Genomic DNA, 57,168 nt, shown 5'->3' with positions numbered 1-57,168 from the left:
TGAAGTGATGATTCTGACCCGCCATCGGACCCAGCCCGCCCATTTGCCAGAACAGCCATTGCAGCACTTCCTGACGGCCGCGCAGGTCTTTTGGAATGAATTGGCCGGTTTTTTCCGCGAGGTACAGCAAGATCGCGCCGGATTCGAACAGCGAAATCGGCGCGCCGCCGTCGGTCGGGTTGTGATCGACGATGGCCGGGATGCGGTTGTTGGGAGCGATCTTCAGGAAGTCCGGCTTGAACTGGTCGCCCTGGCCGATGTTGATCGGGTGCACCTTGTAGGGCAGGCCGGCTTCTTCCAGGAACAGCGATACTTTGTGACCGTTGGGGGTGGTCCAGTAGTACAGGTCGATCATGAAGCTCTCCAAATGAGCGAATGCCTGTCTCTATAGGTGATGATCAAGGGGCAATAATTCAATCAAACATTTACGTCTAACCTTAGAAGCAAATCACACCGCACCATCGACCAACACCTGCAATGACTGCTGCGAGCACCGCTCAATGCGCACCTGTACGCCATAGACCTCGGCAAACAACGCCGGGTCGAGCACTTCATCCGCCACGCCGCTGGCGTACAACCGGCCCTGGCGCAGCACGGCAATATGGTCGGCGAAGCGTGCAGCCAGGTTGATGTCATGCAGCACCACCACGGCGATCAAGTTGTGTTCGCGCACCAGCGCGCGCACGCAGTCCATGACTTTCAATTGGTAATTGAGGTCGAGCGCGCTGGTGGGTTCGTCGAGCAGCATCACTTGCGGGCGCCGCGCAATCAGCTGCGCGAGGCTGACCAATTGGCGCTGGCCGCCCGATAACGTGCTCAGCAGTTGATCGGCCAAATGCGCGATGCCGATACGCTGCAATGCTTCGAAGGCTTCGCGCAGGCAGGCTTCGCTGGATAACGGAATGCCGTCCACATTGGCCACACGCAGCGCGGCGATCACGCTTTCCATCACGCTGAGGCTCAGGCCCGGCGGCAGGTTTTGCGGCATGTAAGTCACGCGTCGCGCACGCTCGGCCACCGACATGGCTGACAGGTCAAGGTCACCCAGCCTTACCACGCCTTGCATCTTTTCCAGCCCGGCGATGGCCCGCAGCAGCGTGGATTTACCCGCGCCATTAGGGCCGATCAAGGCGGTGAGGCTGCCGTGGGGCAGGGTCGGCAAGCTCAGCTCATGCACAATCTGCCGGCGCCCGTAGCTGACATTGGCGTTGTGTACCGATAACCCCGCACTCATAACTGCCTCCCACGCTTGAACACCAACACCACAAAAATCGGCACGCCTACCAAGGCGGTGACAATGCCCACCGGCACAATCACGCCGGGCATGATCAGTTTGCTGGCAATCGACGACAGCGCCAGCAGCAACGCGCCGGTCAACGCACTGGCGGGCAGCAGGAAACGCTGGTCTTCACCCACCAGAATCCGCGCGATATGCGGCCCCACCAAGCCGATAAAACCGATGGTGCCGACAAACGCCACGGCAGTGGCCGACAGCAGGCTGATACGCAGCAACGAAAAAAAACGCAGGCGCTTCACGTCCACGCCAAAGCTTTGTGCGCGGTCTTCGCCCATGCGCAGCAGGGTCAGGCGCGGCGCGGCGGCGAAGGAAAACGGCAGCACCACGGCAACGACAAAGGCGAGGATGCCGAGCTTGTCCCAGTTGGCACGGGTCACGCTGCCCAAGGTCCAGAACACTAGCTGTTGCAACACGTCTTCGGTGGCCACCAGTTGCAGCAAGGCCACCACGGCGTTGCAACTGAACACCAGCGCGATGCCGAATAGCACCAGGCTTTCCACGCCCGCCCCGCGCAGGCGTGACATGGCTTGCAGCAAGAATACCGAGGCGGCGGCAAAGATAAACGCCGAGATGGAAATCGCGGTATTGGCCGACACCCACAGCGTGGTCACCGGAAACACGATGACCAACGACGCGCCCAAGGCCGCCGCCGACGACACGCCCAACGTAAACGGGCTGGCCAACGGGTTATTGAGGATCGCCTGCATCTCGGCCCCGGCCAGCGACAGCGCGCAACCCACCAGCACCGCCATCAGCGCGTAGGGCAGGCGCACGTTCCAGATGATCACCTGGTCAGTGGCGCTCAGGTGCGACGGATGCAGGATGCCGTCGAGCAACGCCAACAGGCCCATGCCCGACGGGCCGCTGGCCAGGTCCACCAGAATGGCGCAGACCAGCGCGAAGCCGAGCAGCGCCAACAGCCAGGCACGCCGGGCCAGCAAGCGGCGATAGCCGTGAGTGGCACTGGCAAGGTCGAGAGTTTGAGTGGTCATGGGGCTCACACAATGTTGAAAACAACGAAAATTCAAATGTGGGAGCTGGCTTGTCGGGTCGCCGCATCGCTGCGATTGCGGTGTGCCAGTCGATTAATTCAGTGACTGACACACTGCTATCGCAGGCAAGCCAGCTCCCACACTGACTGCATTCCTGCATTCCTGCATTCCTGCAGGTCGACAGGTGTTACTTGGCCGTGGCGTCAATCCAATAAGCACCCTGCAACGGCATCCCCAGGAACTGCTGGTTGATCTGTTCCATGGTGGCCTGCGGATCTAGTTTGGCGAACAGTTGCGGGTGTACCCATTTGGCCAATACTTCAATCGCCAGCAGGTTGTACGGCGAGTTGTAGAAGTCATGCCACAGGCCGTGGGCATTGCCCTCGCGGATGGCACGCAGGTTGGCGAACTCCGGCCGCGCCAGTACCCGATCAAACGCCTCGCGGGCTTCATCGGTGCTCACGCCAGCGCCGAGAATCAACCCTGGTTTGTGATTGCCGGTGGCCACGTACACATCCGGGTCGGCCTTGAGCGCGTATTCAACGCTGATATCCCCCAGCGCACCCGGCACCACATCGGCGGCGATATTGCGCCCGCCGACCAGCTTGATCACTTCACCCATGCCGCTTTTGCCGGTGGTGTGCCCCGGCGCCTGCCAGGCACCGGCCAACAGTTCTAGGAACACACTCGGGCGCGGGCCGGCCGGCAAGGTGGCAACGGCGTCGGTGATGGCCTTGATGTGCTGGTCATAGAAACCCAGGAACGCCTTGGCCTGGGCTTCACGGCCCAAGGCCTGGCCCAGCGCGTTCATGCTGGTGTGAGTGCCCTGCACCGGGTTGATGCGAAAGTCGACGAACAACACCGGGATGCCGGCTTTGGCCAGCACGTCTGCCACCGCGCTGTGTTCGGTCGGGCCGTGGCCGGAAATGCTGAACACCGCCAGGTCCGGTTTCAGCGAGAGAATTTCCTCAGCGCTGACACTCTGCTCCGACGCTTGCCCGATCAACGGGATGTCTTTGACCGTCGGAAACTTCGCCACATAGGCGTTGTAAGTGTGCTGGTCCAGCAGCTTCAAATCATTCTGCCAGCCGACGATGCGTTGGAACGGCGCGTCCTTGTCGAGCAAGGCAAACGCCGAAATCAAGCGGCCTTCGCCGAGTACCACCCGTTTGACGTGGTCTTTGACGTCGACCTTGCGGCCCAACACGTCGGTGACTTCATGGGCGGCGGCAGTTTCGGCGTGGCCGAGGACCAGCGCGGCGCACAGCACGCCAAGCTTGATCACGTTACGAGGTTTGAACATGCAAAGGACTCCGTGTGAGGGGCAATCAGAATTCATAATCGACACTGGCGGTAAGCGTGCGACCGGCACCTGGGATGCCGTAGAGCTGGAAGCCGTCAAGGGACGCGCCGACCTGGCTGTAATAGAACTTGTTAAACACGTTGTTGAGGTTGAGGTTGACCGTGGTGTCCTTGTTCACCTTGTATTGCGCCGCCAGGTTGCTCAGCCAGTAACCCGGGGCTTTTTCGTGGTCGCGGGTGTAGATCGCATACACACCGGACGGGCCGTTGGCGTAACTGCTGTTGTTGTTCAAACCGCCGACATACTTGTTGTCGCTGTAGCGGCGACGGCCCACGTATTGCTCGCCGTAGCTGAGGCTCAGGGCGTCGGTGACGGCGTAGGTGGTCCACAGGTTGGCGGTCAGGTCGGGAACGTTCTTGGCTTCGGCGCCCTTGTTGATGCCTTTGGTCTGCGTGCTTTTGAGCGCCGAGAAGCCGGTGTAGGCGGTCCAGCGCGGGGTGATATTGCCTTGCAGGCCGAGTTCGATGCCGTCCACACGCTTGGCGGGCAGGGCGCGCACCGGGGCGGATTCGCCGTCCTGGTATTCCCAGGCGTTGTCCAGTTCGGTGCGGAAGATCGCCGCCGTGACATTGAGCATGTCGTGGGCAATGTCCCACTTGGTGCCGATCTCGTAGGTTTTCGATTTGGCCGGGCTGTAGTTGCTGGTGGTGGACGCGCCGTAGATCTGGTTGTTGGTGGACGCGCCCAGCGCCGACGGTTGTGCCGCCTCGCTGTAAGACACGTAGATGCTGCCGTTCGGCAATGGCTTGTACACCGCGCCGACGCGACCACTCACCGCACCGTCGGTGCTGCTGATGTCGGCCTGGCCGCGCTGGCTGGTTTGCGCGCGCCAGTTGTCGTAGCGCAGCGAGCCGAGCACTTGCCATTGCTCGTTGAGGGTGACGGTGTCGCCCGCGTAGATGCCGGCGTTATCGATCACTGAGCGCGGGTCGCCTTCGCCTTTGGTCACGTAGGTGCTGGTGAAGCTGTGGCTGGGGTCGTTCATGTTGAAGAACATGTCGCCGGCCGGCACTTCGGCGTTGCGTTTCAGGCCGCCATACGTCTCGTGATAGAACTCCAGGCCACTGACCACGGCGTGCTGCAGGCTGCCGGTGTTGAACGTGAAGCTGAAATCGGTCTGGTTATCCAGGATGGTGTAGCGCTTGGACAAGCCAAAGTCGCTGCCCCGCAGGATGCCGTAGCCGGTGTTGCTGTTGTTCACGTAGTCGGTGTAGGCATTCACCGTGCTGCCGGGCACTTGGCTGATTGGCCCTACGCCGGTGTAGCCCAAGGTCGCACAGCGGGCGCCAGTGCAGGTTTTTTTACCGCTTGCATCGGCGGCGAAGAAGCGTGCCGGGGACAGTACGGCAAAGTTGTCGCTGCGTTCCCAACGGGTCTGGTTGCGCAGGTGGGCGTCGTTCCAGTCAAAGTCATGCTCGAAGCGAGCGGTCAGCGAGGTGGTTTCGTTCTCCTGCGTATAAAGGCTGGAGTCGCCGTACCAGTTGGAGCGTTTGACGCCGGGCATGCGGTGGCCGTCGGTGCCGCGCTGGATCGGCACGCCGCCGTCCGGGGTGTTGGTGTCTTTCTGGTAAAAGGTGTCGACGAAGAAGCGCGTGTCGGTGCCCAGGCCGAAGCCGAACGAGGTGGCGATGCCCCAGCGGTCGTAGTCCACGTCGTCGCGGTCGGCCACTTGGTTGTAGTGCTTCATCAGGTTGATGCGCACGGCGGTGGTGTCGTTCAGCTGTTTATTGAGGTCGGCGGTGAGGCGACGGTAGCTGTCGGTGCCGATCCCGGCGGACACCTTGTTGGCGTCGCCCAAGTGCGCTTCTTTACTCACCAGGTTGACGCTGCCGCCCACGGCGGAAACGCCCGACTCGATCGAGCCGGTGCCCTTGAACACTTCGGCCTGTTGCAGGTTGAAGGTGTCGGTACGTGTGGACATGCCCGCATCGCGCACGCCGTCGACGGTCAGGCTCTGCTCGGAGGAGAAACCGCGGATCGAAAACAGATCGCCCCAGCCCAGGTTGCCTTCGCCGGACATGAAGGTGATGCCGGGCACGTTGCGCAACACTTCCTGCAAGGTCTGCGCGTTCTGCTCCTTAAGCACCTGCTGCGGCACGATGGTCACGCTTTGCGGGGCGTCGAGCAGTGGCTGGCTGATTTTGGCCGAGGTCACGCGGTCGACTTTGAACGTGGAGGTGGCTTCCTGGCCGTCGACCTTGATTTGCGGCAGGCTTACCACCGAATCATTCGGCGTGGCGGCCGGCGCATCGGCCCAGGCGGTCGGCGCAACACTGCCGGCGGCGAGGAAACCGAACATCGGTGCCAGGGTTGTGTGCAGCGTGTGACGTTGGGGCGTGGGCAATGACATAGGTGATGATCCGAGTCTAAATTACAATTACTCTCATTTAGGTTCGGTAGTCTAAAGAGCGATTCCGCCTGCCATGCCCTGGCTTTGTATCGCTGATGCGTGATTATGGTTTCCTACAACATTCCATTACATTTGCGTGTATCGCTGGATGAAATTTCGGCTATCTCCTGCGTTTTGAGTTTTCGGATTGACTGCCCATGGCCAAGCTTGACCACCTGCTGATCGTTGATGATGACCCGCAAATCCGTCAGTTGCTCTGCGACTACTTGAGCGACGCGGGTTTTCAAGTGTCCACCGCCGCCGACGGCAAGGAAATGCGCCGCCGCCTGGCGCTGAATGTGATCGACCTGATCGTGCTTGACCTGATGCTGCCCGGCGAAGACGGCTTGAGCCTGTGCCGCGAACTGCGCGTCAGCTCCAACACGCCGGTGGTAATGCTTACCGCCAAAGGCTCGTTGATCGACCGCATCGTCGGCCTCGAAATCGGCGCCGACGACTACCTGCCCAAGCCGTTCGACCCGCGTGAGTTGCTGGTGCGGATCAAGGTGGTGCTGCGCCGGGTGCAGAGCTTTCCGGACCGCGCGCGGCTGGACGAGGCGCCGAGTATTCATTTTGCCGGCTGGCAGCTCGACACGCGCGCGCGGCAATTGCTCACGCCCGAGGGCGTGGTGGTGAGCCTGGGCAACTCGGATTACCGCGTGCTGCGCCTGCTGTTGCAGCACCCGAACCGGCCATTGAGTCGAGATTTTTTGCTCAACCATGTGTTCGACAAGGACAGCACGCCGTTCGACCGCTCCATCGACGTGTGCGTCAGCCGCCTGCGCTCGCAGCTGCCGGCGGGGCTGATCAAAACCGTGCGCAATGAGGGTTACATGCTGACCGCCGATGATGTGGTGCTGGAGTCGTGAGACTGCTGCCGCGTTCGCTGTTCGGGCGGCTGGTGCTGATTCTGGTCAGCGGCATGCTCGCGGCCCAGGCGCTGACCAGCAGCATCTGGTACGACCGTCGGCATGGCCAGGTGCTGGAGATTCCTGCGCGGTTGATCGCCACACGCCTGGCTGACGTGGTGCGCCTGGTACACAGCGACCCGCAACAGGCCGACCAGTTGATCAAACTGCTCAATACGCCGCACTTTCAGCTGACCTTAAGCGATCAGGCCAGCAGCACGCCGAGCACGTTGACCGACAGTGACCGGCCCACCGAGCGGCTGATAAAGCAGGTGCTGTCGCAGAAAACCGGTTATTCCCAGACCCTGATGTTGTTGCGCCTGTCTCTGGTCGATGGCGAGGGGCAAAGCGCCGGTCTCTCGACCCTGCTCAGTTCCAAGCCGGTCATCGGGCAGTTCCTGATCGACCTGCGCCTGCCCGATGGGCGCTGGTTGCAGGTGGACGCCAGTGAGGAGCAGGGCTGGACCAGTACGTCGCCGCTGGATTTGCTGTTCGACTACGTGATGCGCATCTATTTGTTACGTGTGCTGGTGCTGGTGATCATCGCGCTGGTGGCGGTGCGCCTGGCCATCCGCCCGCTCAATGCCTTGGCCAAGGCCGCCGAAGCCCTGGGCCGGGATATTCAGCGCCCGCCGTTAGCGTTGGACGGTCCCACCGAAGTGCGCCGCGCGGCCCAGGCGTTTAATGCGATGCAGCAACGGCTGATCGCCAACATTGCCGAGCGCACGCGCTTTCTGGCGGCGATTTCCCACGACCTGCGCTCGCCGATCACACGCCTGCGCCTGCGCACCGAAATGCTCGAAGACACGCGCACCAAGGAGCGTTTTCGCAGCGACCTGGAAGAAATGGAACACATGGTCTCCAGCACCCTGGATTTTGTCAGCAGCGGTGAAATCAACGAGACACGGCAGAACATCGACATCAATGCCTTGCTGCAAAGCCTGCAGGCCGACCTTGAAGACGTGGGCGAAAGCGTGACCATCGTCGGTCGCGCCCGGCAACCGCTGCCGGGCTATGCGCGCAGCCTCAAGCGTTGCGTGCAGAACCTGCTGGAAAACGCGGTGCGTTATGGCCGGGAAGTGGTGGTGCGGGTGGAGGATCAGGCGGACAGTTTGAAAATCGTCATCAGTGACCGTGGCCCGGGGATCCCCCAGGAACAGTTGGAGCAAGTGATGGAGCCGTTTTACCGCATCGAAGGCTCACGCAACGCCGACACGGGCGGTTACGGGCTAGGGCTGAGCATTGCACACACGATTGCACGGGCGCATGAGGGGCGGTTGAGTTTGAGTAATCGTGAGGGTGGGGGATTGGAGGTGGTGCTGCAGTTTCAGAGAAAGCTCTGATCTGAAATGCGGAGCGAATGTGGGAGCTGGCTTGCCTGCGATGGCGGTGGGTCAGCTGACACATTGTTAACTGTCAGATGGCTATCGCAGGCAAGCCAGCTCCCACACTGACTGCATTCAGTGCATCAGGCCCCGTGGCACTTCTTGAATTTCTTCTCACTGCCGCACGGGCAAGGATCGTTACGACCCACGTCCTTCAACGCGTTGCGCACCGGCTCCTGGTGAGCGTGGCCGCAGTTCGGGCCGTGGACATGGCCGTGGTCGTGATCATGGCCGTGATCATGGTGATCGTGATCGTGGTTGCAGTCAGGACCATGGACATGGGGTTGCTGAGTCATCGATGTCGCTCCGGAATAAAATCGCCGGGGATTATCTCGCCATTGTGAGCGACCTGCACGTCATTACCGATGAATAATCCGGTTTTCAGCTCACCTTCCAGGCGATACGGCACGGGTTTAGTCGGGTTTTTGAGCATTTGCACCACGTCACGGATCTGCGGCCAGAGGTTGGTGCGCACCTTCACCCGAAAAAAACCGTGGCTTCGCGGCGGTATGGTCAGCCATTCATTGGACTCGCCTTCGGTGAGCACAAAACCACCCAGGCGCACCTTATAGATCAGGCCGCGCACCGTGAGGTCGGCGTCGTCGCGGTTATCCACGCGAAACCACAGTTTGAATTTCTGCTCCAGCAGCTTGGCCCGCACCACCTCGACTTTCACCAGGGCGACGTGGGGTGTAGGTGCATCGTCTGCAAACCACGACGCGCAGCCGCTGAGACTCAGGGTCAACGCCACCATCAAGCTGTACATCCGAAGCATGGCGTTTTCCCTGTGGGTGGTTAGAGGTAGCTGGAACAGCACTTCTTGAATTTTTGGCCACTGCCGCACAAACATACATCATTGCGCCCGGTCTTCACCTCAACCGTTGGGTCGATGAAGTACCAGTGCCCGTCATTCTGTACGAAAGAAGACTGCTCACGGTGGCTGTGCTCGCCGGTGCTGTCATGCCAGCGCGCCGTAAAGGTCACGAATGCATGTTCCGGCTGGCCGCCGAGCACTTCCGAACCTTCCACCTCCAGGCCCAGCCAGGTGCTCTGTGCGCTCCAGGCGCTGATCGCGTTGCGATCGAGGCCGGCTTGCTGCGCGGGCAAGGTAGTGGCCACCAGGTAGTCCACCAGGCCCAGCACATAGGCGCTGTAGCGCGAGCGCATCAGCGCGGTGGCGCACGGCGCGGGGTGGCCGGCGTGATAGTGGCCGCAGCAGGCATCCAGCAGGTTGCCGCTGCCGCAGGGGCAAATGGATGTACTCATCGGGTTACCACCAATACTTTCCAAAATTTTCCGGGTTGGCCCAGAAACGGGCATTGAGCCAGTCGGGCACCTGTTTGTAGTCAAGCAGATCATAGGTAAACAGTGTCAGTACCTGCTCGTCGCGCTGGAAACGCTCGCCGGCTTGCAGGGCCAGGGAGAAGAAGTCGGTGTCTTTCCAGCCGCAGGCGCCCAGGTCCACCAGCACCGCAATGCGGCTGCTATTAAGGTTGCGAATGCCGCCGAGCAAGGTCAGGCCTTGCGGTTTTGACAGGTGCTCCAGGCAGTCGACCACCAACGCCAGGTCAAAACGCTGCGCCGCGAGTTCAGCCGGCAACGGCCCGGGCGCAGCGATGGCCACGACGGTGTCGGGGTGCTCGGCCTGAAACGCCTCCAGCGCTGGAAACTGGCTGGCGCCCAACAACAACAGGCGTTTGGGCTGGTGTAAATCGAGCAAAGCGGCCAGGGCTTGCTGGGGAGTACGGGAAGAAATACCAGCGGTCATCACAGATCCTCACATCAGAACCCTAGAGACTAGCGCGGCTGAGCGTGCGGGCCTAGAGCGGGCGGCAGCGAAAAGTCCTAAAAATGCGGCGATCCTCAATGAAACCGGGGGTGTGGCGTACTGGCGCAGATGAAAAGAGCGGTCTTTACTCCACCTGTCGGCCCCCGCCGACACCCTCAGGAGAAATCACTTGAGCATCATGCGGACAGCTCTACCCTTGGTTCTGCTAACCGGAGTATTGACAGGTTGCGCAGGGTTGCAAAAAACCGATTGGCCCACCTGTGCAGCAGTCGGTGGTGTGACGGGCGCTGCGATTGGCGCCACTGAAAGCTCGGCCTACGCGGGCGCGGGTGCGCTGTTGATTGGCGGCATGGCCGGCGCCTATTGCTGGGTGCATGGCGACGGCGACGAAGATGGTGACGGTGTGCCGGACAGCCGCGACAAGTGCCCGGGCACCCCCAAAGGCGTGCAGGTCGATGCCAATGGTTGCCCACCGGCGCCGCCGGCCGCCGTGGTTGAGGAAGTGGTGGTGGTCAAGGAAGAAACCATCGTGATTCGCGATGTGCACTTCCAGTTTGACTCCGCCAAGCTGACGGCTGCGGACAAAACCAAGCTCGACACCATCGCCACTCGCCTTAAACAAGAAGCCCCAAGCGCGCAACTGCGCGTCAGTGGGCATACTGACAGCGTCGGTAAAGATGCCTACAACCAGAAACTCTCGGAAAAACGCGCCCACTCGGTGACGGATTACCTGGTCAGCTCCGGTGTGCCTCGCAGCAACTTTGTCTCGGTGACCGGTGCCGGCGAAAGCCACCCAGTGGCCGATAACAAAACCGCTGAAGGGCGTGCGTTGAACCGTCGCGTGGAAATCCAGATCAACCGCTGACAGCCCTTGCCCCTGCGGGCACCGCAGGGGCATTGCCGGCGACCCTTTGCAAGTTTTTTCATCCTTCACTGGCAAATCGCCTGCAGAAGTCGTTACTGTGCGCCCAAAGAATAATAGGCAGGGGCATGCGGGATGAAGGTGTTTTGGGGGCTGGGGAAGTTTCTGACGTTGTTGTTCTGGGTGGTGGTGCTGGTCAACCTGTTCCGGCCGCTGACCAATCCGTTTCACCTGTTGGTCAGCCTGGCCGGCAGTCTGTTGTTACTTACCCACCTGCTCGAATTGCTGTTGTTCAACAGCAGCTTGAAACACCGTGCCCACCCTTGGCGTGACCGCTTGCAGATTCTGCTGGTGGGGATGTTCCATGTGCGGGGCCTGTCGGCGCCTGCAACGGTTAATGAAACGAACAAGGAGGCCAATCATGCATAAGGTTTTTCTGTTGGCCCTGTTGGTCAGCCCCGTTGCCCTGGCGCAGAGCGTCAGTGTTGAGACCAACTCGCTGATGCGCCTGCCCAGCAGCACCAGCGTGTTGCAACTGGAGCGCCTGGATGTGGCGGACTACGGCACGTTGCTGGTGCCGGCGACCATCAGCCAAGTGACCGTGGATGAGTTGCATCTGGGCCGCGAGGCGCGCATCACCATCGCCCCCGGCAATACCGCGCTGCAATTGCAGGTGCGTAATGCGCAACTGGAGCATGGCAGCCAGATCACTTCACGCGGTGCCCCAGGAACCCACGAAAAACCAGCCAAGGCCGGGCGTGACCTGGTGCTGCGCATTAACGCGCTGACCGCCGATGAGCTGTCGGTGGATGCCCGTGGCGGCGCCGGTGCTCAAGGTTATGCAGGCCTGGATGGCGCCAACGGCGTGGACCCAGGTTGCACCTGGGGTTCCGCCGGGCGTGGCGCCAATGGCGATAACGGCGGCGACGGCCTGCCGGGCGCGTCGGGTGCGACCGTACGGGTTGAACTGCCACAAAGCTTCCCGGCTGAGCAGATCAAAGTGTGGGTCGATGGCGGGCCGGGTGGCTTGGCCGGTACGGCGGGCAAACCGGGCAAAGGCGGGCAGTCCAAAGGTTGCCTGGTGTACCGTGCCGATGGCGGCGATAAAGGCCGGCCAGGGCTGGAAGGGCAACCGGGGCCTGCAGGGCCTGCAGGGGCTGTGACCATTCAGCGGTTGTGAGTCGCTTGAACTGACGCTATCGCGGGCAAGGGTATTTACACAACGTTAACATTGAGGCGGTCTTGGTGGTGCAGGGTGGTCGGGGGCATATCCGTTGCTGCGGTAACGGCTTCTATTGGTTCCGCTCTTACAGCGGGTCACTTTTGTAAAGACACAAAAGTAACCAAAAAGTCTTCGCCCCAACACTCGGTGCCTCGCTATGGCTCGGCATGCCCGCAATCCGCCAGTGATTTGGGGGGCCGCCGCGATGGGCCATCCTTGGCCCAGCGCGGCTAAACCGGCATCCCTGCCGGTTTACCCCCCAAATCCCTGTCGAATTCCGGCCATCGTGTTTAACGGGGCGATTTCAGATCAAGATCACGATCAAAAGCGCAGATCAAAAGACCGCTGACTTCGCCAGCGAAAAGGATGTAAGAGCCAGAGCAACAGCAACAGCAACAGCAAAGCCCTACTCGGTCTAATGTGGGAGCTGGCTTGCCTGCGATGGCATCAACTCGGTGTACCTGATACACCAAGGTGTCTGCATCGCAGGCAAGCCAGCTCCCACAGAAAAGCAGTTCTTCAGTGTATTCAGATAGGCTTTTGCCTTGCACTTGATCTGGCTCTTGCTTCAACCACTCAGGTCGGCTTTCAGGCCGCCGTGCTGTAGATCTTGATCTTGATCTGAGACGCCCCGTTAACCACGATGGCCGAACGCAGGCTTGAATCCGTGGGTAACCCGGCAGGACGCCGGGTTAGCCGCGCTGGGCCAAGGATGGCCCATCGCGGCGGCCCACGGATTCAAGCCGGAGTGAGGGCACACCGAGCCTAAGCGAGGGGCCGAGTGGTGGGGCACAGACCTTTTGGTTACTTTTGGGGCGTTTGCCAAAAGTGACCCGCTGTAAGAGCGGAACCATACTCAGCCGTTACCGCAGCAACGGATATACATCCCCCCCCCACGGCGACGATAAAACACCACAAACGCCAATAGGTGTTTAGATACCTATGCCGCGATGAGGCCCTGAAAGACAACCTCAGAACATCGGCCGCGCCGAAGCAATCGCCACCACCACCAACCCCACTATCAAATTAATCCCCACCAATTTGCGGATCTGCCCCAGCGCAACCGCGCCCGCCGGCCAATCCTCAGCCGCCACCGCCGTGCGCAGTTCCGGGAACTTCAGTGCCTGAATGCGGATAAACAGCGCCGTCATCACCAGATACAGCCCCATCATCACCTGCACATAACGCGGCGCGGTCTCAAAACCACTGAAGCGCAGCTGCAACAGGCCAATGCCGCTGATCGGCAAAATCAGCACCGCGACCCAGACCCACACAAAAAAACGTTGAAACACATTTGCCCACAGCTTGAGCCGGGCAGGGCCGTCAAGTGCCGCCATGGCGGCGGGGCGCAGGATCATCCAGGCGAAAAACATACCGCCGACCCAAACCAGGGCGGCCAATACATGCAGGGTGTAAGCGAGGCTAAACGCGGTCATTGTGGTACTCCGTTCTGCGCGGGATTAATTAGCGGGGTATGATAGCGGCCGATCCGAACCACTGAAAATTTATCCAGCGTTTTTTGCGCCCGACTATCCATGATCAGCACTGAACTCAAAACCACGATCCAGGGCGCCTATTCGCGTTTTCTTGAAGCCAAGAGCTTGAAACCGCGCTACGGCCAACGCCTGATGATCGCCGAAGTGGCCAAGGTCCTCGGGGATATCGACACCGACGACGAAGGGCGGCGCAGTGGCGACCCTGCGATTGTGGCCGTCGAGGCCGGCACCGGCACCGGCAAGACCGTGGCCTACAGCCTGGCCGCGATCCCCACCGCCAAGGCCGCGGGCAAGCGCCTGGTGATCGCCACCGCCACCGTCGCCCTGCAGGAGCAGATCGTCTACAAAGACCTGCCCGACCTGATGCGCAACAGCGGCCTGAACTTCACCTTTGCCCTGGCCAAGGGGCGTGGGCGCTACATGTGCCTGTCCAAGCTCGACGTGTTGCTGCAGGAAGGCCATGCGCAAACCGCCACTGCCTCGTTGTTCGAAGAAGAAGGCTTCAAGATCGAGGTGGATGAAGTCAGCCAGAAGCTGTTTACCAGCATGATCGAGAAACTTGCCGGCAACAAATGGGACGGCGACCGCGACAGCTGGCCAACCGCCCTGGAAGACTCGGACTGGGCACGCCTTACCACCGACCACAGCCAGTGCACCAACCGCCATTGCCCCAACTTCGGCCAGTGCGCCTTCTACAAGGCCCGCGAAGGCATGGGCAAGGTCGACGTGATCGTCACCAACCACGACATGGTACTGGCTGACCTGGCCCTGGGCGGCGGCGCGGTATTGCCGGACCCGCGCGACACCCTCTACGTATTCGACGAAGGCCACCACCTGCCGGACAAGGCCATCGGCCACTTCGCCCACTACACGCGTCTGCGCTCCACCGCCGATTGGCTGGAAACCACCGCCAAGAACCTCACCAAGTTGCTGGCCCAGCACCCGCTGCCCGGCGACCTGGGCAAGCTGATCGAACAGGTGCCGGAGCTGGCGCGGGAGATCAAGACCCAGCAGCAGTTCATGTTCAGTGCCTGCGAGCAGGTCGCCGACTTCAAGCCCGGTGAAGATGTGGAGGGCCGTGAGCGGCCGCGCCACCGCTTTGTCGGCGGATTGATCCCCGAGCATATGCGCGAAATGGGCATCGAGTTGAAGAAGGGCTTTTCACGCCTTACCGACCTGTTCACACGCCTCACCGACTTACTCAAGGAAGGCATGGACGGCGAGGTCAATATTGGTATCGCCAGCAACCAGGCCGAGGAGTGGTACCCACTGTTCGGCAGCCTGCTGTCGCGCTCCCAGGGCAACTGGGAGCTGTGGACCGCCTTCACCGTCGAAGACCCGGAAGACAACCCGCCGATGGCGCGTTGGCTGACCCTGTCCGAAAGCGGTGCGCTGTTCGATATCGAGGTTAACGCCAGCCCCATCCTGGCTGCCGAAATGCTGCGCCGTAATTTGTGGAACGTCGCCTATGGCTGCCTGGTGACCTCGGCCACGCTGACGGCCCTGGGTACCTTCGACCGCTTCCGCATGCGCGCCGGGCTGCCGAAAAAAGCCGTGACTGCCGTGGTGCCGAGCCCCTTCCACCACGCCGATGCCGGCGTGCTGCGGGTGCCGGACCTCAAGGCCGACCCACGGGATGCGCCAGCACACACCGCTGCGATCATCCGCGACCTGCCCGAATTGGTCGAAGGCTCACGCGGCACACTGGTGCTGTTTTCGTCGCGCAAACAGATGCAGGACGTGTTCGACGGCCTTGACCGCGACTGGCGCAAACAGGTGTTTATCCAAGGCAACCTGTCCAAGCAGGAAACCCTCAACAAGCACAAGGCGCGGGTCGATGGCGGCGATTCCAGCGTGTTGTTCGGCCTGGCCAGTTTTGCCGAAGGCGTAGACTTGCCCGGCGCCTATTGCGAGCACGTGGTGATTGCCAAGATCCCGTTCTCGGTGCCGGATGATCCGGTCGAGGCGGCCTTGGCTGAGTGGATCGAAGCGCGGGGCGGTAACCCGTTCATGGAAATCTCGGTGCCGGATGCGTCCTTGAAGCTGGTCCAGGCCTGCGGTCGCTTGCTGCGCACCGAGGAAGACCGCGGCACCATCACCTTGCTCGACCGACGCTTGGTCACGCAGCGCTATGGCAAAGCTATCCTCAATGCCTTGCCGCCATTCAGGCGCGAAATTTCATAAGCCACCGTGGGCGAATCCGCCCACTTCGTGGTCTATCTCACTGCCAACGCTTTATGTCATCAGGCCAGTCATCGGCCGATTGGGAGAACCTTGTTCGTATGATTCGCACGCTGCCCGCTCTTTTTGCCTTGTTGTTCGCTGCGCCCTTGATGGCCGCGCCTGCCGGGCAACAAACGCTGTTCAACTTCGTCCGGCCTGCCGATGTGGTCAAGGTGGCGACCCAGGACGCCAGCCTGCCGCAATACAACGCCGAACAAACCCCCGAAGGCGAGGTGTTGCGTCGCATCACCTTCAACCCGGCGGCCGAACCAAGCCTGGTGCTCAGCCCGCAGACTGGCGTGTGGGATTGGTCGCAATCCGGTGCCATGAGCCTGCGTATCCAAAGCGCCATGGATTGGGCGCTGACCTTGTATGTCAAAGTGCAGAGCACTGACGGCAAGACCTTGGTGAGCCGCATCGACCTGCCGGCCGGCCCGGCCCAGACCCTGTTGATCCCGTTGCAAGCCAACTCGCCGCTCAGCCAGGGCATGAAGGCCGGCCCGCCCATGCCGATCACCGTGGACGGCCAGCGTGTATTGCTGGCCGCCAGTGCTGGCGAGATCGACCGCAGCCAGGTGGCCTCGGTGACGCTGTCGATGCTTAAGCCCAACGCCGCCCAAAGCATTTTGCTTGAGCGTTTTGGCGTGCAGGACAGCGAGCCGGTACTGAAGGCGGCCTACAGCGAACTGGTGGACGCCTATGGCCAGTCCACCCGTGCGCGCTGGCCGGAAAAGGTCAGCAGTGACGAGCAACTCAAAGCCGCAGCGGCCAAGGAGCAGCAACAGCTCAAGGGCTGGCTGGCCGAGCGTGATAAATCCGCCCTGGACCCATACGGTGGCTGGAACAAAGGCCCGGCGTTCGACGCCAGTGGCTTTTTCCGTACCGAGAAGCGCGACGGCCGCTGGTACCTGGTGACGCCGCAAGGCCATCCGTTTTATTCGCTGGGTGTTAACACGGTGGCACCGGACAACAACCAGACCTACGTGGCCGGCCGCGAGTGGATGTTCGCTGCGTTGCCCAAGGCCGGTGAACCGTTCGATAAGTATTACGGCCGTGGCGACAACCGAGGCGGCAACGGTGCCGATCAGGGCCGCGGCTTCAATGTCGGGCGTTGGTACGATTTCTACGGCGCCAACTTGCAGCGTACTTATGGCGGCGAAAGTTTCGACCAGAAGCGTTGGGTCAGCCACACCCTCGACCGCCTGCAAGCCTGGGGCTTCAACACCGTGGGCAACTGGAGCGATGCGGGTTTGGCCCGCGCGGACCGCGTGCCCTATACCTTGCCGCTGTCGATTGTCGGTGACTACGCCAGCATCAGCACCGGCACCGACTGGTGGGGCGGCATGCCCGACCCGTTCGACCCGCGCTTTGCCATGGCCACCGAACGCGCCGTGGCCATCGCCGCCCGCGATCACCGTGATGACCCGTGGTTGATCGGCTATTTTGCCGACAACGAGCTGGCCTGGGCCGGCCCCGGCGATGATCCAAAATCCCGTTACGCCCTGGCCTACGGCACGCTGCGCATGACCACCGACGTACCGGCCAAGCGCGCATTCCTCAAACAACTGCGCGACAAGTACCGTAACGAAGAAGGCCTGTCGAAAGCCTGGGGCATCCACCTGGCGGGTTGGGAGCTGATGGAAGACCCAGGCTTCGAGCCGCCGATGCCGAGCCCTGAGCACCCGGAAATCGAAGCCGACTTCAAATATTTCCAGCAGACCTTCGCTGACGCCTACTTCAAGACCCTCTCCGATTCGTTGAAATGGCATGCGCCCAACCAGCTGCTGCTGGGTGGTCGGTACGCCGTCAGCACGCCAGAGGCCGTGGCGTCCTGCGCCCGGTATTGCGACGTGCTGAGCTTCAACATGTACACCCTCAAGCCCCAGGATGGTTACGACTTTGCCGCTCTGCGCGCATTGGACAAGCCGGTGCTGATCACCGAATTCAACTTCGGCTCGGCCGACCGTGGCCCGTTCTGGGGCGGCGTGACGCAGTTAGCCCGTGAAGAAGACCGTGGCGTGGCGTACAGCAACTTCCTCAAGCAGGCCATGGCCGAGCCATCGATTGTCGGCGTGCATTGGTTCCAGTACCTGGACCAGCCGGTCACCGGGCGTCTGCTGGATGGTGAGAATGGCCACTTCGGGCTGGTGGGCATCACCGATGTGCCGTTCCAGGGCTTTGTCGACAGTGTGCGTAAAAGCAATTTGGCAGCGGTCGACCAGTTGGGCAAGGAAGCCGAAAAAGCCAAGGCGGCCAGCAAGGTTCGCGAGAACGAAGGCGGCAAGTCCGGGCAAGAAGGCAAAGGTGCAGGGCAGGGCGCCGGGCATGCGGGTGGACACTCTGGAAATGGCCATTGATTCATCTTTGACGGGTTCACAAAACCAACAATGACTGGAACAATGTCGGCCACTTCTTACGGTGTTTTCCAAGGCGGCTTAGGTGCAGATTCAGGGTCATTACGAGCTCCAGTTCGAAGCGGTACGTGAAGCTTTTGCCGCGTTGTTCGATGACCCGCAGGAGCGTGGTGCCGGTCTGTGTATCCAGATCGGCGGCGAAACCGTTGTCGACCTGTGGGCCGGTACCGCCGACAAGGACGGTGCCGAGGCCTGGCATAGCGACACCATCGTCAACCTGTTCTCTTGCACCAAGACCTTCACCGCCGTCACGGCCCTGCAACTGGTTGCCGAAGGCAAGCTGAAACTGGATGCGCCAGTTGCCGACTACTGGCCCGAGTTTGCAGCGGCGGGTAAAGAAACCATCACGCTGCGCCAGTTGCTCTGCCACCAGGCCGGGCTGCCGGCGATTCGCCAGATGCTGCCGACCGAAGCCCTGTATGACTGGCCACTGATGGTCGACACCCTGGCGGCCGAAGCCCCGTGGTGGACGCCGGGCGAAGGGCACGGCTATGAGGCCATCACTTACGGCTGGCTGGTCGGCGAGTTGCTGCGCCGTGCCGACGGGCGTGGGCCGGGTGAGTCGATTGTGGCGCGGGTTGCGCGGCCATTGGGCCTGGACTTCCATGTCGGTTTGGCGGACGAAGAGTTTTATCGGGTTGCGCATATAGCGCGCAGCAAAGGCAATATGGGCGATGAAGCCGCGCAACGGTTACTTCAAGTAATGATGCGCGAACCTAATGCCATGACCACGCGTGCATTTGCCAATCCACCGTCTATTCTGACCAGCACTAATAAGCCTGAATGGCGGCGGATGCAGCAGCCAGCGGCAAATGGTCACGGTAATGCGCGCAGCCTGGCAGGTTTTTATAGCGGATTGTTGGACGGTAGTTTGCTCGAGAGCGACATGCTCGAACAATTGACCCGCGAACACAGTATCGGGCCAGACAAAACCTTATTGACCCAAACCCGTTTTGGTTTGGGTTGCATGCTGGATCAACCGCAACTGCCCAACGCGACTTTTGGCCTCGGCCCGCGTGCGTTTGGGCACCCTGGCGCTGGGGGCTCGGTGGGGTTTGCCGACCCGGAGCATGATGTAGCATTTGGTTTCGTGACTAATACACTGGGGCCTTACGTACTTATGGACCCACGTGCACAGAAGTTGGTCGGAATATTGGCCGATTGTCTGTAAAGAGCTTGCTGTTTCACATTTTTTTGTTACAAAGGCAACTATAAGAAGGCGCTGAACGAAATTTTGTAACTTTAATGTTCTGTAAGCGTCTGTTTAACGGGTCATCAAGACCCTCCGGTTTTTTCTCATTTTGTGGATATCTCATGTTATCGAACAAGTCCTTGGCACTGGCGCTGTGCCTCACTATTACTGGTTGCGCGCAAACTCCACAAAATGATGCCGAAGGTGGGCATTGGTGGTCATTTGGGTCTGACAAGGCTGCTACCAAGGACGCAGTGACCCAAACCGACGCCAAGCCGGATGCCAAGCCTGCCGCCGGCGCCAAGCCAGCCGCACCGGTAGCGGCCGCCGCTGCTCCAGCCCCGGCCCCGGTAGCCAAGGCTGACACCGGCTTCAACTGGTGGCCATTCGCTGCCAAAAGCGCCGACGAAAAGGCGGCGGATGCCAAGGCTGACCTGAAAGCCGACCTCAAGGCCGCAACCCCTGCTGCAACCCCGGACGCCGCGCCTGCTGTAGCCAAGACCGACACCGAAACCAAATGGTGGTGGCCGTTCGAAAGCAAGCCAAAGCCACTGGCCAAGGTCGATGTGACCAACGTACAGATGCCCGATCCGAAAATTACCCAGGCCTGGCTGGACGACTATGAGCCGCGCCTGCGTGCCGCCATTAAGGACAGCAACCTGCAACTGGAGCGTCGCGAGAACGTGCTGGTTGTGATCGCACCCGTAGATGGCTCCTACAACCCGAAACGCCCGGCGATGCTGCTGCCAGTCACCTTGGGCCCGTTCACCCGCGTTGCCAAGGCGGTTGAAGGCGATCCGAAGACTGCCGTACTGGTACTCGGCCACGTCGACACCAACGGTGCCGAGCCTGTGAGCCAGGCGTTGACCCGCGAGCGCGCGCAGTCCATCGCTTCGATTTTCAGCCTCAGCGGCTTGAAGCAGGACCGTCTGATGATGCGTGGCATGGGCGACCTTATGCCACGTGCCGCCAACGACAGCACCCAGGGCCGTGCGCTGAACCGTCGCATGGAAATCATGTTCACTCAGCGTACAACTATGTTGGCCCTGCTGAGCAAATACAACTCGGGCAAGCCACCGGTCGCTGAAATGGTTGCGGTACAGACTGCTCCAGCGCCTGTACCGGCTGCGGCGGCGAAAAAAGCTGCCCCGGCGAAAAAGGCCCCGGCCAAGAAAGCCGCCGCCAAGCCTGCTGCGAAAAAAGCCGCTGCCAAGCCAGCCGCGAAAAAAGCTGCACCGAAGGCCGACGCGCCCGCTAATGATCAGGCAAAAAACTGATCCGTTGAAACACAAGGATAAAGCCGCATGACCCAGGCACTGGCCGATATGCGCCGTGACTACACACGGGACGGTTTGAGCGAGGCCCAGGCCCCAAGCGAGCCGTTTGCGTTGTTCCACCAATGGTTTGGCGATGCGGTGAAAACCGAGCAGCCGCCGGTGGAGGCCAATGCCATGACCTTGGCCACGGTCGACCAGGACGGTCGCCCGCACTGTCGCATCCTGCTGCTCAAGGGCTTGGATGCACAGGGTTTTACCTTTTTTACCAACTATCAGAGTGCCAAGGGTGAACAGCTCGCGGCACGGCCTTTCGCGGCCATGACCTTTTTCTGGCCGACTCTGGAGCGCCAGGTGCGCATCGAAGGGCGGGTGGTCAAAGTCACGCCTGAGGAGTCGGATGCTTATTATCAGGTCCGGCCGCTGGGCAGCCGTCTTGGGGCCTGGGCTTCGCCGCAGAGCCGGGTTATCCGCGACCGTGAAGAGCTGCAGGATTTGCTCAAGGCCACCGAGCAGCGCTTCAGCGACACCCAACCCGACTGCCCGGAGCACTGGGGTGGCTATCGTTTGCTGCCCGAGCGCATCGAGTTCTGGCAAGGCCGCGCCAGTCGCCTGCATGACCGCCTGAACTATCGCCTGCAAGCAGGCGAGTGGACGCGCGAGCGTCTGGCGCCCTGAGTTTCACCTTTCGTCATTCCATCTGAATGCTGATCATCACGCCGAAGTCTCTACACAGAGGCTTCGGCGTTTTTGCGTGCGTGTCTACAATGAAGAGCGCTACCAGATGATTTTGGGACCAGAGTCAGAGCTACCGTTCGTCGAGTTTTCTGGTGCTGGCAGTCTGTACTAAGGCTGAATGAAAGCAATTTTCTGGCGTGCTTGCCGTGACAGGCGCCAAGCAGCGGCGTCTAATGAATACCTGTCCTTTGGAGTTGATGCTATGCGTAAGTCCGTTTTACTAGTTGCCTGCTTTACCACCCTGTCGTTGTTGTTGGGTGGCTGCGCCTCGAGTCTGACCGGCGACTCGTACTCCCGTGACGAGGCGCGTCGTGTACAGACCGTGCGCATGGGCACCATTGAATCCCTGCGACCGGTAAAAATCGAAGGCACCAAGACCCCAATCGGCGGTGTTGCCGGTGCAGTGGTCGGCGGCGTTGGCGGCAGCGCGATCGGCGGTGGCCGTGGCAGTATCGTCACTGGCGTAATCGGCGCGGTTGCGGGTGGCCTGCTGGGTTCCGCTGCAGAAGAAGGCTTGACCCGTACCCAGGGTGTTGAAGTTACCGTTCGCGAAGACGACGGCAGCATGCGCGCCTACGTGCAGGCCGTTGACCCTAACGAAGTCTTCCGCATCGGCGACCGCGTGCGCATCATGACGGTTAACGGCACCAGCCGTGTAACGCGCTAAGCGCTGGTTGTAGAAACGCAAAACCCCAACCGGGTGACGGGTTGGGGTTTTTTATTGCCTGCGTTTTTTTGAGAAAATGCAGGCGATAAAAAACCATGGCTAAGTTTGCCTGTGGCGAGGGAGCTTGCTCCCGTTGGACTGCGTAGCAGTCCCATGTTTTTAAAGCAAAGAGCAGGGGCCGCTACGCGACCCAGCGGGAGCAAGCTCCCTCGCCACAGGTACAGTGTTCGGGCAGGCATTCACGCACTCACTTCACACCTGAAAAGTGCTTCACCATCGTATTCAACTCATGCGCCAGGCTGGCAAGCGATTGCAAAACCCCAACGGGGTGACGGGTTGGGGTTTTTTGTTGTAAACCATGTCTAAGTTTGCCTGTGGCGAGGGAGCTTGCTCCCGTTGGACTGCGTAGCAGTCCCAAGCTTTTAAAGCAAAGAGCAGGGGCCGCTACGCGACCCAGCGGGAGCAAGCTCCCTCGCCACAGGTACAGTGTCCGGGCAGGTATTCACGCGGTTACTTCACACCTGAAAGTGCTTCACCATCGTATTCAACTCATGCGCCAGGCTGGCAAGCGATTGCAAAACCATGTCTAAGATTGCCTGTGGCGAGGGAGCTTGCTCCCGTTGGACTGCGTAGCGGTCCCATGCTTTTAAAGCAAAGAGCAGGGGCCGCTACGCGACCCAGCGGGAGCAAGCTCCCTCGCCACAGGTACGGTGTCCGGGCAGGCATTCACGCACTCACTTCACACCTGAAAGTGCTTCACCATCGTATTCAACTCATGCGCCAGGCTGGCAAGCGATTGCGAAGCGGCGGTGGTCTGAGTCGAGCCTTCAGCGGACTGAATCGACAGCTGTTGAATGTTCAGCAAGTTGCGATCCACCGCCCGGGCAACGTCAGCTTGCTCCGCCGCCGCTGTGGTAATCACCAGGTTGCGGTTGTTGATCTCGTCATTGGCGGCAAGAATATCCGCCAGCGCTTGCTGCGCCAGTTCGGCCAGGCCAATGGTTTGCTGGGTCATGGTGCTGCTGTCGAGCATGGTGTTGACGGTGCTGGCGGTGTTGGTCTGGATGCTGCCAATCATCTGTTCGATTTCTTGGGTCGACTGCGCGGTGCGATGGGCGAGGGCGCGTACTTCGTCGGCGACCACGGCAAAACCACGGCCGGCATCACCGGCGCGAGCCGCTTCGATGGCTGCGTTCAATGCCAGCAAATTGGTTTGCTCAGCAATGGTGCGGATAACGTCGAGTACTTTGCCGATGCCTTTGGCCTGCTCGGCCAAGCCGCCTACCTGGTCGGAGCTGACTTGCACGCCACGGGTCAGGGCCTGGATAGAAGTGAGCGCCTCGAGCATGCGTTGCTGGCCTTTCAAGGCGATACTGCGCGACTCCTGGGACAGGTCGGAGGTGGTGGCGGCATTCCGGGCGACCTCTTCAATGGCGGCGGTCATCTCGGTGACGGCCGTGGCGGCCTGCTCGATCTCGCCATGTTGCTGTTGCAGGTCGCGGCTGCCTTCGGCGGTGACCGCGTTCAGCTCCTCGGCCGCGGCTGCCAGTTGGCTCGACGAGCCGGTTATTTGCCGCAGTGTCTGCACCAGGTTGTTGCGCATGGTCTCTTGTGCCCGCAACAGGCGTGTGGCTTCGTCATTGCCGGTTGGGTTGATGGGCTGGGTGAGATCGCCCTTGGCGATGGTTTCAGCCACCCGTACCGCCTCAATGATGGGGCCGGTAATGCTGCGGGTCAGCAGCCAGGCCACCAGCACCGTGCCGCCACTCACCAGCACGATAACGATGGCGATACCGCCCACGGCATGCTGGTACGCGGCCACGGAAGTCTGGCCGGCAAGTTCCGCGCCCTTGTTGGCGAGGTCGATCAACTGATCGAAGTTCTTGGTCATCTGCTCATAGCTTTCTCGGATGCTGTTGAGAAAGTCACGGGCACCCGCCTTGTCGCCTGAACGCGAGCGTTTGAGCATCTCGGTGTGGTTCTTGGCGTACCCTTCCAGGCTTTGGTTGAACACCTCCAGACGCGATTTTTCCTCCGGCGTGCGCAGCAGCGCTGCATATTGAGCCAGTTGCTCCTTGACGCTCTTCAGGCGACCGGCGGATTTGTCTTCGTACGTCTGCATGTCGGCGTCGCTGGCGGACAGGATGTGCGCCATTTCCCCCAAGCGAAAACGATCCAGCGAGGCATTGGCCAGGGCCAGAATCCTCACGCGCTGCATCCAGTTGTTTTGGATGTCGGCAGCCTGGGACTGCACTTCGCCGATCTGCTTGAGCGCAAACAGGCCGAGAAACACACTCAGCGACGCAATAGCAGCGAAGCCGATGAAGGCTCTGGCCGCGATTCTTATATTTCTCAGGAACATGGGTTTTCGCTCGGGCTGGGAACGCGTTGAAGAGCTGTGTCGGGCGGATGCCCCAGGCGGGGCAGGCGAATCGCCACAATCCTTAGTCGGCGGCCTGGGCAAAGTCTTTAGGCGTTGCGCGAAAGTGTCATCTTCGGCAAAAGAAAAACCCCAACCGGGTAACCGGTTGGGGTTTTTTTTGGGGCTTTCAGAGCGCTCAGGCTTTCTTGCGACTCGCCAGCGCTGTGACCGCATAGCCAATACAGGCTGCCAGGATCGACCCGGTCAGGATGCCCATTCGGTCCTCACCCGCGAACTCACTGGCGCCCGGCACAAACGCCAGGGAGCCGACAAACAGGCTCATGGTGAAGCCGATGCCGCACAGGATCGCCACACCCAGCACCTGGCCCCAGTTGGCGCCGCTGGGCAGGCTGGCGATACCGGTCTTGATGGCCAGCCAAGTCAGGCCGAACACACCGATGGTCTTGCCGATCAGCAGGCCGGCGGCGATGCCCATGGGCACGTGGTGAGTGAAGCTGTCCAGGGTGACCCCGGTCAGCGACACGCCAGCGTTGGCGAAGGCGAACAACGGCAGGATAGCGTAGGCCACCCACGGGTGCAGGGCGTGCTCCAGGGTCAGCAGTGGCGAGGGTTCGGCATTTTTGGTGCGCAGTGGAATGCAGAACGCCAAGGTCACCCCGGCCAGGGTGGCGTGCACGCCACTCTTGAGCACGCAGACCCACAGGATCAAGCCGATGATCATGTACGGGCCGAGTTTGACCACGCCCAGGCGGTTCATCGCGATCAAGGCGACCAGGCACGTGGCCGCGCCCGCCAAGGCTGCATTCGACAGTTCGGCGGAGTAGAACACCGCGATGACGATGATAGCGCCCAGGTCATCAATGATGGCCAGGGTCATCAGGAACAGCTTGAGTGACACCGGCACACGTTTGCCGAGCAGGGCCAGGACGCCGAGTGCGAAGGCGATATCGGTGGCCATCGGGATTGCCCAGCCGGCGAGTGCGGCGGGGTTGTCCTTGTTCAGGGCCCAGTAGATCAAGGCCGGCACCACCATGCCGCCAATCGCGGCCGCGCCCGGCAATACCACTTGCGATGGCTTGGACAGGTGGCCGTCGAGCAGTTCGCGTTTGACCTCCAGGCCGATCAGGAGGAAGAACAGCGCCATCAGGCCATCGTTGATCCACAGCAGCGCTGGCTTGGCGATTTGCAGCGCGCCGACCTGCGCCACCACAGGGGTGTCGAGGAAGGCGCCGTAGAGGTGCGCCAACGGCGAGTTATTGATGATCAGCGCCAAAGCGGCAGCGGCGATCAATAACAGACCACTGGCGGCTTCCAGCTGGAAGAAACGGGTAAAAGTGCTACGCAGAGGCAAGGGATGCTCTCCAATAAGGTTCAATAGGTGGGTACCCTAACCCGTACTGTTAGTTGTTAAAACAAAAGTTATATTCTTATTTGTTATAAGCAGCGGACCAGATCGACGTTGCGCCTAAGCCTAGCAATTGTGTGTCTAATTGAGTCGTCGCTGTATCTGTGTGGAGTGTAGGAAACCCCCTAAAATCGGGACTGAAACCCTTAGAGACTCACCTCATGAACGACCACCGTACCTGGGCTCGCGAAGCCATCCGCATCATTGAAGCGGACTTCCAGCGCAGCGCCGACACGCACCTCATCCCTCTGCCATTGCCGGGGTTGCCGGGTATCGAGTTGTACTTCAAGGATGAGTCCAGCCACCCCACCGGCAGCCTCAAACATCGGCTGGCGCGTTCGCTGTTTCTGTATGCGCTGTGTAATGGCTGGCTCAAGCCGGGTGCGCCGGTGATCGAAGCGTCCAGTGGCTCTACTGCGGTGTCGGAGGCGTATTTTGCGCGCTTGCTTGGCCTGCCTTTTATCGCGGTGATGCCGGCCACCACCTCCCAGGCGAAGATCGACCAGATTGCCTTCTATGGTGGCAAGAGCCATCTGGTAAAGGACCCGACGCAGATCTACGCCGAGTCCGAACGCTTGGCGAAGGAAAGTGGCGGTCACTTCATGGACCAGTTCACCTACGCCGAGCGCGCGACGGACTGGCGGGCCAACAACAACATCGCTGAGTCGATTTTCCAGCAGATGCGTTTTGAGCATTACCCGGAGCCGAGCTGGTTGATTTCCAGCCCCGGCACCGGTGGTACCACGGCGACCCTGGGCCGCTACGTGCGTTATCGCCAGCATTGCACCCGCGTGCTGTGTGCCGATGCCGAGCGTTCGGTGTTTTTTGACTACTACCAGACGGGCGACGCCAGCTTGCGTCTGGAGTGCGGTTCACGCATCGAAGGGATTGGCCGGCCACGGGTCGAGGCGTCGTTTTTGCCCAAGGTGATTGATGCGATGGTCAAGGTGCCGGATGCGCTGTCATTGGCGGCCATGCATTACCTGGCCGAGCGGTTGGGGCGGCGGGTGGGCGGTTCCAGCGGGACTAACCTGATCGGTGCTTTGGTCGCGGCGCTGCAGATGAAGGCGGCGGGGGAGTCGGGGTCGATCGTGGCGATCTTGTGTGATGGGGGCGAGCGGTATGCGAACACATACTACGATCAGGCGTGGTTGGCGCAGCAGGGCTATGAACTCAGCGGCTTGATTGCAGCCGTGGCGGCCAGTGTAGAGAAGGGCGAGCCGTTGCCTGCCAGCGTCCTGCGCGCCAATATCTGACACACCCCATAAACCAATGTGGGAGCTGGCTTGCCACTGCAAGCCAGCTCCCACATTTGATCCGGGTTGGCTGTAAGAAGTGCTTAAGCCTCAATACCCAGCATATCCCGCGCCAGCGCCTCGGCAATCCGAATTCCGTCAACGCCCGCCGACAGGATGCCACCGGCGTAACCGGCGCCTTCACCGGCCGGGAACAAGCCTTTCACGTTCAGGCTCTGCATCGATTCGTTACGGGTGATGCGCAGCGGCGACGAAGTGCGGGTCTCGATACCGGTCAGCACCGCATCGTGCAGCGAGTAGCCTTTGATCTGCTTCTCGAACGCAGGCAGCGCTTCACGAATCGCCTCGATGGCGAAGTCCGGCAAGGCCAGGGCCAAATCACCCAGAGCCACACCCGGTTTGTACGACGGTTCCACACTGCCAATGGCGGTGGACGGCTTACCAGCAATGAAGTCGCCCACCAGTTGCGCCGGTGCCTCGTAGTTGCTGCCGCCGAGGATGTAGGCGTGGGACTCCAGGCGCTCCTGCAATTCGATACCGGCCAGCGGGCCACCCGGGTAATCCACCTCAGGCGTGATGCCAACCACGATGCCGGAGTTGGCGTTGCGCTCGTTCCGCGAGTATTGGCTCATGCCATTGGTGACCACGCGGTTCGGCTCGGAAGTCGCCGCCACCACGGTGCCGCCCGGGCACATGCAGAAGCTGTAGACCGAACGGCCGTTCTTGGCGTGGTGTACCAGTTTGTAGTCGGCGGCGCCCAGTTTCGGGTGCCCGGCGTATTTGCCCAGGCGCGCTGCGTCGATCAGTGATTGCGGGTGTTCGATACGGAAACCCACCGAGAACGGCTTGGCTTCCATGTACACGCCGCGGCCGTGCAGCATGCGGAAGGTGTCGCGGGCGCTGTGGCCCAGGGCCAGGATCACGTGCTTGGAGAGGATCTGCTCGCCACCGTCGACGACCACGCCGTGCAACTGGCCGTCTTCGATCAGCACATCAGTGACGCGCTGCTCAAAACGCACTTCACCGCCGAGGGCGATGATCTGCTCGCGCATGTTTTCCACCACGCCGGTGAGGCGGAAGGTGCCGATGTGCGGCTTGCTGACGTAGAGGATTTCTTCCGGCGCGCCAGCCTTGACGAACTCGTGCAGCACTTTACGACCGTGGAACTTCGGGTCCTTGATCTGGCTGTAGAGTTTGCCGTCGGAAAAGGTCCCGGCACCGCCTTCGCCAAATTGCACATTGGACTCGGGGTTGAGCACGTTTTTGCGCCACAGGCCCCAGGTGTCTTTAGTGCGTTGGCGCACTTCCTTGCCGCGTTCGAGGATGATCGGCTTGAAGCCCATCTGCGCAAGCAACAGCCCGGCGAAAATGCCGCAGGGGCCAAAACCCACCACGATCGGCCGTTCAACCAGGCCTTGCGGCGCCTGGCCTACCACTTTGTAGCTGACGTCCGGTGCCGGGTTGATGTTGCGGTCATCGGCGAACTTGAGCAACAGGGCGCCTTCACCCTTTACGTTCAGATCGATGGTGTAGATAAAGCACAGCTCCGACGATTTCTTGCGCGCGTCGTAGCTGCGTTTGAACAGGGTGAAATCGAGCAGGTCATCACTGGCGATGCCCAGGCGCTGCACGATGGCAGGCCGCAGGTCTTCTTCGGGATGGTCGATGGGCAGCTTGAGTTCGGTGATTCGTAACATGACGGTATCCGGTAGGCGGCGGGCTTCGATGCCGGCTGTTTTGCAAACCGGCGATTATAAGCCCCAAAGGCTGTTTCCCGTCATGTTAAAACAGCCCCTGGGCCGAATCAGTCGTCCCGCGAGCCGCCGAATGACGCACAACCGCGCTGGACCTGACCATTGACCCGCAACTCGGCGGTCATGTGCTGCAAGCTGCCGCTGACGGCATCGATGCAGCGCTGTGGAGCTACCCACAGTTCGATGTGCTGGTTATTGGCTTCGGTCATCAGGTTGAAACGGCCGTCACCCAGTTGCTCTTCAACAAAAGGTACTGCCAGTGGCGGCTGGCCTTCGCGCTCCAGCACCATGCCTTTGCCGGTGACGTTCATCGCCCAGGCCGGTTTATGGCCATTGGCCCGCAGAATCATGCGTTTGAAATCGGGGTCGTTGCAGGCCGAGGTCGAGCGCTCTACGCGATACAGTTGTTGCAGGTCGACCGAACCCTGGGTGCCGCTGGCAACCCCGGAAAACTTGCCACGCAAATCGGCAAACAGCACCCCTTGCTGACCGGCCAGCGACGCGGCCTCCTGCAGCACGCTGGTGCCGCCGGTGTCGTTGACCACGTAGTTGCGTTTGTCGCCGCACGGCTGGAACAACAGTTTGCCGCCCACTGCCGTCAGTTCACCCTGCATGCGGGTCATTCCGACGGTAGACGGTTTGGCCGGCTCGTTCTCGAACATCTGGCAAGCGGTGAACAGGGACAGCAGGGCAAATAAAGCAAGGGTACGGGCGGCGCGCATTATCGGGTCTCCAAACAAGTGCCGCCACGTTACGCAGGCTCGCACCGCACCACAAGCCCGTTCGCCGGGTTCAGGCGATTCTGACAGACGCAAGATTTCAGCCAACGATGAAGGTCTGACCGGTCTGCAAGCCCTCGACACTTTTCGCGTAGGCCAGCGCCACATCTGCGCCCGGAGCCGGTTTGTAGCCGCGGAAGTACGGGGCGTAGCTGCCCATGGCTTCGAGCAGGACGGTCGGGCTCACCGAGTTGATGCGCAAGCCGCGTGGCAGTTCGATCGCCGCCGCCTTGACGAAGGCATCCAATGCGCCGTTGACCAATGCGGCAGAGGCGCCGGTGCGGATCGGATCGCGGTTGAGAATGCCGCTGGTGAAGGTGAACGAAGCACCGTCGTTGGCGTATTCGCGGCCGATCAGCAGCAGGTTGACCTGGCCCATCAGCTTGTCACGCAGGCCCAGTTCAAAGTCGGCTTCGCTCATATCACCCAATGCCACGAAATTCACACTGCCGGCCGCGCAAACCAACGCGTCGAACTTGCCGGTCTGTTCGAATAGTGTGCGGATCGACGCGCTGTCGCTGATATCCACCTGGAAGTCGCCGCCGCTACGGCCAATGCTGATCACCTCGTGACGCTGCGCCAGTTCCGCCTTGACCGCTGAGCCGACCGTGCCGCTGGCACCAATCAATAGGATTTTCATCGTGCTGTTCCTCCAGGGGATTAAGTGAGGTTTCAGTCTAGGGTGGCTTTTTAAGCGGATAAACGTGCTAATAGGCAACTTTTGGTTTTCAATTGGAAACAATCCATGAGCGAAATGGATGACCTGGCGGCTTTTGCCGTACTGATCGAGGCGGGCAGTTTTACCCTGGCGGCGGAGCAATTGGGCTGCAGCAAGGGCCAATTGTCCAAGCGCATCAGCCAATTGGAAGCGCAGTTTTCAGTGGTGTTATTGCACCGCACCACGCGCAAACTCAGCTTGACCGCCGCTGGCGCGGCGTTGTTGCCCCAGGCTCAGGCGCTGGTGGCCCAGGTGGAGCGCGCCCGTCAGGCGTTGGCGCGGCTCAAGGACGATTTGGCTGGGCCGGTGCGTATGACCGTGCCGGTGTCGCTGGGAGAAACTTTCTTTGATGGCTTGCTGCTGGAGTTCACCCAGCAATACCCGCAGGTGCAGATCGAACTTGAACTGAACAACAGCTACCGCGACCTGGCGCGCGATGGCTTCGATTTGGGCGTGCGCATGGGGGCGATGGACAACGAGCGGCTGGTGGCCAAGCCACTGCTGGCCTGGCATGAGATGACCTGCGCCAGCCCGGCCTATCTGGAGCAGCATGGCGAACCGCTGACGCCTGCGGATCTGGCTACGCACACCTGCCTGCTTAACAGCCACTACAGCGGGCGCGAAGAATGGCTGTATCACCAGCAACATGAACTGCTGCGGGTACGGGTCAGCGGTACCTTCGCTTCCAACCACTACAACCTGTTGAAAAAAGCCGCCCTGGTGGGCGCCGGCATCGCCCGTCTGCCGTCCTACGTGTTACCGGCGGAACTGGCCGACGGGCGCTTGCGCTGGCTACTGCGTGATTACCAAACGCGCAGCATGCCGATGTACCTGGTGCATCCTTATCAAGGTGGCCTGCCGCGCCGAACCCAAGTATTAGCCGACTACTTGGTGGACTGGTTCAGACGCAGCGGCGAAGCCCTGGATCGCCTTCAGCGGTAGCGGCGCGCGATCAGGTGATCGATCGACAGGCAGCCTGGGCCTTTGGCGACCAACAGCAGCAGCAACGCGATCCAGGTGCCGTGGGTCGGGTAGGCTTCCGGGTAGACGAACAGCTGAATGGTCAAGGTCATGCCGATCAGTGCCAGGGCCGAGAAGCGCGTGGCAAAACCCACCAGGATCAACACCGGGAAAAAGTGCTCGGCAAATGCCGCCATGTGCGCGGCCACTTCCGGCGACAACAAGGGCACGTGGTACTCGCTGCGAAACAGCGGCAGGGTCGAAGCCGCCAGCTTGGGTTCGCCCAATTGGAAGGTGCCGTTGATGATATCAATGGCAAAACCTTCGACTTTGGTCTGGCCGGACTTCCAGAACACCGCCGCGATGGAAAACCGTGCGAGAAAGGCGATCAGGCTGTAGGGGATTTTTTCGAACAGAGCGATGGCCCGTTTTACCAGGCAAGTAAGCGAAGTGTTCATGGCGATTCCTTTTGTTCTGTGTGCAAATGAGTGATGGCGTCGTGGCTGATCAGCAGCGTCAGGCAGTGGTTGAGGTCGAATTCGGCCGACGCTTCAAGCGCCTGCTCTACTGCCATTTCCAGGCCTGATCCCTGAATAAGGCTGTTGATAAACGCCACCGAACCGCTGTCGATGGCGAAGACCTTGACCGCCAGGCCCTGGCGCAACACCAGTGCACTTTGGGCGTACCAAGGGTTCAAGGTGGCGATGGCGCCTTCGGTCTGGTGCGCGGCCCATACCGCAACCACGGCGTAGGGTGAATGCAAGGTGGCCAGGGATGGATGCAGGTGCAGGCGTAGTTGCCCCAGGTCGATGGGACCTTGCAGTTGTTCAAGGATGGCCTGTTGGTTCAGTGGCTGGCTGTCTGCGGCGTGATAAGCACGTACCCGCAAGCGTTCCAGGCGTGCGACGTCCGCCAGGTAAGGCACGCTCGCTGCCGGCTCGAACGCCTGGATGAACGCGGCAAACGTGCTGCCGTACTCGCTGATCAGCGGGCTGTCGGGCGGGCTGGCTTGCACGTATAGGCTGGCCATCGCGCGGAAAAACTCATCACCCACCAATTGCAGCGTCACCGGGTAAGCGGCGGCGAGCGCGTTGATCAGCGAGCTGTGGACATTGTTTCGATACACCGCGAAACGGCTGGCCGGGTCGGCGCCGTTGCTGCTGAACAACCCATCGGGGCAGGCTTGGTCGGAATCGAGCAAGGCGCCGGCAAATGCAGCTTGATCGCTCATAGCTTCAATACCTTCGCCTGTGACAAATGCCAGTCGGCGTGTTGGGCTTCGGCGTGCAACACGCTGAAGGCGGGCACCTGGTTGTCCCGCTCGATCAGCGTGGCCACCGGGCCGGTGTGCTTGAGTACGTGTTCATAGAGCTGCCACACCGCGTTATCGATGGGCGCGCCATGGTCATCAATCAGCAGGCGGTCGCCCAGGCTGTCGGTGTCTTCGGCAAAACCGGCCAGATGAATCTCACCGACGGCCTTCAACGGCAGTGCATGGAGGTAGGCCAGTGGGTCGCGCTGATGATTGATGCACGACACATAGACGTTGTTGACGTCCAGTAACAGCCCGCAACCGGTGCGCCGGATGATCTCGCTGATGAAGTCCGTCTCGTCCAGGGTCGAGCGTTGAAATTGCAGGTACGTCGAGGGGTTCTCCAGCAGCATCGGCCGCTTGAGGGTGCTTTGTACCTGATCGATATGCTCGCACACCCGGTGCAGGGTCGCGGCGTCGTAGGCCAGCGGCAGCAAGTCATTGAGGAACACCGGGCCGTGGCTGGACCAGGCCAGGTGTTCGGAAAAAGAGTGGGGTTGATAGCGTTCGATCAGCGTGGCCAACCGTGCCAGGTGCTCACGATTAAGCGGGCCTTCGCCGCCGATGGACAGACCCACGCCATGCAATGACAGTGGGTACTGTTCGCGTATCAAGCCCAGGTAGTGATGAAACGGGCCGCCGGCGACCATGTAGTTTTCGGCGTGCACTTCAAAAAAACCGATATCGGGCGAGGTCTCGAGCACTTCAAGAAAGTGCTCGTTCTTCAGCCCCAGCCCGGCCCGGTAAGGGAGGCCGGGCACCTGAGCCGGTGAGACCGTGTGCTGGGGTAAAAGCGTCATCATCAGTACTCAGGTTTTGCAGGGGTTCAGGACTTGGCGGTGAAGGCAGCTTCCTGGCCAAAACCGGTCGGCGAGGTGGCGCTTGGGGTCTTGCCGCAAGTGCCGGCTGGGACCAGTTTCCAGGCGTTGGCCTGGTCTTTGACTTTCGAGGTACCGGCGCAGGTAGTACCGGCGCCTGCAGCGCAATCGTTCTTGCCGGCTTCGGCGACACCAAAGCATTTGTCCATTTTTGCTTCGTCAGCGTGGGCCATGTTGGTCAGGGCGGAAAAGCTCAGGGCCGAACCCAGGGCCAGAACGAGGGTAGCGGCGGACAGCGAACGGGATTTAGTAGTCATGGTGTAACTCCAGCAGTGAGGTTGAGGTGGCAAGCATGTTTGCCTGCTTACTCCACTAGAGGTAGAGGGACGGATTTCGTTACAAGGCAGGCGAAAATAATTTCAAATAAAGCGAAATTTAAGGCTCATACAAAGCAAATGTGGGAGCGGGCTTGTGTGGGAGTCGGGCTTGCCCGCGATGCAAGCACCTCGGTGTGTCAGTCACACCGCAGTGATGCTATCGCAGGCAAGCCAGCTCCCACACAAGCCCGCTCCCACATTTTCAGATTGGTTCCTGCAGAAACCTTGTGTTAACCGCCCAGGTACGCTTCACGCACTTTCGGATCCGTGAGCAACTGCTCGCCGGTGCCCTGCATCACCACCCGGCCGTTTTCCAGCACGTAGGCGCGGTCGGCGATTTTCAGCGCCTGGTTGGCGTTCTGCTCCACCAGGAACACCGTCACACCGTCCTTGCGCAGTTGTTCGATGATATCGAAGATCTGTTGGATGATGATCGGTGCCAGGCCCAGTGACGGCTCGTCGAGCAGCAACAGCTTGGGCTTGCTCATCAGCGCCCGGCCGATGGCGAGCATTTGCTGCTCGCCGCCGGACATGGTGCCGCCGCGCTGGCTGAAGCGTTCCTTGAGCCTTGGGAACAGGTGCAGCACCTTGTCCATTTGCTCTTGGTAGTCGCCCTTGTCGGTAAAGAACCCGCCCATGGCCAGGTTCTCTTCCACGGTCAGGCGCGAGAACACACGGCGGCCTTCGGGCACCACGGCAATGCTCTTGCGCATGATCTCGGAGGAGGCCTGGCCTACCAGTTCTTCACCCATGTAGCGGATGCTGCCGCTGTGGGCCTGCGGTGAACCGCACAGGGTCATCAGCAAGGTCGATTTGCCGGCACCGTTGGCGCCGATCAGCGTGACGATTTCACCTTGGCGCACTTCCACGTTGACGCTGTGCAGCGCCTGGATCTTGCCGTAGAAAGTGGAAACGTTTTCGAATTGCAGCATTTTACGCTTCCCCCAAATAGGCTTTGATCACTTCCGGGTTGTCGCGGATCTGCTCCGGCGTACCGTTGGCCAATGGCGTGCCCTGGTTGATCACCACGATGTGGTCGGAAATGCTCATGACCAGTTTCATATCGTGTTCGATCAACAGCACCGTGGCGTTGTTTTCCTCACGCAGCACTGTGATCAGCGCCTTGAGGTCTTCGGTTTCCTTGGGGTTCAGGCCGGCGGCCGGTTCGTCGAGCATCAGGATCCGCGGGCGGGTCATCATGCAGCGAGCGATTTCCAGTCGGCGTTGTTGGCCGTAAGCCAGGGTACCGGCGGGGCGGTTGGCAAACTCGGTGAGGTTGACCTTGTCCAGCCAGTACGCCGCGTATTCCATGGCCTCGCGCTCGCTCTTGCGGAACGCCGGGGTCTTGAACAGGCCAGCAAAGAAGTTGGTGTTCAAGTGCCGGTGCTGGGCGATCAGCAGGTTTTCGACCGCCGTCATGTCCTTGAACAAGCGCACGTTCTGGAAGGTACGCACCACGCCCTTGCGGGCGATCTCGTGACCGGCCAAGCCCTGGATGGGTTGGCCATCCAGCAGGATGCTGCCACCGCTCGGCTTGTAGAAGCCGGTGAGGCAGTTGAACACCGTGGTCTTGCCGGCGCCGTTCGGGCCGATCAGCGCCACAACCTGTTTCTCTTTGACGGTCAGGGCCACGCCGTTGACCGCGAGCAAACCGCCGAAGCGCATGCTCAAATTGTCGACTTTCAGGATCTCGCGGCTCATTTGCGCAGCTCCATGTGTGGGCGTTGCATCGGCAGCAGACCTTGAGGACGCCAGATCATCATCAGCACCATCATGGCGCCGAACATCAACATGCGGTATTCGCTGAACTCACGCATCATTTCCGGCAGCAGGATCATCACGATCGCCGCCAGGATCACGCCCAGCTGCGAGCCCATGCCACCCAGTACCACGATGGCGAGAATGATCGCCGACTCGATAAAGGTGAACGACTCCGGAGTCACCAAGCCTTGGCGCGCGGCGAAGAAGCTGCCGGCAAAACCGGCGAAGGTTGCCCCGAGGGTGAATGCCGAGAGTTTGATGACGGTCGGGTTCATGCCCAGCGCACGGCAGGCGATTTCATCTTCGCGCAATGCTTCCCACGCACGACCGATCGGCATGCGCAGCAGGCGGTTGATCACGAACAGTGCCGCCAATGCCAGCAACAACGCCACCAGGTACAGGAACACCACTTTACTCACCGGGTTGTAGTCGATCCCGAAGTATTCGTGGAAGGTCTGCATGCCTTCGGCTGCGGTGCGGTCGAACGACAGCCCGAAGAACGTCGGCTTGGGGATGCTGCTGATGCCGTTGGGGCCGCCGGTGATATCGGTGAGGTTACGCAGGAACAGTCGGATGATTTCACCGAAGCCCAGGGTCACGATCGCCAGATAGTCACCGCGCAGGCGCAGCACCGGAAAGCCCAGCAGGAAGCCGAACGTGGCCGCCGCCATGCCAGCCAGTGGCAGGCAGATCCAGAAGCCCCAGCCCAGGTAGTGCGAGAGCAGCGCGTAGGTGTAGGCACCCACGGCATAGAAACCCACATAACCGAGGTCGAGCAGACCGGCCAGGCCCACTACGATGTTCAGGCCCAGGCCCAGCAACACGTAGATCAGGATCAGGGTGGCAATGTCGACGGCGCCGCGCGAGCCGAAGAACGGCCAAATAAGCGCGGCCACGACCAGGCCGATGATGATGTAGCGCTGGGTACGCGGCAGGGTCAGGAATTGGCTGACCTTGGGCGACACCAACGGGCCACGGTTGCCCTTGAGCAACGCACCGACCTGCTGGGTGAACAGCACGCGCAGGAACATCAGCACCGAGCACAGGGCGATGATGGTCAGGGTCACGGGACCGGTGCCATGCACTTCCAGGTTGATCCCGACAATGCTCAGCTTGAGGCCGAGTACCGGAAAGGCCACCGCCCAGACCAGCAAGGCGCTGAAAAACGCCGATTTAAGATATCTGCTCATACTTTCTCAACCTCCGGACGGCCCAAAATGCCGGTCGGACGGAACAACAGCACCAGAACCAACAGGCCGAACGCTACGACGTCCTTGTACTGGTCGCCGAACACGTCGGCGCCAAAGGCTTCAGCCACACCCAGCACCAGCCCGCCGAGCATCGCGCCCGGAATACTGCCGATGCCGCCCAAGACCGCCGCGGTAAAGGCCTTGAGCCCTACCAGGAAACCGGCGTTGGGGTTGATCACGCCGTACTGCATGCTCAGCAGCACCGCCGCAACGGCCGCCAATGCAGCACCGATCACGAAGGTCAGGGCGATGATGTTGTTGGTGTTGATGCCCAACAGGTTGGCCATCTTGATGTCTTCGGCGCAGGCCCGGCAGGCGCGCCCCAGACGGGAGCGGGAAATGAACAGGGTCAGGCCGAGCATCGCCACCAGGGTGACGACGAAAACCAGCACCTGCATGTAAGAAATCAGCACTTCTTGTGCGCCACCTGGGCCGAAGGAGAAGCTCCCCGGGATCAGGTTGGGAATGGACTTGTCCTTGGAGTCCTGGGACAGCAATACGGTGTTCTGCAGGAAAATCGACATGCCGATGGCGGAAATCAGCGGGATCAAGCGGTTGCTGCCACGCAAGGGGCGGTAAGCGACGCGTTCGATACTGTAGCCATAGGCACTGGTCACGACGATCGACGCCAGGAACGCGGCGGTCATCAACAGCGGCAGGGAGTGGATACCCAGCATGGCCAGCCCGGCAAGGGCGATGAAGGCCACGTAGGAACCAATCATGTACACCTCGCCATGGGCGAAGTTGATCATTCCAATGATGCCGTAAACCATTGTGTAGCCAATGGCTATCAAGGCATAGGTGCTGCCAACGGTCATCCCGTTAACCAGCGTTTGGAAAAAATGATAGATCTCAGGCATTACAGCGCTCCTAAAAACCCGATACGCATTTCACTGGTGGAGTCATTTCCGGCTCGGTGCCCTGCTCTATGATCAGGTTGCACGAAGCGTTTGCCAGCGAACCGCTGGTGACGGTTTTAAGATTTTCAGGTGAGCCAGCGCCCGGATCGCGGGTGACAGGCCCATAAACCTCGTAAAACAAAGCCCACTGCTCTCACAGTGGGCTTGTTGGACCAGTAACGCCTGGCTTACTGAGGGGAAACTTCGGTTTTTGGTTTACCGAAGTGCCATTCGTAGACCACGAATTTGAAGTCCTTCAGGTCGCCCTTGGCGTCGAAGCTCAGATCGCCGGTTGGGGTTTTGAAGGTGCCGGCGTGGATGGCAGCAGCCACTTTGGCGGTGTCTTCGCTTTTCGCGGCAGCGATACCGCCGGCGATCACTTCAACGGCCGAGTACGCTGGGAACACGAACGGACCGGTTGGGTCCTGCTTGTTCTTGGTGAACTCTTCAACGATGGCCTTGTTGGCCGGGTCGGTGTCGAAGGATTTCGGCAGGGTGACCAGCAGGCCTTCGGAAGCGCCCTGGGCGATTTGCGAGATGGAGTCGTTACCCACACCTTCTGGGCCCATGAACTTGGCGTTCACGCCTTTTTCCTTGGCCTGGCGCAGGATCAGGCCCAGCTCTGGGTGGTAGCCGCCGTAGTAGACGAAGTCGACGTTGGCTTGCTTGAGCTTCTGGATCAGCGAGCCGAAGTCTTTGTCGCCAGCGTTGATGCCTTCGAACAGGGCGACTTTCACGCCTTTTTTCTCGAGGGTCTGTTTAACGGCGGTGGCGATGCCTTCACCGTACTGCTGTTTGTCGTGGATAACAGCGACGACTTTTGGCTTCACGTGGTCGGCGATGTAGTTGCCGGCCGCTGGGCCTTGAGCACTGTCCAGGCCGATGGTGCGGAACACCAGCTTGTAGCCACGGGAAGTGATTTCCGGGCTGGTGGCAGCCGGGGTGATCATGATCACGCCTTCGTCTTCATAGATATCGGACGCTGGCTGAGTGGAGCTGGAGCAGAGGTGACCGACTACGAACTTGACGCCGTCGTTGACCACTTTGTTGGCTACGGCAACGGCTTGTTTTGGATCGCACGCATCGTCGTATTCTTTCGCTTCAAGCATTTTGCCGTCGACACCGCCCTTGGCGTTGATGTCAGCGATTGCCTGCTTGGCACCCATGAATTGCATGTCGCCGTATTGCGTCACTGGACCTGTCTTAGGGCCAGCGATACCGATCTTGATGGTGTCGGCTGCGAACGAATGGCCGGCAACCCCAGCCAGGACCATAGCGGCAAACAGTTTGGAAATCTGCTTAGTAGCCTTATTCATAGTGCTCCACTCTTACTGTTGTATTTTTTATAGTTCTAGCGGCCTTGTGAGCTGCAGAACCGGATCAGATATCGCGGATATCCCCCCGGCATTGCCCTGGCAACTGTACCGGTACAGTGTAGAGCGCCGGTTCATCGCTTGAAAAGCTGGCTGCTGGGGGCAAACCTTGGGTATGTCGCTTTAATGAAAGAAAAAGACAGAATTGCGGCGGGCTGATGCCAGAGTTTCAGGCAATCCTTGGCTTTCCTGACACTTTCGTTCGGTGCCTCATTTGCAACTGGGTTTTTCTGCCTGACGCCTGACGCTATGATTGCGCCGATTTTTTATTCAGGTGAATTCCCATGACGCAAGAACCTAGCACCCTCTATGCCAAGCTGCTCGGTGAAACCGCCGAAATTTCCTGGAAGGAGCTTGAACCGTTCTTTGCCAAGGGTGCCCTATTGTGGGTCGACGCCGGCCTGGATTTGATCGAAGCGGCCGAAGGAATGGCCACGGATAACCGCGACAAAGTCGCTGGGTGGCTGGCCGCAGGGAGCCTTGGCGAAGTGTCTGCGACGCGGGCATTGGACCTGGTTGAGCGCGATCCAAGCCTGTGGGCGGTGGTGGTTTCGCCGTGGATTCTGATCCAGGAACGGGCAGCGCAAGAAAGGCCTGCGCTATAAAGGTGCGTATTTTTTCGTCGGGCAAGTGTGTAGCGGAGTAACCGCTGGCGCCGTGATGGCATCTTGCCGTAGAGAAAGGTCACAGGTGACGGTGACGTAAGCGTCACGGGAACAGTTTTAAAGCGGGCGGAACATCGGGGGAATTGTTTCCGGGTGTGGCAAAGCCCCGGATTTTTGTCGTTATGCCAGCCTTCATCGCAGGCAAGCCAGCTCCCACATTTGAAATGCATTCCAAGTGTGGGAGCTGGCTTGCCTGCGATGAAGGCGACTCGGTCTAGGCGGTCTTGCCGGTATGGTTATTCAACGAAATTACCTTGGTCTTGCCGATCCGGTGGCGGTAAATCTCGCGCAAGTACTTGATCGCCTTCTTCACGCAATCCCGTGACAGGCGAATATCGTTGATCGACACAAACTTGTCCTTGTCGTTGATCAATTCGCGGTACTTCTTCTCATACATCGGCTTGATCGCGTACCAGTTGGTATCGAGAATCTTCGCCGGGTTTTCAAACTCATTGAGCAGCTCATCGATGCGGTTTTCATCGAAGTCCTCATGGATGATGAAGTCCAGTATCGAGTTGTCCAGTGTCTCGTCAAACCGGTACGGGTTACGCGCAAAGCAGCGCTTGATAAACGCCACGATCAAGGTCAAAAAATCATCCGACAGGCACGGGCTCTTGGCGATCAGTGTGGTCAGCGACAAGTTGGCCGAGGCGCCGATGACCAGCGCATAACGCTTGAGCGTGGTATTGGGAAACAGGCTGTTGAGGTGGGTCTTGAGCCGGTTGAGGTCCATGTAGGACAGCTTGTAATCCTTGGGCAACGACACAATCGAGACCACCGACGAGCAGTTCTTGAAAAAGTGCAGGTCATGCAGCGCCGCCGCGTCATAGCCGGAGTTCTTGTATTGCTCCAGGGACGCCTTGTAACGCTTGGACTCGATCGGCAACAGGCTGATGCCTTCGATGGCCTGGGTGACCTTATTGAAGTGCGGCAGGTCGATGGAGCGGAAAAACAGGTCGTCGATATTCAGGCGCTGCGGCTCTTTATCGAACACCTTGAACTTGTCGCCCGAGGGCGCCGGGGTTTCTGGCACCACCGATTCGGCGTAGGCAATTGCCACCGGCCCGGCCAGGCTCATGAACAGGTCGTTGGCGTCCAGGCGGATGGTTTCGCCGATATCGATGCCGGCGCGCCGGAAGTAGTTCTGGTCGTAATCGGTGGTCACCGCCTGGGCGGTGAGGATGTTGAAGATCTGTTGGGAGATGTACTGGTTGGCGTGTTTTTCCATGGCATTGACGTCAATGTTCTGGATATTGCCGTCATCGCTCTCTTCGGCATAACGCATGATGTCGTTGGAGATCAGCATCATCGCGTTCCACGGCCGAATACGGCCTTTTACACTGGCTTCGCTGCTGTCTTCGTTGTCGAAGTTGTATGAAAAATCCCACTCTTCCGACAGGTATTTGCACAGCAACCGTCCGGCGTTGATGTGCAGCGCCTCGGACATTTCGCTGCGGTGGTCAGAGATATTCGGCAGCACGCAAATGCCGCTGGTGAAGATTGGCTCGAACACAAAGGCATGGCCGCTTTTGCTGTCGTGCTCGTCGGCGGGCTTGGTGTCGAAGGTCTTGTTCATGTACGAATGTTGCTGGGCCAGGCCGAACTCCGAGGCCATGCCCGAACCCGTACCGCCGCCGGCGCTGAAGATCGAAAAATACAGGCGCGACTGGTTGGCCTTGATACCGCAGGAATCGATCAGGTACGAGTGAATCATCTTCCAGTCGGGGCTGGAAAAACGCTGGGTGTCTTTGTTGAGGATGATCTTGGCCAAGTACTGGCCGAGGATCGGCGCGTTACCAGCGCCACCTGCGTGGACCTCCGAGAGATCCATGATCTTCATCTTGCTGTAGTCGCGCAGGAAGCCGCTTTTTTCACCCTTGCGCGAGAAGCGGATGCGCCCGGCAATGTCCTTGTCCAGGTCGCCCAGCATCACCAACGGTTCCACCAGGAACACCGGCTTGGTGGCCTTGCCGCCGCCCAGGCGCAGGTTGTTGCGGATCCATTGGGCGGGGCTGTAGCCCTTGTCTGTCGATTTATCTTCGGTGCTGAATTCATTGAGGTAGAACTTGCGCGCGTTGTACACCAACTCCGCCACGTCCAGCGCGATGTTCGAACCGCAGCGGCCCAGGCCGATCAGGCACACCGAGGGGAATTCCTGCTCGCTGCGCGTTTCAGCGTCGCCTTCGGATTGGGGCGGGCGCGGGAACACCATGTCGCGCAGGCCGTCGAGGTTATCGAGGATGCGGTCGGTATTGGTTTCGGTGAAGTACAGGTATTGCTGGGTAGACAGCGGTCGGGCGCTGCTCAATGACTTGGTGCTTGAGGGTTTCTCGGCAGGAGCGGTCGGCAATACGTCGCTAATCTCGGAGACAGCATTATTTTTGGAAGTCATTGGGCGCCATGTACCTGGACGGACGGCCCAAAAAATCCAGGCGCCATCACTGAATGAGAGTTCGCGACTTTACAGTGCGTCTGAGTCCGGGACGCGCGGGTTTAACCTTTGGTTTTCAAAGGGAATCGGCGCCGGACTCTGATGAATCGGCCGTTCGTCGGCGTTCTTTAGGCGGATGATGGCTAAATGCCAAAATTTCGGCGTCAGCGAATTGGCCTGACAATGGACGGCGGCCCGATACGGCCTGCGGCTGTATCTTTAGGCGTGAGGGCGTCTTTATTGCCCTCGACGCTGAACGGGTAGAGCGGGTTACGCATCTGGATGCCCTGGATCACACCCACCACATCGCTCAATGGCACCGCCGGGCTCAGCAGGTACCCCTGTATATAGTCGCAGCCGTGCTTGAGCAGCAGTTCAAATTGCGCCTGGGTTTCCACACCTTCGGTGACCACCTGCAAATGCAGGGTGTGGGCCATGCCGATGATCGCCTGCACGATCTCGACATCGGCGGTGGACTTGGGGATGTCCTGGATAAACGACCGGTCGATCTTCAGGGTATTGAGCGGCAGGCGCTTGAGGTAGGCGAGGGATGAATACCCGGTGCCGAAATCATCAATGGCCAGCGAAACGCCCAAGGCGCGGATCTGGCGCAACAGCGCCAGGGTGCTGCTGATATTGCCCATCAGCGCGTTTTCAGTGACTTCCAGTTCCAGGCGGCTGGCGGTGATCCCGGCAAAACGCAGGGCGGCCTCGATCTCATCGGCCAGTTCGTCACGGGCCAGGTTCAAGGCCGAGCAGTTCACGGCCATGGTCAGCTCGGTGTAACCGCGATCAGACAACAGGCTCAAATCGTGACAGGCCTGACGCAATACCCAGTGGTCGAGTTCGGCAATCAATCCGTTGTTTTCGGCGATACCGATAAACCGGTCCGGCGCCAACAACCCATGTTGTGGATGCTGCCAGCGCACCAGCGCCTCCAAGCGGGTAACCTTGCCCAGTTTCATGTCGAAGATCGGTTGGTAGAACAGCACCAATTCGTTGCGGCCGCGCAGCGCGGCGCGCAACTCCTCTTCCAGTTGCAGCTCAAGGAAGGCGCGGGTTTTAAGGTTGGAGCTGAAGAAGTTCAGGCTGTTGCGCCCCGCGTCCTTGGACTGGTACAGCGCCAGGTCAGCGGTTTTAAGCAACTCTTCGCAGGTTAGCCCGTCATCGGGGAACAGGCTGATGCCAATGCTGGTGGTCATCACCATGCGCCGCCCGGCCAGTTCGATCGGCTCTTTCATTTTTTGCATGATGCGCTGGGCCAGGTGCCGCGCTTCGTCGCGATGGTGAATGTTGATCAGGATGCAGAACTCATCGCCGCCAAACCGCGCGACCACATCTTCATGGCTGCGTACCGAGCCCTTGATATGTCCGGCCAGCACGGTGAGCAGTTGGTCGCCGGCATCGTGGCCGAGGCTGTCATTGATGCGCTTGAAGTGGTCGATATCGAGGAAGATCACCGCCATCATGCCGTTACTGGCGGTTTTTTCGGCGACTTTTTCTGCAAAGATCTGATTGAAGCCACGACGGTTGAGCAGGCTGGTCAGCGCATCGAAGTGCGCCACTTGTTGCAGTGAGGCGCGGGCTTGGTCCAGCTCACTGAGCAAGGCATTGACCCGGCGCAGGTCGCGCTCCTTGTGCTGCAGTTTTTTGTCGGCGAGGGCAGCGCTGACGCTGCTGCCGATCACCAGCAAGGTGATCACGGCCACCGACAGGCCCAGTTGAATCGGGTTGTTATCCAGGGGTAATGCGAGGTCAGCGCCGGCCGGCACCAGCATTTGCATGGCGGCCATGCCGGTGAAGTGCATGCTCAGGATGCCGGCGCCCAGCACCAGGCTGGCGGCGTATTTGAGCAACTGATGAAACACGCCGGAGCCGGTGCGCAGGTAGCTCGACAGCAACAGCGCGGCCAGGCTGGCGCCGATGGCAATCGCCACCGAGGCCAGGAACAAGTCGGTTGCGAAGTACACATCGGCCTGGGAGCGCATGGCCGACATGCCGACGTAATGCATCAACGCGATACCCAGGCCCATCCATACCGATGCCAGCAGGTATTGATGGAAGCGCAGGTGGGTATGACTGAGGGTTTGCATGGCGAACAGCGAAGCGATCAAGGCGATCACCAGCGAGGCGAACGTCATGATCAATTCATAATGAATGGCGATAGGCGCCTGGAAGGCCAGCATGCTGATGAAGTGGGTCGACCAGATGCCACCCGCCAGGCAACCCGCTCCCAGCCAGCGCCAATGCCGGCGGGCGGTAGGGTCTTCGACATGGCCGACGCGCTCAGCCATGTCCAGCGTGCCGAAGCCGGCTGCGCAAGCAACCAGATACGCCAGTAGCACCAGGAACGGGTTATGACTGCAATTGAGTAATAAATGCCCGTTCTCTGGCAGGTCGGTAAAAAAATGCAGACCCAGCCATTCCATAGCAAGCCCCGTCATAGCGTCACGTCACAGCCTACGGCGATGACCTATGAAGTCGAGTATAGAAGCCTCGCGGGATTTGCCAGGGATAATGGCACTTTGCTCTCAACCATTTTGGCATGCCCGCCATAGCGTTTGATGCTAAGCGCTGATCGGCAGCTCCAGTTCAAAAGGTGCCTCTAGCGGCGGCAGGCCAAAGGCGGCGCGTGCGGTATCGCAATCGACGTTGTGTTCGCCCTGGCTCCACGACGCGTCGAACTCCCGGCAGGGGCTCGAGCGTTGTTCATAGATGGTGCAACGGGTGCCCTTGCCGACCTCACCCTCAAGGCTGCAACACCTGGCGGGTTTCTGGTCAGTACCAATCATCGCCACGCGTGTGGGGTTGATCTGCACCACCAAGTCATCGGGCACCGTGCCGCCCGATGAGGCGCACTCGCCCCAGAAGAAAGACACACGAAAGTGTGAACAGCAGGCACCGCAACTCAGACACGGACTGGCTTCGGACATGGGCGTCATCGATAAGAAAAGTAGGATGTGGGTGTTACGGAAGGCTCGCCATTCTATCCGTGCCATGGCGGTTGGGAAGGGGGGCGAGAACTTATATTTTCGTAGGGAAAGTCCCGTGGTTGCGGGTGAAATCATGCCCTATCAGCTTTACGAATCATTACAGACAAGTGTGCCTGGCCTGATTATGTTGCAGGTACCGGGCAGGATGCATCGGGCATCGCAGCTCTCATAACAATAAAAGAGACGGACCCATGCAGAACTCGACCCAAGCGGCGAATGCCTGGCGCATTCTGTTCCTGCTGTTCCTCGCCAACCTGTTCAATTTTTTCGACCGCACCATTCCCGCCATCATCATCGAGCCAATCCGCATGGAATGGCACTTGAGCGACTTCCAGCTCGGCATCATCGGCACCGCCTTCACCATCGTCTACGCCATCGCCGGCCTGCCGCTCGGGCGCTTGGCCGATACCGGTTCACGTAGCAAGCTGATGGGTTGGGGCCTGTTTGCCTGGAGCGGGCTGACGGCGGTTAACGGCATGGTCGGCAGCTTCTGGACCTTTCTGCTGGTGCGCATGGGCATCGGCATCGGTGAAGCCAGCTATGCGCCGGCGGCCAATTCGCTGATCGGCGACCTGTTTCCCGCGCACCGCCGCGCCCGCGCCATGGGCATTTTCATGCTGGGCCTGCCGTTGGGCCTGCTGCTGGCGTTCTTCACCATTGGCGCGATGGTCAAGGCGTTCGACAGCTGGCGCGCACCGTTCTTTATCGCCGCCGTGCCGGGGCTGATCCTCGCGATCTTCATGTTCTATATCAAGGAACCCAAGCGCGGCGCGGCGGAAACCGTGCAGGTCTCCCAGGAGCGTGTAGACCGCCCGATTCGTCGTGTCCTGGCGGTGCCGACCTTTCTGTGGCTGGTGCTGGCCGGGTTGTGCTTTAACTTCGCCACCTATGCGTGCAACTCATTCCTGGTGCCGATGTTGCAGCGTTATTTCCTGATGCCGTTGCAGGACGCCGCGGTGGCCACCGGCGTGATCGTCGGCATCACCGGGCTGGTGGGCCTGACCCTGGGCGGCTGGATTGCCGACAAGATCCATCAGCGGATCGCCAACGGCCGGCTGCTGTTTGCTGCATGCAGTTTGATTATCTCGACCATCACCACTGCCTGGGCCTTGCATGCGGGGCGCATTGAGATTGGCGTGTTTGTGGCGCTGTTCAGTGTGGGCTGGTTGTTCGCCTATAACTTCTACACCTGCGTGTACACGGCCATTCAAGACGTGGTTGAGCCGCGCTTGCGCGCCACGGCGATGGCGCTGTTTTTTGCCGGCTTGTACTTGCTCGGCGGTGGCATGGGGCCGGTGGTGGTGGGCGGCCTGTCCGACCATTTTGCCCATTCGGCGATGTACGCCGATGGGGCTGCGCAGATGACCGAGGCGTATAAAGCGGTGGGGTTGCACGACGCGATGTACCTGATTCCGGTGGCGCTGTTTTTGACCATGCTGTTTCTGTTCCAGGCCTCGCGCAGTTTTGTGCGCGATGCCAAGAAGATGAAGGATGGGTTGGGGGCGGTAGAGGTGCCTGCTGCTGCCGCTGTAGCTTGATCGTGGTGACGCCAAGCTCCCACGGGTGATCGTTCCCACGCTCCGCGTGGGAATGCATCCTGTGACGCTCTGCGTCATGCTTTGGAACGCGGAGCGTCTGTGGCTGCATTCCCACGCAGAGCGTGGGAACGATCAGCGTGGGAACGATCAAAGGCCCGCATTGCGCGGGCCTTTTTTTAACTCAAATGCCGATCAACCCGCCACCAACACCCGAATCGCTTCCAACCGCAGCGCCGCCTTGTCGAGCATGGCCAGGCCTTGCTCGCGCTGGTTGCGCAGGGCCACCAGCTCGCTGTCGCGCACGGTCGGGTTGACCGCTTGCAACGCGGTCAGGCGCGCCAGTTCTTCGTCGGTGTCGGCTGCCAGACGGCGTTTGGCCTCGGCCACACGCTCGGCGTGACGCGGGGTGATCTTTTCTTCGCCAGCATTGATGCGCGGCGTGAGCTGATCGCGCTGGGCCTGCACGAACTTGTTGGCACTGGCGCGTGGCACGCTTTCCAGCTGGTCGTTCAACGTTTCAAACGACACACGACCGGACAGGTCATTGCCATTGGCATCCAGCAGGCAGCGCAGCGCTGCCGGCGGCAGGTAACGGCCCAGTTGCAGCGAGCGCGGTGCAACCACTTCGCTGACGTAGAGCAGTTCCAGCAACACGGTGCCCGGCTTGAGCGCCTTGTTCTTGATCAGCGCCACGGCGGTGTTGCCCATCGAGCCGGACAGCACCAGGTCCATGCCGCCTTGCACCATCGGGTGTTCCCAGGTGATGAACTGCATGTCTTCGCGCGACAGCGCCTGGTTACGGTCGTAGGTGATGGTCACACCTTCGTCGTCGCCCAAGGGGAAGCTGGCGTCGAGCATTTTTTCGCTGGGCTTGAGGATCAGTGCGTTTTCCGAATGGTCTTCGCTGTCGATACCGAAGGCGTCGAACAGGGTTTCCATGTAGATCGGCAGGGCGAACTGGTCGTCTTGCTCAAGAATGTCTTCCACCAGCGCATCGCCTTCACCCGCGCCGCCGGAGTTGAGCTCCAGCAAGCGGTCGCGACCAGTGTGCAGCTCCTGTTCCAGACGCTCGCGCTCGGCACGGGCTTCATCGATCAAGGCTTGCCACTCGCCGTCGTCGGCGTTTTCCAGCAGCGGCAGCAGGCGCGGGCCGAACTGATGCTGCAAGGCGTTGCCGGTCGGGCAGGTGTTGAGGAACGCGTTCAGCGCTTCGTGGTACCACTGGAACAGGCGCTCTTGCGGGCTGGTTTCCAGGTACGGCACGTGCAGTTCGATCACATGCTTCTGGCCGATTCGGTCCAGACGGCCGATCCGCTGTTCCAGCAGGTCGGGGTGGGACGGCAGGTCGAACAGCACCAAGTGGTGGGAGAACTGGAAGTTGCGGCCTTCACTGCCGATTTCCGAGCAGATCAGCACCTGGGCGCCGAACTCTTCGTCTGCGAAGTAGGCAGCGGCGCGGTCACGCTCGAGGATGTTCATGCCCTCGTGGAACACCGTGGCCGGGATGCCGGAGCGCACGCGCAGGGCGTCTTCCAGGTCCATGGCGGTTTCGGCGTGGGCGCAGATCACCAACACTTTGGTGCGCTTGAGCATTTTCAGCTGGTCGATCAGCCACTCGACCCGTGGGTCGAAGCGCCACCAGCGGTTTTCTTCTTCAACATCCGGCTGCGACTGGAAGCTGACTTCCGGGTACAGCTCGGCGTGTTCGCCCAGCGGCAGTTCGAGGTATTCGTCCGGGTTCGGCAGCGGGTAAGCGTGCAGCTTGCGCTCCGGGAAACCCTGCACGGCGGCGCGGGTGTTACGGAACAGCACGCGGCCGGTGCCGTGGCGGTCGAGCAGCTCACGCACCAGGCGTGCGCTGGCTTCGGTGTCGCCATCGTTGACGGCGCTCAGCAGTGCTTCACCTTCGTCGCCGAGGAAACCCTGGATGGTTTTGTGCGCTTTTGGCGACAGGCGGCCCTTGTCCAGCAACTCCTGCACGGCTTCGGCTACCGGGCGATAGTTCTCGCTTTCGGCGCGGAAGGCGTGCAGGTCGTGGAAGCGGTTCGGGTCCAACAGGCGCAGGCGCGCGAAGTGGCTGTCCTGGCCCAGTTGTTCCGGGGTGGCGGTGAGCAGCAACACGCCTGGGATCACTTCGGCCAGTTGCTCGACCAGCGCGTATTCCGGGCTGGCTTTTTCTTCATGCCACACCAAGTGGTGGGCTTCGTCGACTACCAGCAGGTCCCAGCCGGCGGCGAACAGCGCGTCCTGAGCCTTCTCGTCGTCCACCAGCCATTCCAGGGCTACCAACGCCAGCTGGGTGTCTTCGAATGGGTTGGTGGCATCGCTTTCGATAAAACGTTCTTCGTCGAACAGCGCAACCTGCAGGTTAAAACGGCGGCGCATCTCCACCAGCCACTGGTGTTGCAGGTTTTCCGGTACCAGGATCAGCACGCGGTTGGCGCGACCCGACAGCAGTTGGCGATGGATCACCAGGCCCGCTTCGATGGTCTTGCCCAGGCCCACTTCGTCGGCCAGCAATACCCGTGGCGCGATACGGTCAGCGACTTCGCGGGCGATGTGCAGTTGGTGAGCAATAGGTTGCGCACGCACGCCGCCCAGGCCCCATAGCGAGGATTGCAACTGACGGCTGGTGTGTTCCAGCGTGTGATAGCGCAGCGAGAACCAGGCCAGCGGGTCGATCTGCCCGGCGAACAGACGGTCGCTGGCCAGGCGGAACTGGATGAAGTTCGACAGTTGGGTTTCCGGCAGGGTGACCTGCTCGTTCTGCCCATTGAGGCCGTGGTAGACCAGCAGGCCATCGACGTCGTCGACTTCCTGTACGGTCATTTTCCAGCCTTCGAAATGGGTGATGCTGTCACCCGGCGAAAACCTCACACGAGTGAGGGGCGCATTCCGTAGCGCATACTGACGAGTGTCGCCAGTGGCCGGATAGAGCACGGTCAACAAGCGCCCGTCCTGTGCCAGAACGGTGCCTAACCCCAGCTCTGCTTCGCTGTCACTAATCCAGCGTTGCCCCGGTTGATACTGCTGCGCCATGCTGCCTGACTCCCGCCGTGAAAAAGCCGACTATTCTAACGGAACACGGCTTCCAGACCAAAAGGAATAGGTGCAGCTTCAAGCTTTAAGCTACAAGCGGCAAGAAAAAGGGCGATATGTTCGTCGGATAGATGACGATTGGTTCACAAGTTGGGGGCTTGACGCTCAAGTCGCCCCTCCCGCAGCCGACAGTCTGCTGAATAGGAGACTAAAAACCATGCTGCCACCCATACTGCCCCTGAGTGTTGTGCCGGTTACGTCACAGCTTGATCCGGTGCGCCAGAAGCCGGATATCCCGCCCGTGGTGCCCGTGCAGGCCGGTTCCAACGAAAGCACCATCGATCTGAAAAAGGGCGATGCCGAGCAGTCGACTTTTTTACTGCGCGAAGAACAACGTCGTCAGCAAGAACAGCACAAACGCCGGCGCGAAGCGGATGAAGACCCCGAGGCGCATCTGGCGATCCCCGGCGATGAACTCAACGCCGACAACACGGTGCCGGTGGCGCCGCTGATCGAAGACGCGCCGCGCCAGGGTTTGTGGGTGGACGTCGAGGTTTAATCGCGCAACTCGCGCAGCGCGGCGATCAGCAACTCGATGTCGTGCTCGGTGTTGAGCGGGCTGACAGACACCCGCGCAATGCTTGTAAGCCCCCGCGCCTGCATATCCAGAGGCGTGTAGGCCACACCATTGGCGCCGATGTTGATGCGCTTTAATCCCAGCCTGCGCTTGAGTTCAAACGCCTCCCAGCCGGCGAGGTTAAAGGCGATCAGTCCTGAGTGAAGCGTGCCCAGATCGTGCAGGGAAACGCCCGGAATCTGACGCAGCGCGTCGCGGATTTGTCCGCTGAGCTGCAAGACCCTTGCCCACGTCTGCTCCACGCCCAGTCGGTTAATTTCCTGCAGCGCATTGCCCAAGCCCGCCAATAAGGCGTAGGACACTTCACTGGTTTCAAAGCGGCGGGCATCGCTACGCAGGTCGAACCCTTCAGCAGTCCAGGGCGCCGAGAACACGTCGCGCTGGGCCGGGTTCAGGCGTTGCAGAAAGTCCGCTCGCACATATAGCAGCGCCGTGCCACGCGGCCCGCGCAGGTGTTTGCGCCCGGCTGACTTGAGTACGTCGCAGTGCAACGCCTGCACATCCACCGGCAACTGGCCGACGGCTTGGCCGGCGTCGATGAAGTAGGGGATTGCGTGGCGCCTGGCCACTCCGCCGATGGCCTGGGCAGGGTTGATCAGGCCGCCGTTGGCCGGCAGCCAGGTCAGGTCGATCAGCTTGACGTTGGCATCAATCATCGCCTCCAGCGCCAATGGGCACACTGCGCCGGTGGCATCGCAGGGAATGACCTCCACTCGGGCACCCGCTTGCACGGCCAACTGCATACTCGCCAAGTTGCCGCCCCATTCATGGCGCCCGACCAGGATGCGATCGCCCGGCTGCCACGGCCCCAGGGCCTGGAACGCCAGGCTCCAGGCGGTTGAGCCGCTGCTGGCGAAGGCAATCGAGGAGGCGGGCGCATTGAGCAATTGCGCGGCTGCGCGCCGGGCTTTTTCCACCAGGATCGCGCCATGTTCGCCGGCCTCCATCGGGCCATCGCGGGCTTCGCGTTGCAACTGGTCGATGATGGCGTCGAGGGTGGCTTGGCTCGGCAGCGAGGCGCCGGCATGGTTGAAGTGCACGAGGCCCGATTGGCAGCCGGGTGTATCGTCACGCAGATGCTGGACCTGCAGCGGGCTCACGACAGCAGCTCGAAAATTGCGTCCACCTCCACGGCGACGCCAGCGGGCAGGCTCGAAACGCCAACGGCGGTGCGCACGTGCCGGCCTTTGTCGCCCAGGGCATTGACCACCAGATTGGAGGCGCCGTTGGCAACCACGCTCTGGCGCGTGAAATCGCCGCTGCTGGCGATGAACACACCCAAGCGGAGAATGCGCACTACACGCGACAGGTCATCACCGACGGCAGCGCTTAACTGGCCGAGCAAGCCCAACGCCGCCAGCTCTGCTGCCTGGGCACCTTCTTCATCGCTGAGGGATTCGCCCAACCTGCCAATGTAGGCAGGTTTACCGTCGAGCATGGGAATTTGCCCGGAGATAAACAGCTGGTTCTGGCTGGTGACGTGGTTGATGTAATTGGCTGCGGGTTGGCTGGGAGTTGGCAGCGTCAGGCCAAGGGCTTGTACGCGTTGGCGGATGGAGTCGCTCATGTTGGAACCTCTGGAGTTAAGAGGTTTGAGCATGTTTGTTGTAGCAATGGGCGACAAACGCATAGATCTCACTCGACGTATCGAAATAGCTCATACGTCAGCGCAGGTGTCCTGCAACCATTGACTGAAGCATTCGACCGCTTGGCTCGCAGGGCCTTGAGGCACGATCAGCCAGTAACCGATTTCACTGTGATAGGGCGGCCAGTCAAAAGCTTCCACCAGGCTGCCGTCCTTGAGCTTGCGCTCTATCAGGCGGTGACGGCCCATGGCGATGCCTTGGCCAGCCACGGCGGCTTCGACCACGATGTTGTAATCGTGCAGCATCACGCGGGGGTGTTGGTCGAGGTTGACCTGATAGTGCGCCGACCAATCCGTCCACTCGAATGGACGGTGCGAGGTGGCCATCAACAACGCGCCATTATGCAACTGGCTGGCCTTGAAGGCCGGGCTGCACACCGGTGAGATGACTTCCGCCATCAAGCGCGTGGCCTGCACATCGGGCCAGTCGCCCTTGCCATAGCGGATGGCCAGGTCGACCTCGGCGGCAGCAACGTTTGCCAATTGAATCGCCGGCAGCAGCTCCACTTGGATATGCGGATAACGATTGAGAAACCCTGCCAGGCGCGGGGCCAGCCACAGCGTGGCGAAGGAGGCCAGCAGGCCCACCCGCAGTACCGTGGTCGTGGGGGCGGCTTTTTGCGCGCGGGTGGCGGCGGCGATCATGTCGAGCGCCGGGCGGATTTCGTCGTAGTAGTGTTGGCCGTCGGCGGTCAGATCAATCGCACGGGTGCGTCGGATAAACAGCGGTTTGCCAAGGTGTTCTTCAAGTTTATGGACCTGATGGCTCAAAGCGCTCTGGGTCACTGACAGCTCCTTTGCTGCCTTGATAAAACTCAAGTTGCGCGCCACGGCCTCGAAGGCACGCAGGGCCAGCAGGGGTGGAAGGTCCTTGTGCAGTGCCACCTGAGTGCGTCTCCGGGGTTGGGTGTGTGCGCCGATTTTGGGTGATGGCCTGCATTTTGTCGCCCGCTGATTTGCCGTCGGGCAGAGGAGGCCGCATTATTAGCCTATTCCCGCCACGACGTATGCCAAGCCATGAGTGATGACGACAAGCTGATTGACCTGAATGCCGAACGCGCCAAGCGTGTGCATGACCTGAATGACAAGCGCCTGAACGAAGTGCGCCAGGCATTTGAACAAGCGATGCCTTTAGGCAAAACCAAGAAGAAGTCGAAGAACAAACCGAAAAAACGTTGAAACAACCTGCATCCATTGATGCAGGTCAGTTATTGCCCTTCTTTACGCCCCGTTGCGGGCGACATTGATCCCCGTCAATTTTCCAATCCGCCTTCTCCATTAACTTAGCCCTATCGCAACAGGGCACGAGCAGGAGGCCGGTCATGTTTTTCGATAATGTGGTATTTGCCGGGGTGCTGACTGTCAGCCTCATGGTGCTGTTTTTTGTAGGGTTTGGGATTTTTATCTGGAAGGACGCTAATAAGCGTAAAGAACCGTAAGTTCTTCTGGGTTACATGAGCACGCAAGGCATTTTGGGCGACTTCGGTCGCCCTTTTTTTTGGGCTTTATTTAGTATGTGATCGTTCCCACGCTCCGCGTGGGAGTGCCGCCGAGGACGCTCTGCGTCCCGCGCCTGTAGTTGTGACGCTGAGCGTCACCCGATGCATTCCCACGCGGAGCGTGGGAACGATCTGGGGATAAAAAAAGGCGCGATCCTCATCAGGATCGCGCCTTCTTTTTCAGCCGCAGCCTATCAGCTACCCAACGCCTTGGACGCCAGCCAGAACAACCCGGCCGACAGGCCCACGGTTGCCGGCAAGGTCAACACCCAGGCCATCAGGATGGTCTTGACCGTGCCACCTTGCAGGCCACTTTTGTTGGCGACCATGGTGCCGGCCACACCGGACGACAATACGTGGGTAGTCGACACCGGAAGGCTGAAGATGTTGGCCAGGCCAATCATGCTCGCCGTGGTGATCTGCGCCGACATGCCTTGGGCATAGGTCATGCCCTGCTTGCCGATTTTCTCACCGATGGTCAGTACTACACGCTTCCAGCCCACCATGGTGCCCAGGCCCAGGGCCAGCGCGACGGCGAGGATCACCCAGAACGGGGCGTACTCGGTGGTGGCGGTCAAGTCTTTACGCAGCTTGTCCAGGTCGGACTTCTCACGCGCTTCCAGGCCCGGCAGCTTGCCGACTTTCTTCGCGGTGTCGTCCAGGCACAGCAGGTAGCGGCGCACTTCAATGCGGTGCTCGGCAGTCAGCGAGTGGTAGTCGGAAACGCCTTTCAGGGTTTCCATCAATGCATTGATAGTCGGCTCGGTCTGCTGCGGGTTGCACTGGAACTTGCCCGGCAGGTCGTCCTTCACGCTTTTGCCCAGTGCCAGGAACTCACCGAGGGTGGCGTTGTTGCGCTGGTAGAACTGGCTCAAATGCACGGTGGCATCGCGAGTACGTTCAATCTGGTAGGTGGTGCTGCCCAGGTCGAGTACGAACTGCGCCGGTACGATACCGATGAGCACCAGCATGATCAGGCCGATGCCTTTCTGGCCATCGTTGGAGCCGTGCACGAAGCTCACGGCCATGGCCGAGATCACCAGTACCAGACGGTTCCAGAACGGTGGGTGCTTCTTGTCGTCAAGCTTGCGGCGCTGGTCCGGGGTCTTGTGCATTTTCGACAGTGGGCGCCACCATTTCAGGCCGATCAGCACCAAGGCTGCGACCAGGAAACCGGCCATCGGCGAGAACACCAGGGAAGCACCGATATCGATGGCTTTCTGCCAGTTCACACCGTCAGCCAGGGGGATGTCGTTGATCAGGGCATTGGCCAGGCCGACACCGAGGATCGAACCGATCAAGGTATGGGAGCTGGAGGCCGGGATACCGAAGTACCAGGTGCCCAGGTTCCAGGTGATCGCCGCTGCCAATAAAGAGAAGACCATTGCCAGGCCATGGCCGGTGTTCACATTGATCAGCAACTCCACCGGCAGCAAGTGCACGATGGCGTAGGCGACGCCGACACCACCGAGCAACACGCCGAGGAAGTTGAACACCCCGGAGAAGAACACGGCCAGGTGCGGCGGCATGGCTTTGGTGTAGATGACTGTGGCCACCGCGTTAGCGGTGTCATGAAAGCCATTGATGAACTCGAAGGCGAGGACAAAGGCCAGGGCGAGCAACAGGCTCACTAGAACCCAAGCATCCAGTCCGCTGAATAAATCGATCATGAAGGTTTTCTGACCCGGTCGTAAGGGGGCGCGATTATGCCAGAAAACCTCAGTAATCGATGCATTAGCTGCTCATCGGTAACAATCTTCACTGAAAAAGCACCCGGCAAAGCGGTGCATCCCAGGGTTTTCGGGGCTTTGGCAAGTCTTTGATTTATAAAGTATGGGGCCGAAAAGACACGGATTTGTCATGCAAACGTCATGTCTGAAACATTTGTATGAAATTTCGCTGGCAGCAGTAGGGCGCTGACCAATGGTGAGTCAATGCGAGGTGCCCTCCGCCGGCGGTGAGCCGGCAGAGACAGCAAGACCCTGGAAGCTCAGAGTGAAGGGCTTATGGCTCTTCGGTTTTGAGTTCCTGTTCAATCTTTTGGATTTCCTGGGCAAATGCCTGATCCAGCAAGCTGGCGCGTTTGCGCCATGGTTTGCGCTCCGGCTCAGGTTGCGCGGCGTAGGTGGTGACTTCCCCGCCGTAAACGTCCTTGTAACGTTGTTCCTGGCGCTCAAGTTCCGCGCGCAGTTCGTCTTTCGTCACAGTGTTACCTAATTAAGTTGAGTGTATTGACTGTGCAGCGGCATGCCTGAAAGTCGTCCTCGGGTGGTTTAAAATTGAACGGTATAACCATTCAAGTTTGAAAAAGAGCCAAAGGCCAAATCTTATAAACAGGTATGTGTGACCGGTGATGCATGCAGCGCGCATCGCCTGGTGAGCTCCACTCCCGATGATAATGAAATCGGGCTGACCTCTGCACAAGCTGCATTATAGCGGCGCATTTGGATAAAACTATCAGCATTAAGTTAAAAAGCGTCAACTTCGTGTGAGACTTTTGTTACATGACGGTGTGAGTCATTCGCGCGTTCCGCGCGTTACTGTAGTGGTCCGCCCGGCTGTCGGGTTCCACTGGCAGAATTGCGATAATCGCATGGTCGTCCGATAATCGCCCAATGTTACGGGCGCCACCTTGTGCATCCCGGCCGGCGCGGCTTGTAATGGCGGCCAACCCTCCCAGCGGTTGAAAACAAGAGAAAGGACCCTTGAAATGAACGATCAATTGCGCAACTCCTTCGCATCAGTGGCGCCGCCGATCGTGGCTTCACCGGCCAAGCGTATCCAGGCGTTTACCGGTGATCCGGACTTCATGACCTCCCTGGCGCGCGGCCTGGCCGTGGTGCAGGCATTTCAGGAGCGCAAGCGCCACCTGACCATCGCCCAGATCAGCCATCGCACCGAAATCCCGCGTGCCGCGGTGCGCCGTTGCCTGCATACCTTGATCAAACTCGGTTATGCCACCACCGATGGGCGCACCTATTCACTGCTGCCCAAGGTTCTGACCCTGGGGCATGCCTATTTGTCCTCCACGCCATTGGCCGTATCGGCCCAGCCGTACCTGGACCGCATGAGCGAGCAATTGCACGAAGCCTGCAACATGGCGACCCTGGAAGGCGACGACATCCTTTATATCGCCCGCTCGGCCACCACCCAGCGCCTGATTTCGGTGGACCTGTCGGTGGGCGGGCGTTTGCCGGCGTATTGCACATCGATGGGACGCATCCTCCTGGCGGCGCTGGACGATGCCTCGCTCAAGGACTATCTCGACCACGCCGACCTGCAAACCAAGACCAGCCGCACCCTGACCACGCCCGAAGCCTTGTTCGAATGCCTGCAACAAGTGCGTCAACAAGGCTGGTGCATCGTCGACCAGGAGCTGGAACAGGGCCTGCGCTCCATCGCCGTGCCGGTGTACGACGCTTCCGGTCAGGTGTTGGCCGCGCTCAATGTCAGCACCCATGCTTT

The 57,168-nt window shown here is 60.2% G+C and carries 52 protein-coding genes (1 of these 52 only partly in view); 19 read left to right on the top strand and 33 right to left on the bottom strand.

What is annotated here, in order from left to right; all coding sequences use genetic code 11:
* The 5 genes from P5706_RS25940 to P5706_RS25920 all read right to left on the bottom strand — a co-directional run.
* On the bottom strand, positions 1–355 hold the 5' portion of the coding sequence (locus P5706_RS25940; protein WP_285682930.1) for a glutathione S-transferase N-terminal domain-containing protein. The gene continues 290 nt to the left of window position 1, outside the view; the window shows 355 of its 645 coding nt (coding positions 1–355); its start codon is at positions 353–355; its stop codon lies beyond the left edge, outside the window.
* A gap of 93 nt (positions 356–448) precedes the next feature.
* Positions 449–1,234, bottom strand: a complete 786-nt coding sequence (locus P5706_RS25935) for an ABC transporter ATP-binding protein (protein ID WP_200434575.1) — start codon at positions 1,232–1,234, stop codon at positions 449–451.
* A complete protein-coding gene (locus tag P5706_RS25930; RefSeq protein ID WP_200434576.1) occupies positions 1,231–2,289 on the bottom strand; it encodes a FecCD family ABC transporter permease in 1,059 nt (352 codons plus the stop codon). Before P5706_RS25930 ends, P5706_RS25935 begins: the two co-directional genes overlap by 4 nt.
* 187 nt (positions 2,290–2,476) lie before the next feature.
* Complete coding sequence (locus P5706_RS25925) at positions 2,477–3,592, bottom strand: ABC transporter substrate-binding protein (protein ID WP_285682925.1); 1,116 nt, start codon at positions 3,590–3,592, stop codon at positions 2,477–2,479.
* Positions 3,593–3,617: 25 nt separating this feature from the next.
* Positions 3,618–6,002: a TonB-dependent receptor gene (locus tag P5706_RS25920; protein WP_285682924.1), complete on the bottom strand. Its 2,385-nt coding sequence runs from the start codon at positions 6,000–6,002 to the stop codon at positions 3,618–3,620.
* 197 nt (positions 6,003–6,199) lie between these two features.
* On the opposite strand from P5706_RS25920, the gene P5706_RS25915 reads away from it, so the two are divergent.
* Together P5706_RS25915 and P5706_RS25910 are read left to right on the top strand one after the other, a co-directional pair.
* Positions 6,200–6,910, top strand: coding sequence for a response regulator (locus P5706_RS25915; protein ID WP_285682922.1), 711 nt, complete (start codon positions 6,200–6,202; stop codon positions 6,908–6,910).
* A complete protein-coding gene (locus P5706_RS25910; RefSeq protein WP_285682920.1) occupies positions 6,907–8,292 on the top strand; it encodes an ATP-binding protein in 1,386 nt (461 codons plus the stop codon). The genes P5706_RS25915 and P5706_RS25910 overlap by 4 nt, the downstream gene beginning before the upstream one ends.
* Before the next feature lie 125 nt (positions 8,293–8,417).
* Here the strand turns inward: P5706_RS25910 and P5706_RS25905 are convergent, their stop codons facing one another.
* The 4 genes from P5706_RS25905 to P5706_RS25890 are packed head-to-tail and all read right to left on the bottom strand — an operon-like array spanning position 8,418 to position 10,102.
* Positions 8,418–8,630 carry an SEC-C metal-binding domain-containing protein gene (locus tag P5706_RS25905; protein WP_082463548.1) on the bottom strand — a complete coding sequence of 71 codons (213 nt, stop codon included), beginning with the start codon at positions 8,628–8,630 and terminating at the stop codon, positions 8,418–8,420.
* Positions 8,627–9,109, bottom strand: a complete 483-nt coding sequence (locus P5706_RS25900; RefSeq protein WP_285682916.1) for an LEA/WHy family protein — start codon at positions 9,107–9,109, stop codon at positions 8,627–8,629. Before P5706_RS25900 ends, P5706_RS25905 begins: the two co-directional genes overlap by 4 nt.
* 20 nt (positions 9,110–9,129) lie before the next feature.
* Entirely contained in the window at positions 9,130–9,600 is a 471-nt protein-coding gene (locus P5706_RS25895; RefSeq protein WP_285682914.1) for a YchJ family protein, read from the bottom strand.
* A gap of 4 nt (positions 9,601–9,604) precedes the next feature.
* Complete coding sequence (locus P5706_RS25890) at positions 9,605–10,102, bottom strand: DUF6231 family protein (protein ID WP_285682912.1); 498 nt, start codon at positions 10,100–10,102, stop codon at positions 9,605–9,607.
* A 190-nt stretch (positions 10,103–10,292) separates the two neighbouring features.
* Here P5706_RS25890 and P5706_RS25885 point away from each other — a divergent pair, with 190 nt between their 5' ends.
* From P5706_RS25885 to P5706_RS25875, 3 genes are all read left to right on the top strand, one after another.
* Positions 10,293–10,988, top strand: a complete 696-nt coding sequence (locus tag P5706_RS25885) for a PA1041 family peptidoglycan-binding anchor lipoprotein (protein WP_200434585.1) — start codon at positions 10,293–10,295, stop codon at positions 10,986–10,988.
* A gap of 132 nt (positions 10,989–11,120) precedes the next feature.
* A complete protein-coding gene (locus P5706_RS25880) occupies positions 11,121–11,414 on the top strand; it encodes a DUF1145 domain-containing protein (RefSeq protein WP_056857501.1) in 294 nt (97 codons plus the stop codon).
* The gene (locus tag P5706_RS25875; RefSeq protein ID WP_200434587.1) at positions 11,407–12,165 is read left to right on the top strand and encodes a collagen-like protein; all 759 of its coding nucleotides are present in this window, start codon (positions 11,407–11,409) and stop codon (positions 12,163–12,165) included. The genes P5706_RS25880 and P5706_RS25875 overlap by 8 nt, the downstream gene beginning before the upstream one ends.
* Before the next feature lie 1,013 nt (positions 12,166–13,178).
* Here P5706_RS25875 and P5706_RS25870 read toward each other — a convergent pair.
* Positions 13,179–13,643 (bottom strand): CopD family protein, encoded by a 465-nt coding sequence (locus tag P5706_RS25870; protein ID WP_219337711.1) that lies wholly within the window; start codon positions 13,641–13,643, stop codon positions 13,179–13,181.
* A gap of 99 nt (positions 13,644–13,742) precedes the next feature.
* Here P5706_RS25870 and dinG point away from each other — a divergent pair, with 99 nt between their 5' ends.
* The 6 genes from dinG to P5706_RS25840 all read left to right on the top strand — a co-directional run bounded on the left by dinG (position 13,743) and on the right by P5706_RS25840 (position 22,211).
* Complete coding sequence (gene dinG, locus P5706_RS25865; RefSeq protein WP_138816424.1) at positions 13,743–15,887, top strand: ATP-dependent DNA helicase DinG; 2,145 nt, start codon at positions 13,743–13,745, stop codon at positions 15,885–15,887.
* 98 nt (positions 15,888–15,985) lie between these two features.
* The gene (locus P5706_RS25860; RefSeq protein WP_285682907.1) at positions 15,986–18,283 is read left to right on the top strand and encodes a beta-galactosidase; all 2,298 of its coding nucleotides are present in this window, start codon (positions 15,986–15,988) and stop codon (positions 18,281–18,283) included.
* Between the two features lie 82 nt (positions 18,284–18,365).
* Positions 18,366–19,511: a serine hydrolase domain-containing protein gene (locus tag P5706_RS25855; RefSeq protein ID WP_285682905.1), complete on the top strand. Its 1,146-nt coding sequence runs from the start codon at positions 18,366–18,368 to the stop codon at positions 19,509–19,511.
* A 143-nt stretch (positions 19,512–19,654) separates the two neighbouring features.
* Positions 19,655–20,809 carry an OmpA family protein gene (locus P5706_RS25850; RefSeq protein WP_200434785.1) on the top strand — a complete coding sequence of 385 codons (1,155 nt, stop codon included), beginning with the start codon at positions 19,655–19,657 and terminating at the stop codon, positions 20,807–20,809.
* A gap of 27 nt (positions 20,810–20,836) precedes the next feature.
* Positions 20,837–21,484, top strand: a complete 648-nt coding sequence (gene pdxH / locus P5706_RS25845) for a pyridoxamine 5'-phosphate oxidase (RefSeq protein WP_285682903.1) — start codon at positions 20,837–20,839, stop codon at positions 21,482–21,484.
* Between the two features lie 262 nt (positions 21,485–21,746).
* Entirely contained in the window at positions 21,747–22,211 is a 465-nt protein-coding gene (locus P5706_RS25840; protein WP_010176704.1) for an outer membrane lipoprotein, read from the top strand.
* Between the two features lie 739 nt (positions 22,212–22,950).
* On the opposite strand, the gene P5706_RS25835 is transcribed toward P5706_RS25840, so the two are convergent.
* Both P5706_RS25835 and nhaA read right to left on the bottom strand, forming a co-directional pair.
* Positions 22,951–24,573 (bottom strand): methyl-accepting chemotaxis protein, encoded by a 1,623-nt coding sequence (locus P5706_RS25835; protein WP_285682899.1) that lies wholly within the window; start codon positions 24,571–24,573, stop codon positions 22,951–22,953.
* Positions 24,574–24,769: 196 nt separating this feature from the next.
* Positions 24,770–25,945, bottom strand: coding sequence for a Na+/H+ antiporter NhaA (gene nhaA / locus P5706_RS25830; RefSeq protein WP_200433446.1), 1,176 nt, complete (start codon positions 25,943–25,945; stop codon positions 24,770–24,772).
* 215 nt (positions 25,946–26,160) lie between these two features.
* On the opposite strand from nhaA, the gene P5706_RS25825 reads away from it, so the two are divergent.
* Positions 26,161–27,255, top strand: a complete 1,095-nt coding sequence (locus tag P5706_RS25825; RefSeq protein WP_285682897.1) for a PLP-dependent cysteine synthase family protein — start codon at positions 26,161–26,163, stop codon at positions 27,253–27,255.
* An 83-nt stretch (positions 27,256–27,338) separates the two neighbouring features.
* Here P5706_RS25825 and P5706_RS25820 read toward each other — a convergent pair whose 3' ends face one another.
* The 3 genes from P5706_RS25820 to P5706_RS25810 all read right to left on the bottom strand — a co-directional run bounded on the left by P5706_RS25820 (position 27,339) and on the right by P5706_RS25810 (position 30,428).
* Positions 27,339–28,952 (bottom strand): NAD(P)/FAD-dependent oxidoreductase, encoded by a 1,614-nt coding sequence (locus tag P5706_RS25820; RefSeq protein WP_285682895.1) that lies wholly within the window; start codon positions 28,950–28,952, stop codon positions 27,339–27,341.
* Positions 28,953–29,059: 107 nt separating this feature from the next.
* Positions 29,060–29,731, bottom strand: a complete 672-nt coding sequence (locus tag P5706_RS25815; RefSeq protein WP_285682893.1) for a COG3650 family protein — start codon at positions 29,729–29,731, stop codon at positions 29,060–29,062.
* Positions 29,732–29,828: 97 nt separating this feature from the next.
* Positions 29,829–30,428 carry a short chain dehydrogenase gene (locus tag P5706_RS25810; protein ID WP_285682890.1) on the bottom strand — a complete coding sequence of 200 codons (600 nt, stop codon included), beginning with the start codon at positions 30,426–30,428 and terminating at the stop codon, positions 29,829–29,831.
* A 105-nt stretch (positions 30,429–30,533) separates the two neighbouring features.
* Between P5706_RS25810 and P5706_RS25805 the strand changes: the two genes are divergently transcribed.
* Entirely contained in the window at positions 30,534–31,448 is a 915-nt protein-coding gene (locus P5706_RS25805; protein WP_200433451.1) for a LysR family transcriptional regulator, read from the top strand.
* On the opposite strand, the gene P5706_RS25800 is transcribed toward P5706_RS25805, so the two are convergent.
* The 9 genes from P5706_RS25800 to P5706_RS25760 form a co-directional block, all read right to left on the bottom strand.
* Entirely contained in the window at positions 31,439–31,924 is a 486-nt protein-coding gene (locus tag P5706_RS25800; RefSeq protein ID WP_200433452.1) for a DoxX family protein, read from the bottom strand. The two genes, P5706_RS25805 and P5706_RS25800, sit on opposite strands and share 10 nt — an antisense overlap.
* Positions 31,921–32,697 (bottom strand): HvfC/BufC N-terminal domain-containing protein, encoded by a 777-nt coding sequence (locus P5706_RS25795; RefSeq protein ID WP_285682887.1) that lies wholly within the window; start codon positions 32,695–32,697, stop codon positions 31,921–31,923. Before P5706_RS25795 ends, P5706_RS25800 begins: the two co-directional genes overlap by 4 nt.
* Positions 32,694–33,581, bottom strand: coding sequence for an MNIO family bufferin maturase (gene bufB / locus P5706_RS25790; RefSeq protein ID WP_200433454.1), 888 nt, complete (start codon positions 33,579–33,581; stop codon positions 32,694–32,696). The genes P5706_RS25795 and bufB overlap by 4 nt, the downstream gene beginning before the upstream one ends.
* A gap of 23 nt (positions 33,582–33,604) precedes the next feature.
* On the bottom strand, positions 33,605–33,913 hold the full coding sequence (locus tag P5706_RS25785; protein WP_200433455.1) for a BufA1 family periplasmic bufferin-type metallophore: 309 nt from the start codon (positions 33,911–33,913) through the stop codon (positions 33,605–33,607).
* A gap of 290 nt (positions 33,914–34,203) precedes the next feature.
* Positions 34,204–34,905 carry an ABC transporter ATP-binding protein gene (locus tag P5706_RS25780; protein ID WP_017137209.1) on the bottom strand — a complete coding sequence of 234 codons (702 nt, stop codon included), beginning with the start codon at positions 34,903–34,905 and terminating at the stop codon, positions 34,204–34,206.
* A 1-nt stretch (position 34,906) separates the two neighbouring features.
* Positions 34,907–35,674 (bottom strand): high-affinity branched-chain amino acid ABC transporter ATP-binding protein LivG, encoded by a 768-nt coding sequence (gene livG, locus P5706_RS25775; RefSeq protein ID WP_200433456.1) that lies wholly within the window; start codon positions 35,672–35,674, stop codon positions 34,907–34,909.
* Positions 35,671–36,924 (bottom strand): high-affinity branched-chain amino acid ABC transporter permease LivM, encoded by a 1,254-nt coding sequence (locus P5706_RS25770; protein WP_285682883.1) that lies wholly within the window; start codon positions 36,922–36,924, stop codon positions 35,671–35,673. The genes livG and P5706_RS25770 overlap by 4 nt, the downstream gene beginning before the upstream one ends.
* Positions 36,921–37,844: a high-affinity branched-chain amino acid ABC transporter permease LivH gene (gene livH, locus P5706_RS25765; protein ID WP_017479358.1), complete on the bottom strand. Its 924-nt coding sequence runs from the start codon at positions 37,842–37,844 to the stop codon at positions 36,921–36,923. The genes P5706_RS25770 and livH overlap by 4 nt, the downstream gene beginning before the upstream one ends.
* Before the next feature lie 227 nt (positions 37,845–38,071).
* Complete coding sequence (locus tag P5706_RS25760; RefSeq protein WP_017137213.1) at positions 38,072–39,199, bottom strand: branched-chain amino acid ABC transporter substrate-binding protein; 1,128 nt, start codon at positions 39,197–39,199, stop codon at positions 38,072–38,074.
* Positions 39,200–39,540: 341 nt separating this feature from the next.
* Between P5706_RS25760 and P5706_RS25755 the strand changes: the two genes are divergently transcribed.
* The gene (locus tag P5706_RS25755; protein WP_285682881.1) at positions 39,541–39,861 is read left to right on the top strand and encodes a DUF2288 domain-containing protein; all 321 of its coding nucleotides are present in this window, start codon (positions 39,541–39,543) and stop codon (positions 39,859–39,861) included.
* Positions 39,862–40,135: 274 nt separating this feature from the next.
* Here the strand turns inward: P5706_RS25755 and P5706_RS25750 are convergent, their stop codons facing one another.
* From P5706_RS25750 to P5706_RS25740, 3 genes are all read right to left on the bottom strand, one after another.
* Positions 40,136–42,313, bottom strand: a complete 2,178-nt coding sequence (locus P5706_RS25750; RefSeq protein WP_285682879.1) for a hypothetical protein — start codon at positions 42,311–42,313, stop codon at positions 40,136–40,138.
* A 203-nt stretch (positions 42,314–42,516) separates the two neighbouring features.
* A complete protein-coding gene (locus P5706_RS25745) occupies positions 42,517–44,781 on the bottom strand; it encodes a putative bifunctional diguanylate cyclase/phosphodiesterase (RefSeq protein ID WP_200433459.1) in 2,265 nt (754 codons plus the stop codon).
* A gap of 138 nt (positions 44,782–44,919) precedes the next feature.
* Positions 44,920–45,285, bottom strand: a complete 366-nt coding sequence (locus P5706_RS25740; protein ID WP_200433460.1) for a YkgJ family cysteine cluster protein — start codon at positions 45,283–45,285, stop codon at positions 44,920–44,922.
* A gap of 251 nt (positions 45,286–45,536) precedes the next feature.
* Here P5706_RS25740 and P5706_RS25735 point away from each other — a divergent pair, with 251 nt between their 5' ends.
* Positions 45,537–46,883 carry a spinster family MFS transporter gene (locus tag P5706_RS25735; protein ID WP_200433461.1) on the top strand — a complete coding sequence of 449 codons (1,347 nt, stop codon included), beginning with the start codon at positions 45,537–45,539 and terminating at the stop codon, positions 46,881–46,883.
* Between the two features lie 192 nt (positions 46,884–47,075).
* Here P5706_RS25735 and rapA read toward each other — a convergent pair whose 3' ends face one another.
* The gene (gene rapA, locus P5706_RS25730; RefSeq protein ID WP_285682876.1) at positions 47,076–49,922 is read right to left on the bottom strand and encodes an RNA polymerase-associated protein RapA; all 2,847 of its coding nucleotides are present in this window, start codon (positions 49,920–49,922) and stop codon (positions 47,076–47,078) included.
* Between the two features lie 217 nt (positions 49,923–50,139).
* On the opposite strand from rapA, the gene P5706_RS25725 reads away from it, so the two are divergent.
* The gene (locus P5706_RS25725; protein WP_200433463.1) at positions 50,140–50,481 is read left to right on the top strand and encodes an aspartate-semialdehyde dehydrogenase; all 342 of its coding nucleotides are present in this window, start codon (positions 50,140–50,142) and stop codon (positions 50,479–50,481) included.
* Here P5706_RS25725 and P5706_RS25720 read toward each other — a convergent pair.
* The 3 genes from P5706_RS25720 to P5706_RS25710 form a co-directional block, all read right to left on the bottom strand.
* Positions 50,478–51,659: an aminotransferase class V-fold PLP-dependent enzyme gene (locus tag P5706_RS25720; RefSeq protein ID WP_285682873.1), complete on the bottom strand. Its 1,182-nt coding sequence runs from the start codon at positions 51,657–51,659 to the stop codon at positions 50,478–50,480. The genes P5706_RS25725 and P5706_RS25720 overlap by 4 nt on opposite strands.
* Positions 51,656–52,126 (bottom strand): RidA family protein, encoded by a 471-nt coding sequence (locus P5706_RS25715; protein WP_200433465.1) that lies wholly within the window; start codon positions 52,124–52,126, stop codon positions 51,656–51,658. The genes P5706_RS25720 and P5706_RS25715 overlap by 4 nt, the downstream gene beginning before the upstream one ends.
* Before the next feature lie 90 nt (positions 52,127–52,216).
* Positions 52,217–53,089: a LysR substrate-binding domain-containing protein gene (locus P5706_RS25710; RefSeq protein WP_200433466.1), complete on the bottom strand. Its 873-nt coding sequence runs from the start codon at positions 53,087–53,089 to the stop codon at positions 52,217–52,219.
* Positions 53,090–53,221: 132 nt separating this feature from the next.
* On the opposite strand from P5706_RS25710, the gene P5706_RS25705 reads away from it, so the two are divergent.
* Complete coding sequence (locus P5706_RS25705; protein ID WP_164484814.1) at positions 53,222–53,383, top strand: hypothetical protein; 162 nt, start codon at positions 53,222–53,224, stop codon at positions 53,381–53,383.
* 143 nt (positions 53,384–53,526) lie between these two features.
* A complete protein-coding gene (ccoM, locus tag P5706_RS25700) occupies positions 53,527–53,643 on the top strand; it encodes a cytochrome c oxidase subunit CcoM (RefSeq protein ID WP_017137226.1) in 117 nt (38 codons plus the stop codon).
* Positions 53,644–53,897: 254 nt separating this feature from the next.
* Here the strand turns inward: ccoM and P5706_RS25695 are convergent, their stop codons facing one another.
* Entirely contained in the window at positions 53,898–55,373 is a 1,476-nt protein-coding gene (locus tag P5706_RS25695; protein ID WP_138816395.1) for an inorganic phosphate transporter, read from the bottom strand.
* 334 nt (positions 55,374–55,707) lie between these two features.
* The gene (locus P5706_RS25690) at positions 55,708–55,908 is read right to left on the bottom strand and encodes a hypothetical protein (protein WP_003189295.1); all 201 of its coding nucleotides are present in this window, start codon (positions 55,906–55,908) and stop codon (positions 55,708–55,710) included.
* Between the two features lie 505 nt (positions 55,909–56,413).
* On the opposite strand from P5706_RS25690, the gene pcaR reads away from it, so the two are divergent.
* The coding region (gene pcaR, locus P5706_RS25685) for a pca regulon transcriptional regulator PcaR (protein WP_285682868.1) at positions 56,414–57,168 on the top strand (755 nt) is incomplete at its 3' end.

The organism is Pseudomonas sp. ChxA (assembly GCF_030263855.1).
GTDB lineage: Bacteria > Pseudomonadota > Gammaproteobacteria > Pseudomonadales > Pseudomonadaceae > Aquipseudomonas > Aquipseudomonas fluorescens_CB.
Note: the sequence above shows the minus strand (reverse complement) of the source record. Positions and strands in the feature narration are given on the sequence as shown.

Bases quoted from the DNA above. Each gene is read 5' to 3' on its own strand.
- P5706_RS25875 (WP_200434587.1), top strand. From the start codon at position 11,407: ATGCATAAGGTTTTTCTGTTGGCCCTGTTGGTCAGCCCCGTTGCCCTG.
- P5706_RS25905 (WP_082463548.1), bottom strand. From the start codon at position 8,630: ATGACTCAGCAACCCCATGTCCATGGTCCTGACTGCAACCACGATCAC.
- P5706_RS25895 (WP_285682914.1), bottom strand. From the start codon at position 9,600: ATGAGTACATCCATTTGCCCCTGCGGCAGCGGCAACCTGCTGGATGCC.
- P5706_RS25745 (WP_200433459.1), bottom strand. From the start codon at position 44,781: ATGGAATGGCTGGGTCTGCATTTTTTTACCGACCTGCCAGAGAACGGG.
- P5706_RS25835 (WP_285682899.1), bottom strand. From the start codon at position 24,573: ATGTTCCTGAGAAATATAAGAATCGCGGCCAGAGCCTTCATCGGCTTC.
- P5706_RS25750 (WP_285682879.1), bottom strand. From the start codon at position 42,313: ATGACTTCCAAAAATAATGCTGTCTCCGAGATTAGCGACGTATTGCCG.
- P5706_RS25920 (WP_285682924.1), bottom strand. From the start codon at position 6,002: ATGTCATTGCCCACGCCCCAACGTCACACGCTGCACACAACCCTGGCA.
- P5706_RS25820 (WP_285682895.1), bottom strand. From the start codon at position 28,952: ATGTTACGAATCACCGAACTCAAGCTGCCCATCGACCATCCCGAAGAA.
- P5706_RS25705 (WP_164484814.1), top strand. From the start codon at position 53,222: ATGAGTGATGACGACAAGCTGATTGACCTGAATGCCGAACGCGCCAAG.
- P5706_RS25870 (WP_219337711.1), bottom strand. From the start codon at position 13,643: ATGACCGCGTTTAGCCTCGCTTACACCCTGCATGTATTGGCCGCCCTG.
- P5706_RS25925 (WP_285682925.1), bottom strand. From the start codon at position 3,592: ATGTTCAAACCTCGTAACGTGATCAAGCTTGGCGTGCTGTGCGCCGCG.
- P5706_RS25755 (WP_285682881.1), top strand. From the start codon at position 39,541: ATGACGCAAGAACCTAGCACCCTCTATGCCAAGCTGCTCGGTGAAACC.
- P5706_RS25930 (WP_200434576.1), bottom strand. From the start codon at position 2,289: ATGACCACTCAAACTCTCGACCTTGCCAGTGCCACTCACGGCTATCGC.
- P5706_RS25715 (WP_200433465.1), bottom strand. From the start codon at position 52,126: ATGAGCGACTCCATCCGCCAACGCGTACAAGCCCTTGGCCTGACGCTG.
- P5706_RS25815 (WP_285682893.1), bottom strand. From the start codon at position 29,731: ATGCGCGCCGCCCGTACCCTTGCTTTATTTGCCCTGCTGTCCCTGTTC.
- P5706_RS25805 (WP_200433451.1), top strand. From the start codon at position 30,534: ATGAGCGAAATGGATGACCTGGCGGCTTTTGCCGTACTGATCGAGGCG.
- P5706_RS25800 (WP_200433452.1), bottom strand. From the start codon at position 31,924: ATGAACACTTCGCTTACTTGCCTGGTAAAACGGGCCATCGCTCTGTTC.
- P5706_RS25860 (WP_285682907.1), top strand. From the start codon at position 15,986: ATGATTCGCACGCTGCCCGCTCTTTTTGCCTTGTTGTTCGCTGCGCCC.
- P5706_RS25785 (WP_200433455.1), bottom strand. From the start codon at position 33,913: ATGACTACTAAATCCCGTTCGCTGTCCGCCGCTACCCTCGTTCTGGCC.
- P5706_RS25760 (WP_017137213.1), bottom strand. From the start codon at position 39,199: ATGAATAAGGCTACTAAGCAGATTTCCAAACTGTTTGCCGCTATGGTC.
- ccoM (WP_017137226.1), top strand. From the start codon at position 53,527: ATGTTTTTCGATAATGTGGTATTTGCCGGGGTGCTGACTGTCAGCCTC.
- livH (WP_017479358.1), bottom strand. From the start codon at position 37,844: ATGCCTGAGATCTATCATTTTTTCCAAACGCTGGTTAACGGGATGACC.
- P5706_RS25935 (WP_200434575.1), bottom strand. From the start codon at position 1,234: ATGAGTGCGGGGTTATCGGTACACAACGCCAATGTCAGCTACGGGCGC.
- dinG (WP_138816424.1), top strand. From the start codon at position 13,743: ATGATCAGCACTGAACTCAAAACCACGATCCAGGGCGCCTATTCGCGT.
- P5706_RS25850 (WP_200434785.1), top strand. From the start codon at position 19,655: ATGTTATCGAACAAGTCCTTGGCACTGGCGCTGTGCCTCACTATTACT.
- P5706_RS25795 (WP_285682887.1), bottom strand. From the start codon at position 32,697: ATGAGCGATCAAGCTGCATTTGCCGGCGCCTTGCTCGATTCCGACCAA.
- P5706_RS25770 (WP_285682883.1), bottom strand. From the start codon at position 36,924: ATGAGCAGATATCTTAAATCGGCGTTTTTCAGCGCCTTGCTGGTCTGG.
- P5706_RS25740 (WP_200433460.1), bottom strand. From the start codon at position 45,285: ATGTCCGAAGCCAGTCCGTGTCTGAGTTGCGGTGCCTGCTGTTCACAC.
- P5706_RS25890 (WP_285682912.1), bottom strand. From the start codon at position 10,102: ATGACCGCTGGTATTTCTTCCCGTACTCCCCAGCAAGCCCTGGCCGCT.
- P5706_RS25825 (WP_285682897.1), top strand. From the start codon at position 26,161: ATGAACGACCACCGTACCTGGGCTCGCGAAGCCATCCGCATCATTGAA.
- pdxH (WP_285682903.1), top strand. From the start codon at position 20,837: ATGACCCAGGCACTGGCCGATATGCGCCGTGACTACACACGGGACGGT.
- P5706_RS25840 (WP_010176704.1), top strand. From the start codon at position 21,747: ATGCGTAAGTCCGTTTTACTAGTTGCCTGCTTTACCACCCTGTCGTTG.
- P5706_RS25780 (WP_017137209.1), bottom strand. From the start codon at position 34,905: ATGCTGCAATTCGAAAACGTTTCCACTTTCTACGGCAAGATCCAGGCG.
- P5706_RS25915 (WP_285682922.1), top strand. From the start codon at position 6,200: ATGGCCAAGCTTGACCACCTGCTGATCGTTGATGATGACCCGCAAATC.
- P5706_RS25695 (WP_138816395.1), bottom strand. From the start codon at position 55,373: ATGATCGATTTATTCAGCGGACTGGATGCTTGGGTTCTAGTGAGCCTG.
- P5706_RS25900 (WP_285682916.1), bottom strand. From the start codon at position 9,109: ATGCTTCGGATGTACAGCTTGATGGTGGCGTTGACCCTGAGTCTCAGC.
- rapA (WP_285682876.1), bottom strand. From the start codon at position 49,922: ATGGCGCAGCAGTATCAACCGGGGCAACGCTGGATTAGTGACAGCGAA.
- P5706_RS25735 (WP_200433461.1), top strand. From the start codon at position 45,537: ATGCAGAACTCGACCCAAGCGGCGAATGCCTGGCGCATTCTGTTCCTG.
- livG (WP_200433456.1), bottom strand. From the start codon at position 35,674: ATGAGCCGCGAGATCCTGAAAGTCGACAATTTGAGCATGCGCTTCGGC.
- P5706_RS25725 (WP_200433463.1), top strand. From the start codon at position 50,140: ATGCTGCCACCCATACTGCCCCTGAGTGTTGTGCCGGTTACGTCACAG.
- P5706_RS25810 (WP_285682890.1), bottom strand. From the start codon at position 30,428: ATGAAAATCCTATTGATTGGTGCCAGCGGCACGGTCGGCTCAGCGGTC.
- bufB (WP_200433454.1), bottom strand. From the start codon at position 33,581: ATGATGACGCTTTTACCCCAGCACACGGTCTCACCGGCTCAGGTGCCC.
- P5706_RS25880 (WP_056857501.1), top strand. From the start codon at position 11,121: ATGAAGGTGTTTTGGGGGCTGGGGAAGTTTCTGACGTTGTTGTTCTGG.